A 57460-nucleotide genomic window follows, 5' to 3' on the forward strand; every position below is an offset into this window, starting at 1 on the left:
GCGGGCCTGGGCGACCCAGCCCTCGCGCTCGATCTTGCCGCCGAGCTTCAGGTCGTGATCGACCTTGGTCACGTCGGCAGGCGACATCGCAGCGATCTGCCAGAAGTGGTAGATGCCGCCATCGTTGAGCTTCTGCACGGCATCCGGGCCCATGCCCGAGAGCTTGGTCAGATCGTCCGGAGCGCCGCGCGGGGTGGTCAGCAGCTCGAAAGCGGCGGAAACCTCGGCCGCAGCCGGCTCGGCCAGGGCTTCCTCGACGATCGGAGCCTCGGAGGCGCCGAGATCGATGCCGCTGTCGCCCGAAGCGCGCGAGATGCCGTCGATGGCCGAACGGGCGACGAGGTCGCAATACAGCTGGATGGCGCGGCCGGCGTCGTCATTGGCCGGGACCGGGAAGGTGATGCCGTCCGGATCCGAGTTCGAGTCGATGATCGCGGCGACCGGGATGCCGAGGCGCTGGGCCTCCTTGATAGCGAGCGCTTCCTTGTTGGTGTCGATCACGAAGATCATGTCCGGCACGCCGCCCATGTCCTTGATGCCGCCGAGCGCCTTCTCGAGCTTGTCGCGCTCGCGGGCGAGCATCAGCCGCTCCTTCTTGGTCAGACCGGTGCCGCCGCCGTTCAGCAGCTCGTCGACCTTGCGCAGGCGCTGGATCGAGGCCGAGATAGTCTTCCAGTTGGTCAGCATGCCGCCGAGCCAACGCGAGTTCACGTAATACTGGGCCGAACGCTTGGCAGCGTCAGCGATCGAGTCCTGCGCCTGGCGCTTGGTGCCGACGAAGAGGACGCGGCCGCCGCGGGCGACGGTGTCCGAGACCGCCTGCAGGGCGCGATGCAGCATCGGCACCGACTGCGACAGGTCGAGGATGTGGATGTTGTTGCGCGTGCCGAAGATGTAGGGCGACATCTTCGGGTTCCAGCGGTGAGCCTGGTGGCCGAAATGGGCACCGGCCTCGAGGAGCTGGCGCATGGAGAAATCTGGCAGAGCCATGGTCTGTATCGTCCTTCCGGTTGAGCCTCTGGGGTGCGAATGAACAAGGCATGAGCTGCCAAGTCACCGGAGCGCCTCGGGAGTGAGGCGATGCTCCCCATGTGGGATGGGCTGCGCCTTACACGGGATGGCACGCGAACGCAAGATCGGGTCGTGGTGTTGCCCGCGCTGTTTCGAGTCCGTTCACGACCGCATGCTAACAACCTGGCGAATGCTACAGGACGGCAGCCTGACCGTGATCCTCGATCTCCGCACAATCTATGTGGTAGGCGCGACCACCTGCATCATCCTGGGCTGCATCCAGCTTTTCGCCCTCCTCACAGCGCGCTTCGAGCGCTGGCCGCTGCTCTGGGGCCTGAGCAGCCTCCTGCTCGGCTGCGGCATGGTGCTCATCGCCTTAAGAGGGCTCGTTCCCGACTTCGTCTCGATCGAGATCGCCAATATGGCGACGTGGTCTGGATATCTGCTGCTGCTTGCCAGCGTGCGCAGTTTCGCGGGGATGCCTGCGCGAACGATGCTCTATCTCGGCGCGATCGCCGGTGCCGGCGTGCTGCTCTTCCTGTGGAACGAGCCGGAGGGCTTCGCAAGGCGCGTGATGCTCATGTCGGTGCTCTGCTCGACCTGCGACGTCCTGATCGTCCGCGAGGGCTTGCGGCTGGTGCGTCGTGAGCGGCTGCGCTCGGCCTGGCTCCTGGTCGGCCTGTTCGCTCCGACGGTGGTGCTGTTCCTGCTGCGGGGCTGGCTGGCCCTGACCGGGCAGCTCGGCTCCGACCTGTTCTCCGAGAAGCATGCGCCGCTTGCCTGGCTCGCGATCGTCGCGACGGCCTTCATCATCATGCGCAGCAACGCCTTGATGCTGCTTGCGACGGAACGCAGCCGCAACCAGCTGGTCTTCCTGGCGCAGCACGATCCCCTCACGGGCGCGATGAACCGCAGCGGGCTCGAGAACGCCATCAGCCAGTTCAGCAGCGCCGGCTCGAACCGCCCCCGCCGGCTCGCGCTGCTGCTGATCGACATCGACCATTTCAAGTCTCTCAACGATACCCGTGGCCACGCGGCGGGAGACGGCATTCTGCGCCTCTTCGCCGACACCGCCCGTCGGGAGCTGCGTCGCGAGGACATCCTCGCCCGCCACGGCGGCGACGAATTCACCGTGCTCCTGCCGGACCTGGGTCTGCCCGAGGCGATGCGCGTCGCCGAGCGTCTTCGCCTCGCCTTCAGTGCGGCGGCGGCGGATCTTGCCAGCGGCGGCAAGGCGCCGACGCTGAGCATCGGCGTGACCGAGGGCAACGTCGCTTCCCAGACTTTCGAGGGCCTGCTGCGCGATGCCGACGAGGCGCTCTACCGCTCCAAGCGCATGGGCCGCGACCGGGTCCAGAGCCGGATCAACGCGCTGGCGAGCTGATCCGGAGCAGCATCGTGCGGCTTCGCTATCGCCCGGCAGCGCGGGTCATGCGCGTCATGCCCTTGCGGGCGGCGAACATGCGGCCATAGACGTCGCCGGCCAAGTCGGGCCGGTAGCAGCGCTGTTCGAGCAGCGGATCCCAGATGTGCTCGACGGTGTCGATCAGGTCGAAATCAGCCTGCAGCCGGGCTGAGAGCTGATCGCGGTTCTTGCGGTTCTGGTACTCCAGCAGCACCAGCGACGTCTTGGACAGGTCGATGGCGTCGAGCACATCGCCTTCACCCCCCTCGATGTCGATCTTGACGATATCCGCCGAGGGCAGGCTCGCCGGATCAACGACCGCGACCTCGTAGCGCTCGACCATCGCGCCATCCACGAAGGTATCGCCAGCATAGGAGGCCAGGCCGGATTCGCCATCCCCGGCGAAGCGGCTGACGAAACTCGCCGTCTTGGCCCCTCCGGGGAACAAGGCGGCATTGACCGCGACGATGTCGCGGCGAAGATGAGTGTTGCGCTTGAGCAGCTCGAAGGTGCCGGGATGCGGCTCATATGAGGTGACGGTGCTGCCCGGCCAGCGCGCGGTTGCCCAGAGCGCGAAGGAGCCGACATTGGCGCCGATGTCGAGGATGTCGAGACCGACACCATCGAATCCGGTCTCGTATTCGCCTTCCAGCACGTCCTTGATGGCCCAGTACATGGCCTCGGGCACGGCCAGGCTCATCGGGATATGCGCGACATAGTGCTTCACGTTTGCCCCCCGGCATCGACGTCAGGAGCTGACGTCCCTGCGGCAGAATGCACTGCCAGCCGGTGCGCACAAGGGCCGAGCGCGTCAGCTCAACGCAGCTCGACGCTGACGACGCCGGGCGCGGCCCTGACCGCATTCGCGATCTGCTGGTTGACCGGATATTTGCCGGGCAGCTCTATCTCGACCTCCTGGGCTCCGTCATTGAGAATCATCACGAGAGCGATCTTGCCTTCCGCCCGGACGCCGTCGCCGCGCGGCCGCACGCGTTCGGCGATCGAGGCCAGCGCCCTGTCGTCGCGCAGATAGACCAGAAGGTCCTGCTTCTGGCGCGCGGCGAGATCGTCGAGTACCTCGGCGTCCTCGATGCGCGGGCGGACATCCTCGCCGTCGAGCACGGCCGAAAGGCGCAGGACCAGCGCCCTGCCCGGCTCCAGCAGATCGCGGTAGCGCTGGAGCGCCTCCGAGAACAGCACCGCCTCGAACTGTCCACTCGGATCGGACAGATTGACGATGCCCATCTTCGAGCCCGACTTGGTGCGCCGCTCCGACCTGTCGATGACCGATACCGCGACCTTGGCGACGCCGGTGCCGTTGGCGCGCACGGTCTGGGCGAAATCGGCGAAGCGCTGCACCCGCAAGCGCTTCAGCACATGCTCGTAATCATCGAGCGGATGGCCCGAAAGGAAGAAGCCGACCGCATCGTGCTCGCGCTTGAGCCGCTCGGCCGGGGCCCAGGGCTCGACGGGCGGGATGCGGAAGGCCTCCTCCATCGAGCCGCCGCCGAAGAAGTCGGACTGGCCCGCCGCCGCCTGATCGCGGGTGCGGTTCGACAAGGCGAGCATGCCGTCGATCGCGGCCATGGCGCGGGCGCGCTCGGGTTCGAGCACGTCCATCGCACCGGCCGCAATCAGCGCCTCGATAGTGCGCCGGTTGACCAGCTTCGTGTCGATGCGCCGGGCGAAATCGGCGAGATCCTTGAAGTTCCCGCCGGCACGCCGTGCGTTCACGATCGATTCGACCGCGGCCGTGCCGACGCCCTTGATCGCTCCCAGCGCATAATGGATCGCGCCTTCATGGACGTCGAACTCGACGCCGGAACGGTTGATCGCCGGCGGCAGCACCTTGATGCCGAGACGCTCGGCATCGCGACGGAATTCGGACAGCTTGTCGGTATTGCCCATGTCGAGCGTCATCGACGCGGCGAGGAACTCGACCGGATAGTTCGCCTTGAGATAGGCGGTCTGGAAGGAGACCACTGCATAGGCGGCTGCGTGGCTCTTGTTGAAGCCGTAATCCGCGAACTTCGCCAGCAGGTCGAAGATCTCGGAAGCCGTATCCTTCTTGATGTTGTTCTCGATCGCGCCCTTCACGAAGCGGTCGCGCTGGGCGTCCATCTCCGCCTTGATCTTCTTGCCCATGGCGCGGCGCAGCAGGTCGGCCTCGCCGAGCGAATAACCCGAGAGCGCCTGCGCCACCTGCATCACCTGTTCCTGGTAGACGATGATGCCATGCGTCTCGGCCAGGAAGGGTTCCATGCCCTGATGCAGATAGGTCGGCTCCTCGAAGCCCAGCTTGCGGCGGCAATAGGTCGGGATGTTGTCCATCGGGCCTGGACGATAGAGCGCGACGAGCGCGATCAGGTCCTCGATCCGGTCGGCCTTCATCTCGACCAGGGCTTTGCGCATGCCCGCCGATTCCACCTGGAACACGCCGACCGTCTCGCCGCGCGCCAGCATCGCGTAGGTTGTCGGGTCGTCGAAAGGCAGGCTCGCGAGGTCGATATGGATATCGCGCTGGGCGATCAGCTTCACCGCGGTGGTCAGCGTCGTCAGGGTCTTGAGGCCGAGGAAGTCAAACTTCACGAGACCTGCCTGCTCGACCCATTTCATGTTGAACTGGGTGACGCGCATGCCTGTGCGGGGATCGACGGAGAGCGCGACAAGCTGTTCGAGCGGCCGATCGCCGATGACGACGCCGGCGGCGTGGGTCGACGCGTGGCGGTGCAACCCCTCGAGCTTCTGCCCGATCTCGAGCAGGCGGGCGACGACCGGTTCCTCCTCGGCGGCGGCCTGCAGCTTCGGCTCGCCCTCGATCGCATCCTTCAGAGAGATCGGCTTGGCGGGATTCTGCGGCACGAGCTTGGTCAGACGGTCGACCTGGCCATAGGGCATCTCGAGCACGCGGCCGACGTCGCGCAGCACGCCACGCGCGAGCAGCGTACCGAAGGTAATGATCTGCGCGACGCGCTCTTCCCCGTAGTGGCGCTTGACGTAGTCGATCACCTCTTCGCGCCGGTTCTGGCAGAAGTCGATGTCGAAGTCCGGCATCGAGACGCGGTCGGGATTTAGGAAGCGCTCGAACAGCAGGCCGAAACGCAGCGGATCGACGTCGGTGATCGTCAGCGCATAGGCGACCAGCGAGCCCGCACCGGAGCCGCGGCCCGGCCCGACCGGAATGTCGTGATCCTTGGCCCATTTGATGAAGTCCGCGACGATCAGGAAGTAGCCGGGGAACTTCATCCGCGTGATGATCGAGAGCTCGAAATCGAGCCGCTTCTCGTAATCCTCGACCTGATAGCCTTCGGCCGGGCCGTGTTTGGCGAGCCGTGCGGTCAGGCCGGCACGGGCCTGGGCCGCCAGTTCGTCGGCCTCGTCGCGGCCTTCGTCCCCGAAGCGCGGCAGGATCGGACTGCGCTTGCCGACGCGCCAATGACAGCGCATCGCGATCTCGACCGTGGCGGCCAGCGCTTCCGGCAGGTCCGAGAAGCGCCTCTGCATCTCGGCGCGGCTGGCGAAATAGTGCTCCGTCGTGACGCGGCGGCGCTCACCATCCGACACGAGCCTGCCGGACGCGACCGCGAGCAGCGCGTCATGGGCGTCGTAATCCGCCGGCTTGGCGAAGAAGGGCTCGTTGGTGGCTACGATGGGGAGGTCGGCGTCATAGGCGAGCCGCAGCAGATGCGCCTCGACGGCCGCATCGCCCTCGCCGCCATGACGCTGGACCTCGACATAGAGCCGATCGCCGAAGATCTGCGACAGTGCGGCGAGCCGGGCCTTCGCCTGCGGCAGCTGGCCGTTGCGCAGAGCGAGGTCGACCGGGCCGCCATGGCCGCCGGTCAGCGCGATCAGGCCATCGTTATGGGAGGCGAGACGCTCGAGATTGGAGACAGGCTGGCCCGAGCCGCCGCTCGCCAGCGCGGCCTCGGTGACGAGCTTCATCAGGTTGCCGTAGCCGGCTTCGTTCATCGCGAGCAGGACGAGGTGGGGCAGCTCCTGCTGGACGGGCTTGCGCCCCCCCTCCGCCTCATCGGCAAAATCGACGGAAAGCTGGACGCCCGCGATCGGCTGGACGCCGGACCCGACCAGCTTCTCGGAGAATTCGAGCGCACCGAACAGGTTGTTGGTGTCCGTCAGCGCCAGTGCCGGCTGGCCGTCCGCCGCCGCCATCTTGGCGAGCGTGCCGATGTTCATGGCGCCTTCGAGCAGGGAATAGCTCGAATGGACATGGAGATGGACGAAGCCGACCTCGGAGAGGATGCGTGTGTCGCCCGTCATCGTCCGCCCTGCACTGCCTTGCCGCGACTCGTCGGTCGCTCTCGACCCCTCTTATGAGGCGCGACGCCCGCCGCCGTCCATGCTGGCAGAGTCGGGCATTGTGGACTGTCAGATATTCGGCGCGGAGAGCAGCGCAGCCCAGACCCAGACCATGCCGAGGAAGAGCCCGAGCGATGCAATCTCCGCGATACCGGCTGCCAGGTTACGCGCTACGGTCATGACGACCTCCTCGTGTTTCTGATATGTCCAAATTAATTCATGTTTTGTTCTCGTCAATGCCTGTGCGTCAATTGCGAAGAATGCATGGCAACAGCGGTTAACGACTCCTGAACAGGAGCTGCTCGCGCGCGATATCCCTTCGCTACAGCGGTACGACGAGCCCGTCGCGGATCGTCACCTGACGGTCCATCCGGCTCGCGAGATCGAGGTTGTGGGTCGCAATCAAGGCGGCCAGCCCCGACGCCCGCGCCAGCGCGACCAGCGTCGAAAAGACGTGGAGCGAAGTGTGCGGATCGAGATTGCCGGTCGGCTCGTCCGCCAGCAGCAGGCGCGGCGTGTTGGCGACGGCGCGCCCGATCGCGACGCGCTGCTGCTCGCCGCCGGAGAGTTCGCTCGGGAGATGGTCGAGCCGTTCGCCGAGGCCGAGGAAGGTCAGAAGTTCGGAGGCCCGCTCCTCCGCCAGGTCCTTGTCGAGGCCGCGGATGCGCTGCGGCAGCACGACATTCTCCAGCGCGGTGAATTCCGGAAGCAGGTGGTGGAACTGGTAGACGAAGCCGATTTCGGTCCGGCGCAGGCGGGTGCGCCCCTTGTCGTCGAGCTTGGTCGTCGGCAGCCCGCCGACGAAGACCTCGCCGCCATCGGGCTTCTCCAGCAGGCCGGCGACATGCAGCAGCGTCGACTTGCCGGTGCCGCTGGGCGCGACGAGAGCGACGAGTTCGCCCGGCCACAGCGCGAAATCGGCCTTGCGCAGCACTTCGAGCGGGGCATCGCTTTGGGGATAGTGGCGCTCGACCTGAGACAGGAAGAGCGTCGGGGTCTCGCGTTGCATCGTACCGGCCATGAGCCTCACCCCATCCTGAGGGCCTGGACGGGGTCGAGCCGCGCCGCCTTCCAGGCTGGATAGAGGGTCGCCAGCAGCGACAGGACGAGCGCCATCACGACGACGCTGGTGACTTCGCCCCAGTCGATCACCGAGGGGATGTCGCTGAGGAAGCGCACGGTCGGATCCCAGAGATTGGCGCCAGTAATCCAGTTCAGCGCCGCCATGATCGCCTTGATGTTCTTCGAGAAGACGATGCCGAGCGCGAGCCCGCCGAGCGTGCCAAAGACGCCGATCGCCGCCCCGGTGATCAGGAAGACGCGCAACACCGTGCCGCGGGTCGCCCCCATGGTGCGCATGATCGCGATGTCCTCGGTCTTGTCCTTCACCAGCATGATCAGGCCGGAGACGATGTTCAGCGCCGCGACCAGCACGATCAGGGTCAGGATAATGAACATGACGTTGCGCTCGACCTCCAGCGCATTGAAGAAGCTGCGGTTGCGCTGGCGCCAGTCGGAGAGCACGAGCGGACGCGGCGCGTCGGCCTCGATCGCGTCGCGCACGCCTTGGGTCCGGTCGGGATTGTCGACGAAGATCTCGATGACGTTCACGTCGCCTTCGCGGTTGAAATAGGCTTGCGCCTCGGTCAGCGGCATGAAGACGAAAGAGGCGTCGAACTCGGTCATGCCGATCTCGAAGATCGCCTGGATCGGGTAGGCCTTGATGCGCGGCGCGGTGCCGAAGGGCGTCGCGGCGCCTTTCGGCGAGATGATGTTGATCGAATCGCCGGCCTGCAGGCCGAGCGAATCCGCCAGGCGCTTGCCGATGGCGACGCCACCGGCCGTGTCGAAGCCGTCGAGCGTGCCGCGCCGGACATTGCCGCCGACAAAGGGGATCGCCTTGATGTCGGCCTCGCGGATGCCGCGGACCAGCACACCACCATTGCCCGTCTGCGACGAGGCGAGCGCCTGCCCTTCCACGAGCGGGATGGCGAGCTTGATGCCAGGTATGGCCTTCAGACGCTGCGAGACGACGTCGTAATCGTCGAGCGGCCGGTCGATCGGCGTGGCGAAGATGTGGCCGTTCACGCCGACGATCTTCTCCAGCAGCTCCTTGCGGAAGCCATTCATCACCGACATCACGATGATCAGGGTGGCGACGCCGAGCAGGATTCCGAGAAATGAGAAGCCGGCGATGACCGACACGAAGCCCTCGCGCCGGCGGGTGCGCAGATAGCGCCCGGCCAGCAGCCATTCGAAGCCGGCGAAGGGACGCGTGCCGGTCGGGGCCTCGTTCTGGGATTCCGTGGCGGCCGTGACGCTCACGCCGCCTTGCCCTTGAACCGGTCGAGGGCGGCCTCGAGCGAAACCAGTTCGCGCTCGCCGCCCTTGCGGCGTTTGATCTCGACCTTGCCCTCGGCCAGCCCCTTGGGGCCGACGATGATCTGCCAGGGCACGCCGATCAGGTCGGCGGTGGCGAACTTGGCGCCCGGCCGGTCGTCGGTGTCGTCGAGCACAGCGTCATAACCCTTGGCGAGCAAATCCTTGTAGATGCGCTCGGCGGCACCGTCGGTCGCCGCGTCGCCGGCCTTGAGGTTGATGACCGCAACGTCGAAGGGCGCGATCTCGTCCGGCCAGACGATGCCGGCATCGTCATGGCCGGCCTCGATCAGCGCCGCGACGAGGCGGCTCGGCCCGATGCCGTAGGAGCCGCCATGCAGCAGGACGGGCTGGCCGTCAGGTCCCGCCACCGTTGCGCCCATCGGCTCGGAATACTTCGTGCCGAAATAGAAGATGTGGCCGACCTCGATGCCGCGCGCCGAGACGCGCTTGTCTTCGGGAACCGCCTCGAAGGCGGCCTTGTCGTGCATCTCCTCGGTCGCGGCGTAGAGGCTCGTCCACTTATCGAAGACGCCCTGCAGGCCGGCGACGCTGTCGAAATCGGTATCGGCGGCGGGCGTCTCAAAATTCAGGTAGTCGCTGTGGCAGAAGACCTCGCTCTCGCCGGTCGAGGCGAGCACGATGAACTCATGAGAGAGGTCGCCGCCGATCGGGCCGGTATCGGCCTTCATCGGGATCGCCTTCAGGCCGAGCCGCGCGAAGGTGCGCAGATAGGCCGTGAACATGCGGTTATAGGCGTGGCGCGCTGCGTCCTTGTCGAGATCGAAGGAATAGGCGTCCTTCATCAGGAACTCGCGGCCGCGCATCACGCCGAAGCGCGGCCGGACCTCGTCACGGAATTTCCACTGGATGTGGTAGAGGTTGAGCGGCAGGTCCTTGTAGGACTTGACGTAGGAGCGGACGATCTCGGTGACCATCTCCTCATTGGTGGGCCCGTACAGCATGTCGCGATCATGCCGGTCCTTGATGCGCAGCATCTCCTTGCCATAGGCGTCGTAGCGCCCGCTCTCGCGCCAGAGATCAGCCGACTGGATCGTCGGCATCAGGATCTCGTTGGCGCCTGAGCGATCCTGCTCCTCGCGGATGACGTTGCTGATCTTGTTGAGCACCCGCAGGCCGAGCGGCAGCCAGGAATAGATGCCGGCCGATTGCTGGCGGATCATGCCGGCGCGCAGCATCAGCCGGTGCGAGACGATCTCGGCTTCCTTGGGCGTGTCGCGCAGGATCGGCAGGAAATAGCGGGAGAGGCGCATCGGACAAACTCGGATGGGGGACGATGCGCAACGAATGGCGCAGCGAGTCACTTCACCCCAGAGACACCATCGCTCTGCACAAAATGCAAACCCAAATCCGCAGGATGCGATCGAATCCGGGGCAGAAGTGCGGGCGCGCCTCAGCGCTGGGCGAAGCGCTCCTTCAGCGCGAGCAGCACCGGAGCGGGGACGAAAGGCGCGACATCGCCTCCCATGGCGGCGATCTGCCGGACGAGGGTCGCCGTGATGTGGCGCACCGTCCCGGAGGCCGGCAGGAAGACCGTCTGGATGTCCGGCGCCATGACCGCGTTCATGCCCGCCATCTGCATCTCGTAGTCGAGATCGGAGCCATCGCGCAGGCCACGGACGATGATGCCGGCCCCTGCCCGGCGCGCGGCATCGACAGCGAGGTCATCGAAGGTCACGACGTCGAGCGTCGCGCCCGAGGCCGCCAGCAGCGGCGTCGCGACCGCCCGCAGCAACTCGGAGCGCTTCTCGGCAGTCAGAAGCGGCGTCTTGCCGGGATGGACGCCGATGGCGAGCACGAGGCGGTCGCAGAGCCTTGCGGCCCCGGCGATGACGTCGGCATGGCCGTTCGTGACGGGATCGAAAGAGCCGGTGTAGAAAGCGGTGCGTGTCATGCTTCAAGCGTTAAACGCTGGGCTGGCGCGGGACAAGCGAGGCCGGCGCCAGGCTCAGGCCGCGCGGATCTGCACGATGAAATCGGCGACCCGCGATTTCAGCGAGTGAGCCAGTTCCGTCAGCTCGATCGACGCGCGCGACACCGCCGCTGCTGCATCCGAGGTCTGCTGCGATGCCGCGGAGACGAGGCTCGTCGCCTCGCCGATGCGGCTGAACTCGCTCGTCGCCAGGCCGACATCCTCGACGATCGCATGGGTCACGCCGTGCTGGCGTCGCATCGTCTCGGCCGAGCGCCTGACCGCATCGCTCAGGCCTCCGATCATGTCGCGGATGCCAGAGATCGCCTCGACGGTCGCCGTGGTCGCCTCGTTCATCGTCGCGATCTGGCGCGAGATGTCGTCGATCGCCCGTGCCGTCTGCCCCGACAGGCCCTTGACCTCGGAAGCGACGACGGCAAAACCGCGCCCTGCCTCGCCGGCGCGGGCGGCCTCGATCGTGGCGTTGAGCGCAAGCAGATTCGTCTGGGCGGCGATTTCGGAGATCATACCGATGACGTCGGAGACGCGGGCCGCGCCCGTGGCGAGTTGATCGACCACCCCGCCCATCTCGTCGGCATGCTGCTTCGCCGAACGGGCCGAACGGTCGGAGGACTGCACATCGTTGTCGAGCAAATTGATCGCCTGCCGCAATTCCTGGGCCGCGCTCTCGATCGACCGGATGCTCGCGACGGCGCGTGAGGCCGCGCTGTGCACGGTGCCGGCATTTTCCTGCGTCTGGCTGGCGCCGCCGGAGAGTTCCCTTGCCGTGATGCTGAGCTGCTCGGCCGCGGTCGAGACCGCCGAGGTCACGCCAAGCACGGACCGTTCGAGATCACTGGCGAGATCGGCCAGCAGAAGTCGCCGCTGGATGCCGGTTTCCCGGTCGCGCTCTTCCCGCTCGTGCAGGCGGTCGGCCTCGTCGCGCAGCATGTTCGTGCGGATGCGTCCGACCGCCGCGGCGATGGCGCCGATCTCGTCGCGGCGCTTTTCACCGGGAATGCGCTGATCGGTACGACCCGCCGCGATTCCGGCCAGCGCCTCTGCGAGACCTCCGATCGGCCGGGCGACCGAGAAGCCGAGCAGCAGTGCAACCAGAAGCAGCGGCCCCAGAACCGTCAGGCCACCGATCATGATGGCCCGGTCGAGCTTGTTGACGACAGCGAAGGCCTCGCTCTCCTTCTCCGTCAGCCATAGCAGCCAGGTCGCATCGCCAACCTGGACTTCGCGGCCGGCGGCGACCAGAGGCTCGCCGTCGCGGCTGGTCAACTTGACGAGGGAACCGCCCGACACCAGCCGCTTCTGGTCGAGGGTGACGGCCGGCGCCGTCCCGGCGAGGCGCGCGGCAGGATTCGAGCGCATGAAGCCGTCGGCACCGACAACATACGTCTTGATGCCGTGGGACGTGCCCGCGATCGAGATCAGCGCATTGTCGATGAAGGCGGTACTGACGGCGATGACCATCGTGCCGACCGGTTCCCGCGACGAGGGGTTGTAGAAGCGCTGGGCCAAAAAGGCGCGCGGCTCGCCACCGGCCACGGCATAGGGCGCGAAATCGAGAGCCGCCGGCTCGTCGCCGACCGCCCTGCCGGCTGCCGCGACCGCCTCGGCGAGACCTGTCTCGGCCAGATCCGGCTCGCTCAGCAGGCGCCCGAACTCTGCCCCCTTGGTGACGCTGTAGACCACCCGCCCCTTTGGCGAGATGAGGTAGATGTCGGCGTAGTCGAACTGCTGCAGCGCGGCGAGATAGGTGTCATGAACCTCCTCGTGGCGCCGCAGATAGCCATGCCGCTGCCCCGCACCCGTGCGTTGCATGCGCTCGAAGCGATCGTAGGCACCGTCCCCCTGGAAATACCGTATGATCGCCGCCTGTTCGTCGGGCAGCTCCATCCAGCCGCGGATCTCGTCCAGCGACGAAACCAGATAGGCACTGCGGGCCTGGACGGACAGTTCGGCGCCAAGCCGCTGCCAGCGCCGCTCGAGCGCCTTGGCGCGGCCTTCAGCGACGACACCCAGCCGCTCCCGGACAGCCTCATCGGCCCATAGCGTCACCGCCCGATAGCCCGACAACCCCACCGCGAGCACGGCCAGGCAAGCCAGCAGCAGCATGGCAGCAGGGAGTCTGATTCTCAGGCTCGACAAGGTCCGGGGCTCCGGATTGGACGGCAGTTCGAACTGCGCGCCGAATAGAGCCACACAAGGTTAAATTTGCTTGAAGTCAACCTGATCAGGACAGAGGAACAAGCGCAATGAGCGCTAGGGCACTGCCGAAAACGACTGACAGGAACACCAGAATCGAAGCCGCAACCGAAGCCCGGCGACGGCCGAAAGCATCCAAATCGAACAGCATCATTTCCCACCGAATCAGGAAAGCTTGTCTTCCCCTGCGTGATGGCCCGGCAGGGCCGCGGAAAGGCGAGATCGTGGCGAAAGCGTGATCCCCCTCCTCGGGATCTTGCGATCGCCTCGCCCGGGCCTGCGGCCATCGCGTTCAGCCATTGCCTTCCCCCGGGCTTCACGCCAAAACCCCGGCATGCTCACCATCAACGACATCACCTACCGTCTCGGCGAGAGATTGCTGCTCGACCATGCGAGCGCCTCGCTGCCGGACGGCTCGCGAGTCGGCCTCGTCGGGCGCAACGGCAACGGCAAGACCACGCTGTTCCGGATGATCACCGGCGATCTCTCGCCGGAGGGCGGCTCGATCAGCCTGCCGAAGGGCCGGCGCATCGGCGGTGTCGCGCAGGAAGCGCCAGGTGGGCCTGAATCGCTGATCGAGGTCGTGCTCGCGGCCGACACCGAGCGCGCCGCGCTGATAGCGGAATCGGAGACCGCGACCGATCCGCACCGGATCGCCGAGATCGAGACGCGGCTCGCCGACATCAACGCCCATTCGGCACCGGCGCGCGCCGCGACCGTACTGCACGGCCTCGGCTTCGACGAGGCGGCCCAACAGCGGCCCTGCTCCGACTTCTCCGGCGGCTGGCGGATGCGCGTCGCGCTCGCGGCCGTGCTGTTCTCCGAGCCCGACCTGCTGCTGCTCGACGAGCCGACCAACTATCTCGACCTCGAAGGCACGCTCTGGCTTTACGACTATCTGGAAAAGTACCCGCATACGGTGCTGGTCGTCAGCCACGACCGCGAACTGCTCGACACCTGCGTCGACCACATCCTGCATCTCGACCAGGGGAAGCTGACGATCTATCGCGGCGGCTACACCTCCTTCGCCAAGCAGCGTGCCGAGAAGCAGGCGCAACTGGCCAAGGCCAAGGAGAAGCAGGACGCAGAGCGCAAGCACCTCCAGGCCTTCGTCGACCGCTTCAAGGCCAAGGCGACCAAGGCGCGGCAGGCGCAATCCCGCGTCAAACGGTTGGAGAAGATGGAAACGATCGCGACCATCGTCGATCGCGACGTGCAGCCCTTCAGCCTGCCCGGCCCGGAGAAGCAACTGGCGCCGCCGATGATCGTGCTGAACGACGCCAGCGCGGGCTATGGCGAGCGCAAGGTGCTGTCGAAGCTCAATCTCACCCTGCTGCCAGACGACCGCATCGCGCTGCTCGGCTCGAACGGCAACGGCAAGTCGACCTTCTGCAAACTGATCGGCGGCCGGCTCGCGCCGCTGTCAGGTGAAATCCGGCGCTCGTCCAAGCTGGAGACCGCCTATTTCGCCCAGCACCAGCTCGACGAGTTGCGGCTGGAGGATACGCCGGTCGCGCATCTGCGCGACCTGATGCCGGACGCGCCCGAGGCCAAGGTCCGCTCCAAGGCGGCGCAGATCGGCTTTCCGGCGGCCAAGGCCGAGACGCCGGTCAAGAACCTCTCCGGCGGCGAGAAGGCCCGGCTGATGCTCGGGCTCGCCGCCTTCGGCGGCCCTCACCTGCTGATCCTCGACGAGCCGACGAACCATCTCGACATCGACAGCCGCACGGCGCTGGTCAACGCGATCAACGACTATCCCGGCGCCGTGATCCTGGTCAGCCATGACCGCTTCCTGATCGAATCCTGCGCCGACCGGCTCTGGATCGTCGGCGACGGCACGGTGAAGAATTTCGACGGCGACATGGAGGATTACCGCAGCCTCGTCCTCGGCACGGCCAAGGCGGCCAAGCGCGAGAAGGCCGCGCCGGATGCTTCAACTGGCAACGGCAAGGCCGAGGAGCGCAAGGGCGCGGCCGCGAAGCGCGTGGCGCAGGGGCCGCTGCGGCAGAAGCTCAATCTCGCGGAGGCGAAGATCGCCAAGTTGACCGGGCTGATCGAGAAGGTCGACGGCGTGCTCGGCAACGGCGCGGCCTTCGCCCGCGATCCGGAGAAGGCGCTGACGCTGTCACGGCAGCGGGCGGAACTGGCCGAAGCGCTCGAGGCGGCAGAAGAGGAATGGCTGGAGCTGAGCGCGGAGCTGGAGAGCGCGTGATCATCGCTCGCCAACCTGCATGGCCCGCCGGCAAGCCCCTCACTTCAATGATTGAGGCTCCGCATGAAGATCCCCGAAAGGATGCTTCATTTCGCCGACGGAGGGCGCGATATCGGGATCGCGATATCGGTCGACCTTCCGATCCAAGGTAAGCACGATTGGTCCTGCCGTTATCGCATTGGCTGGCCTGAAGGCGCGCATGAAGGCTTCGGCTATGGGGTGGACGCGACCCAAGCCCTCTTGCTGGCAATGGAAGCGATCGGAACCGACCTCTACACGAGCGATCATCATCGATCCGGTCAGCTTCGATGGCATGATCTCGGTGCTGGATACGAATATCCAGTGCCAAAGACGATCAGGGACCTGCTGATCGGCGGAGATGCCGCGAAGAGCGGCGAAACGTAAGTCGATGGCTCGGATGATTTCGTCGGGCTGTTTGGGTTCGGCGCGATGCCGCGAGCGACATCTAGCCGGACCACGCAATCCATTGGGGACCGCGCCCGCGCGACCTCACCCCTGCCCCGGCTTCACGATCCGGCTCAGCCGGTTGTCGGTGAACATGTAGATCTCGCGGCCGCCGGGCTCGGCATAGAGCACCTGCGTCTCGCGCTGGCCTTTGCCGCTCTCGCCGATCAACACATCGGTCGGCTTGGTGCCCTTGAGCTTCACCAGTTCGCATTCGGTAATGCCCTCGGCGATGGCCGGCGGCAGCGGGCGGGTCGACGGATCGAGCGAGACGCCGGCGCTGCATTCGCCGTCCGGCGTCAGGGTCGCCTCCTGCGTCGAGGCGCGGGCCGAGATGCTGCTCGTCGTCATCGTCGTCTGAGAGCCACGCGTCTCGGAGGTGAAGGCGAAGCCGCCCATATCGACGGAGCAGCCGCCGAGCGCGACGGTGCAGAGGAGCAGAACAGGCAGTCTCACGCTTTTTTCTCCCAGCGGCCGGTGTCGTCCTGCTGCCAATAACTGGCGGCAAGGCCCGAAGCCCTGGCCTTCTTCCAATCTTCGCGGGCCGCGGTCAGTGCGTCCGGGTCGTCACCGTCGAATATCAGAACAACACGTTCGTAGTCCTGCATTGCGTCGGGAATGCGGACACCCTCGGCGCAGATCCGGACCTGCGCCGCGTTGGGGTTATGCGCATGAGTCGTCAGCACGACAGGATTGTTCGCCGCATCGGCTTCCATCGCGGTGACATGGGGCAGGAAGCTCTCGTCCGAATAGGCCCAGAGATGGTCGTCGACCGCGCTCAGTCGTTCCTGGCTGGAGACCTCGACCACCACCCTCTGCCCGCGCGACAGGGCGCGGTCGACGATCGTCGGCAGCACCTGCTCGAGCGGGCGGGACTGGAGGTGGAAGAACAGGATCTCGGCCATCGAAAGCCTTTGCGTTCCAACGATCTGCGAATCGATCCTGCCAGATCGAATCAGCCTTCGTAATGCTCGGCGACGAGCCGGTCGAGCAGGCGCACGCCCCAGCCCGAACCCCAGGACCGGTTGGTCTCGGAGTTCGGCGAGCCCATGCCGGTGCCGGCGATGTCGAGATGCGCCCAGGGGCAGTCGTTGACATGGCGCTGCAGGAACTGGGCGGCCGTGATCGAGCCGCCATGGCGGCCGGCAGCATTCTTCATGTCGGCGAACTTGGAATCGATCATCTTATCGTAGGCCTTGCCGAGCGGCATGCGCCAGACGGTTTCGCCGGTGGCCTTGCCCGCGACGGAGAGGCGGTCCGCCAGTTCGTCATTGTTGGAGAACAGGCCGGCATGCTCCTGCGCCAGCGCAACCAGGATCGCGCCGGTCAGCGTCGCCAGATTGACCATGAACTGCGGCTTGAACTGCTCCTGCGTGTACCAGAGCACGTCGGCCAGGACGAGACGGCCCTCGGCATCGGTGTTGATGATCTCGATGGTCTGGCCGGAGAGCGAGGTGACGATGTCGCCCGGGCGCTGGGCGTTGCCGTCCGGCATGTTCTCGACCAGCCCGATGATGCCGATGGCGTTGACCTTGGCCTTGCGGGCGGCGAGCGCGTGCATCAGGCCGACGACGCAGGCCGCGCCCGCCATGTCACCCTTCATGTCCTCCATGCCGGCTCCGGGCTTCAGCGAGATGCCGCCGGTATCGAAGGTCACGCCCTTGCCGACGAAGGCGACCGGCTGGGCGCCGCTCTTGGCGCCGTTCCAGCGCATGATCGCGACACGGCTCTCGCGGCGCGAGCCCTGGCCGACGCCGAGCAGAGCGCGCATGCCGATCTTCTTCAGCTGTTTCTCGTCGAGAACCTCGACCTCGACGCCGAGCTTCTCGAGCTTGGCGGCGCGGTCGGCGAACTCCTCCGGATACAGCACGTTCGGCGGCTCGTTGACGAGGTTGCGCGCGAGCTCGACGCCGGCAGCGACCGCATCGCGCGCCTTCAGCGCCTTCTTGACCAGCGAGGGATCGCCGGCACGCAGCGTCACCGTCATCGGCTCGGCCTCTTCGGGCTTCTTGCTCTTCGTCTTGTACTCGTCGAACACATAGGAGCGCAGCCGCATGCCGAGCGCGATCTCGGCCGCATGATCGGCACTGAGCGGCCCCTCCGGCAGCGCCAGAATCAGGTCGGCGCTGCGGCCATGGCCAAGGCGGCCGGCGATGGCACCGCCGAGCTTGGCGAAATCGAGCGTGCCGCGCTCGGCCTCGGGACCGACGCCGACCGCGATCAGACGCTCGTAGCCGGCGCCGTCTGGCGCCAGAAGCGTCAGACCGGACAGCGCCTTGCCCTTGAAGCGCTCGGCCGCAGCAGCCCGCGCGAGCAGCGCATGGGCGCCCTCTCCCAGCCACTCCTCGGCAGCCTTGGGTGGCGCCAGCGTGTCGGAGAGCAGGATCACGAGGTCCTGGCCCCCGATCGCGTTGAGGGCTTTGATCTCGAGCTTCAGGCGCTGCGACATGGTCGGCTCACGATGTTGCGAGTGGGCTTTGGGATGGGCGAAACAGGACTGCCGCAAACGATTCCCGTTTGCGCCTTGATTGCGCCTATACCATAGGGTGACTAACGCGAACCACCAGCACAGGGCCTCCTGGGCTGCCCCATCGGAAACTCAAGCGTGCTGCTGCGTCTCGACCGCTATATCCTGAAGATGGCGACGATCGCGGCGATCGTCCTGCTGATCGGGCTGACCAGCGTGATCTGGGTGACGCAGGCCCTGCGCGAGGTCGATCTGATCACGGGCAAGGGCCAGACGGTGCTGATCTTCTTCACCGTCACGCTTCTGTCGCTGCCCGCGCTGATCGCCGGCATCGCGCCGGTCGCGCTGTTCATGGCGACGCTCTACACACTGAACCGCCTCAACAGCGATTCCGAGCTGATCGTGATGAATGCGGCCGGCGTGGCGCCGCATCGCATCACGCGCCCCTTCATCGTGCTGACGATCGCGACATCGGTCCTGGTGGGCTGGATGTCGTTGTCGGTGATGCCGGCCGGTTTCCGCATGCTGCGCGACCTGATCACCATGATCCGGGCCGACTTCGTCGCCAATGTCGTCAAGGAAGGCCAGTTCGTCGCGCTCGATTCGGGGGTGACCTTCCACTACAAGGAGCGCTCGGGCGACGCACTGGTCGGCATCTTCATGCAAGACCGGCGCGACCCGAACCAGCCCTCGATCTATGTCGCCGAGCGCGGCCGCACCGTCGAGGTCGACGGCTCGAGCTTCCTGATGCTGGAGAAGGGCACGATCCAGCGCGAGACCAAGAACACCGACACGACCTCGATCATCTCCTTCGAGCGCTATGCGCTGAACCTGTCGGCCCTGTCGGGCGATTCGACGGGTGGTGCCGGCGAAGGCGACGGCGACAAGGTCATCTACAAGCCGCGCGAGCGCTCGACCTGGCAGCTCCTCAACCAGGACCGGAATGAATTCTACTACAAGATGCAGGAAGGCCGCTTCCGGGCCGAGCTGCACAACCGCCTTTCCGCGCCGCTCTATCCGATGGCCTTCATGCTGATCGCCTTCGCCTGCATCGGCGAGGCGCGCACCACCCGCCAGGGCCGCGCCTTCGCGATCCAGGCTGCGATCCTGATCGTCGCAGCGACTCGAATCGGCGCCTACATGGCCTGGACGGCGAGCGTCCGTTCGCCATTCGCGGCCGTGCTGCTCTATCTCTTGCCGATCGTCGCCATCATCGTGGCGACAGCTGTCATTCTTTATGGCCAGCGCCTGCGGCCGTTCTTCTCTCGGCTCATGGCGCCGCTGCTCGAGCCTCTTGCCGGGCTCGCGGCCCGATTCAGGCGCGCCTGATGCTGCTGGTCTCAACCTTCGGACGCTATCTCACGAAGCAGTTCGCGCGCTCGATCCTGGGCGTGTTCGGAACCTTCTTCTTCCTGATCGGCACGCTCGATTTCGTCGAGCTGATGCGTCGCGCCGGCGATTCGCCGTTGGCCACGACCCCGTTGATCGTGCAGCTCGCGCTCTTTCGCGTGCCCAGCGTCGCCGAGCAGATCTTCCCCTTCGCCGTGCTGTTCGGCGGCATGTTCGCGCTGCTGACGCTGAGCCGGAAGCTCGAGCTCGTCGTCGCGCGCTCGGTCGGCGTCTCCGCCTGGCAGTTCCTGCAGCCGGCCGGGCTGGTGGCGGCCGTGATCGGGCTGTTCTCGATCTTGGTCTACAATCCGTTAGCAGCCGATCTGAAGCGCAAGGCGACAGCGCTTGAGACGAGGCTGTTCGTGCGGGCCGCACAATCCACAAACGCGCCGGAGATCTGGCTGCGCCAGCGCAGCATCGACGGGCAGGCCATCATCCGGGCAGCTGCATCGCTACCGGATGGCGAGGGCCTGTCGCAGGTGGCGATCTTCAGCTTTTCCCCCGGCGGCGGGTTCAACGAGCGCATCGACGCGAAACAGGCGGTGCTGCATCAAGGCTACTGGGAGCTGACGGACGCGCGCGTGGTTTCCGCCACTGAAGAGCCACAGACCTACAGCAGCTATCTCTTCGCGACGACGCTTGAGCCGGACCAGATGCGACAGAGTTTCACACCACCCGAGGCCGTCGGGTTCTGGTCGATGCCCACTGTCATCGAGAGGACGCGGCGCGCCGGCCTCGACACAACGCGCTACGAGCTGCGCTACCAGTCGCTTCTGGCGCGTCCGATGCTGCTCGTCGCCATGGTGCTGGTGGCAGCATCCGTTTCCTTAAGATTTTTCCGTTTTGGTGGGGTCACCAAACTGGTGGTAGGTGGCGTCGCGGCCGGCTTCATGCTCTATGTGGCAACGCAACTGTCGGAGGAGCTCGGCTCGTCGGGCATCATTAATCCAGTGGTCGCAGCATGGCTGCCCGCGACCATCGGAGCGATGCTCGGTGCTCTGGCCCTCCTCCATCAGGAAGACGGGTAAAACGTACTGTGCCTATGGTTAATTTTGGATTGAGCGTATGGTGCTTGGCGTGACGCGCATGGCTCGCTTTGCCGCGGCGACAGCGCTCGCCTCGAGCCTTGTCTATGTCCTGGCCTCGGCCGGGACCGCCTTTGCGCAGACACCGCCCGCCCCGCAGCAGCCGGCCGCCCCGCAGGAGCGGATGGTCGTCGATGCCCGCGAACTCGTCTACGACAATGACAAGAAGACCGTTTCCGCGGTCGGCGACGTCCAGATTCTCTATAAGGGCCGAACGATCGAGGCCGACAAGGTCACCTACGACCAGGCCGGCAAGCGCGTCATCGCAACCGGCAATGCCCGCATCACCGAGGCGAACGGCACGGTCATCACCGGCGACCGCTTCAACCTGACCGACGATTTCCGTGACGGCTTCATCGATTCGCTCCGCGTCGTGAATCCGGACAAGACGCGTTTCAGCGCGCCCCGTGCCGAGCGAACGGACGGCGAAACCTTCATCTTCGAGAAGGGCATCTACACCGCCTGCGAGCCTTGCAAGGACAACCCCGAGAGGCCGCCGCTCTGGCAGGTCCGCTCGGCGCGGATCATCCACAAGAAGGCCGAGCAGACGATCTACTACGAGGAGGCGCGCCTCGAATTCGCCGGCGTGCCGCTGGCTTATGTGCCTTACATGTCCGGGCCGGATTCGACGGTGAAGCGGAAGTCCGGCTTCCTGGCGCCGAAGTTCATCAACACGAATTCGCTCGGCTTCGGTGTCGGACTGCCCTATTTCATCAATCTGGCGCCGAACTACGACCTGACGGTCACGCCGACCTATCTGAGCCGGCAGGGCCTGCTCGGGCAGGTCGAATGGCGTCACCGCCTGGTGAACGGCTCCTATACGATCCGCGCGTCGGGCATCTTCCAGCAGGATAAGGACGCCTTCCTCGACGCCCCGCTCGGCGCGGGCGACGACGATTTCCGTGGCTCGGTCCAAACCAACGGCAAGTTCTTCATCAATCCGCGCTGGTCGTTCGGCTGGAATGCCTCGATGTCGACGGATCGCTGGTTCTACAAGAACTACCGCATCATCAACGAGAGCATCAGCGCGACCACCTATCTCCAGGAAGCGATCTCGACCGCCTATCTGAACGGGCAGAGCTCGACCGCGTGGTTCGACATGCGCGGATATTACTTCCAGCCGCTGACCTCGACCGACTGGCAGAAGCAGCAGCCCGTCGTGCTGCCGGTGATCGACTACAACAAGCGCATTCACAAGCCGAGCTTCCTCGGCGGGGAGCTGAGCTTCACCGCCAATGTCGCGTACCTGAACCGCGACGCGGCGGCGTTCCAGCAGCTGCCGCAGCAGAACACCTATCTGATCAACGGCGTGAACAGCGCCGGTCAGGCCTATTCGCTGTATGATGGCTGCGCCGTCTACCAGAAGAGCACCTGCCTGATCCGCGGCCTCGCCGGGAACATGGCTCGAGCGACGGCCGAAGCATCCTGGCGCCGCAATTTCATCGACCCGCTCGGCCAGATGTGGACGCCGTACGCATCGGTGCGGGCCGACATCTTCTCGGTCAATCCCGACACGACGGGCTATCCGAATTCCAAGGTCACGACGATCGCGGACGCGTCCGACGATGTCTTCGGCCGCGCGATGCCGGCGGTCGGCCTGATGTACCGCTACCCCTTCGTCGCCAGGACGTCATGGGGCACGCACATCATCGAGCCGGTGGCGCAGATCGTGGCGCGCCCGAACGAGACCCACACCCTGCGCGTCGCCAACGAGGATGCGCAGAGCCTGGTCTTCGATGCCAACAACCTGTTCGAGTGGAGCGGCAAGTTCTCGGGCTACGATCGCCTCGAGGGCGGCTCGCGCGCCAATGTCGGCGCGCTCTACACCGGGCGTTTCGGCAAGGAAGGCTTCGCCAACCTGCTGCTTGGCCAATCCTATCATCTGGGCGGGCGCAACTCCTTCGCCAGCCCGGACCTCGTCAACACCGGCCTCGATTCCGGGTTGGACACGGATGCCTCCGACCTCGTGGCACGTGCCCAGTTCTCACCCTTCCAGGGCCTCTTCTTCACCGGTGCGACCCGGCTCAACCAGAGCAGCTTCGAGGCGCAGCGCATCGATGCCGCGGCGACCTATTCGACGAGCGTCCTGTCCGCCTCGGTGGGTTATGGCCGCTATGAGCCGCAGCCCAGTCTCGGTATCCCCCGTCGACGCGAGGGCCTCTCGCTCAACGGTTCGCTTCTCGTGACGCCGAACTGGCGCGTGCGGGCAGGCGTCCTGTTCGATCTCGACAAGTACAAGTACGACCGCGAGGTGCGCGCCAACCAGTACGCGGCATGGCTGGCCTCGCCTTCGACCATCACGCTCCCGAAATACGTCGATACCGGCCTATTCCAGACTGCCTCGACCTCGTTCGGGCTCAACTACACCGACGAGTGCACGATTTTCGACATCAGCTATTCGCAGAGCTATGCCGATCGGCAGTCTGGTGCGACGAAGGACACGCGCACGGTCATGTTCCGGCTCGAACTGCGGACGCTGGGCGAACTCAGCTACCAGCAGAACCTCGATGGCGCGACCACAAGCGACGGCGTGACCTCGAGCCGCTGACCGCGTTTCGGCAGCGCTCGACGGCGAGAGGACAGTCGCATGCGCGCGCAAGCAGCCACGCACCTGCCGCCACTCGCCCTGACGCAGGGCGATCCGGCCGGAATCGGCCCCGAACTGACGCTGCTCGCGTGGCAACGCCGCAAGGAGCTTGAGCTTCCGGGCTTTGCCTGCATCGCCGACATCGACCAACTGGCGCGGCTCGCGCGTCGGCTTTCGCTCGAGGTGCCGCTGATCGCCTGTGGCTGGGACGAGGTTCACCACCACTTCCCCGACGCCCTGCCGATAGTTCCTCTCGAAGAGGCGGTGGCGGCCGAGCCAGGACGCCCGGATCCAGCGACCGCGCCGGGCACCATCGCATCGATCACCCGCGCCGTCGCAGCCGTGGGACAGGGGCAGGCAAGCGCCGTGGTGACCAACCCGATCGCAAAATCGGTGCTCTATGCGGCCGGCTTCAGCCATCCCGGCCATACGGAGTTCCTCGCGCACCTTTCCGGCGATGGCGGCACTCCACCGCTGCCGGTGATGATGCTGTGGTGCGCCGAGCTCGCCGTCGTGCCGGTGACGATCCATGTGCCCTTGCGGACGGTGCCCGACCTGCTGACGACGGAGCTGATCGTCGCGACGGGCAAGATCGTCGCGGAGGGGCTGACGCGCAGCTTCGGCATTCGGGCGCCGCGCATCGCCCTCAGCGGCCTCAACCCGCATGCCGGCGAAAACGGGGCCCTCGGCAGCGAGGACGCGGCGATCGTGCAACCCGCGATCGCGGCGCTGCGCGCGCTCGGGATCGACGCCCGCGGTCCCTACCCGGCCGATACGATGTTTCATGCGAGGGCGCGCGCCGGCTATGACGCGGCGCTGGCGATGTACCACGATCAGGCGCTGATCCCGATCAAGACGATCGCCTTCGACGAGGGCGTCAACGTCACCCTCGGCCTGCCCTTCATCCGCACCTCGCCTGACCACGGCACCGCCTTCGACATCGCGGGCAAGGGCATCGCCCGTCCCGACAGTCTGGTCGCCGCTCTGAAGCTGGCGGCGCGCATGGCGGCGCAGCACCAACAGGCAAGCCCATGAGCCAGATCGATTCCCTGCCGCCCCTGCGCGAGGTGGTCGAGCGCCATGGGCTGATGGCGCAGAAGTCGCTGGGCCAGAACTTCCTCTACGACCTCAACCTGACTTCGCGGATCGCCCGCGCGGCCGGCCCGCTCGACGGCGACACCGTCGTGGAGATCGGTCCCGGTCCGGGCGGCCTGACGCGGGCCCTGCTGGCGAACGGCGCCGGCCGCGTCATCGCGATCGAGCGCGACCGGCGCTGTCTGCCGGCGCTGGAGGAGATCGCCGCGCATTATCCCGGCCGGCTCGAGGTCGTCGACGGCGATGCGCTCGCGGTCGATCTCTCCAGCCGTCTCGATGGCGGCAAGGCCCGGATCGTCGCCAACCTGCCCTACAATATCGGCACGCCGCTGCTGGTCGGCTGGCTCAGCGGCGATGCCTGGCCGCCCTGGTGGACCTCGCTGACGCTGATGTTCCAGCGCGAGGTCGCCGAGCGGATCGTCGCCACCCCGGACCAGCGGGCCGACTATGGCCGGCTCGCCGTGCTGTGCAACTGGCGCTGCGAGACGAAGATCCTGTTCGACGTTCCCCGCAGCGCCTTCGTGCCGCCGCCCAAGATCACATCGGCGGTGGTGCAGCTCGTACCGCGCCAGACGCCCGAGCCCTGCGACCGGCGCCTGCTCGAACGGATCACGCTCGCGGCCTTCGGCCAGCGGCGGAAGATGCTGCGGCAGAGCCTGAAAGCCGTTCTGGCCGAGCCTGCCGACTGGATCGAGGCCGCCGGCCTGGCGCCGACGGCCCGCGCCGAGGAAGTCCCGGTCTCGGGCTTCGTTGCCCTCGCCAACACGCTGGCCGCGCGACGCTAAAGCCTGCAAACCGGACACAAAGGTTGCGGACCGCGCTTCAGTAGCCAGATTTGCCCGCATGCAGGGAGAGATGACGACATGGCATTGCCGCAGACGATGAAGCAGGTGCGTTTTGCAGGCGCGGGCGGGCCTGAGGTGATCGAGATTGAGACCGCACCCGTACCGCAGCCCGGCCCGGGCCAGGTCCTGATCGCGGTCGCGGCCGCCGGCATCAACCGGCCCGACTGCGCACAGCGCGCCGGCAGCTACCCCCCGCCCCCCGGCGCGACACAGATCCCCGGCCTCGAGGTCTCCGGCCATATCGTCGCTGTCGGCGACGGGGTCGCGGCCGGCCGCATCGGCGAACAGGTGTGCGCGCTGGTGATCAGCGGCGGCTATGCCGAGTACGCCGTCGCGGACGAGCCACTTTGCCTGCCGGTGCCGAAGCCGCTCTCGCTGCTGGAGGCCGGCGGCCTGCCCGAGACCTACTTCACCGTCTACGACAACGTGTTCACGCGCGGCCGGCTCAAGAAGGGCGAGACGATCCTGATCCATGGCGGGTCGAGCGGCATCGGCTCGACCGCGATCCAGCTCGCCAAGCATGCCGGCGCGACGGTCTATGCGACGGCGGGCTCGGCCGGGAAATGCGATTTCTGCCGCTCGCTCGGCGCCGACGAGGCGATCGACTACCGCGCGCAGGATTTCGTCGAGGAGGTCAAGCGACTGACCAACCGCAAGGGCGTCGATGTCGTGCTCGACATGGTCGGCGGCCCCTACATCCAGCGCAATATTAGCGCGCTGGGTGTGGATGGCAGGCTGGTGCAGATCGCCTTTCTGCAAGGTAGCAAGGCCGAGCTCGATCTGGTGCAGATGATGCTGCGGCGCCTGACGCTGACCGGCTCGACGCTGCGCGCCCGCTCGGTGGCGCTCAAGGCCGAGATCGCCCAGCATCTGCGCCGCGATGTCTGGCCGCTGCTGGAGACCGGGACGGTCAAGCCTATCATTCACGCCACCTTCCCGCTTGAGCAGGCAAGGCAAGCCCATGAGCTGATGGAATCGAGCGCCCATCTCGGCAAGATCATGCTGGAGGTCGGCAAATAGTTGGCCCCGCAGCAAGAGCCGGCTCTGATTTTGCCTGGAATCTCACAGTCATCCCGGGCTTGCCCCGGGATCCATTGAAGGGCTCCGGAGCTCTAGGATGGATCCCGGAGCTGCGCGGCTTCGCCGCTTGTCCGCGATGACGGAAAGGTTCTTCCGGAACCCAACAAGTTTCAACGCCCCCAGCGCAAGGCCAGCGGATCGAGTTCGCGCGCGAGCTCGATCAAGCCCTCGCGGGTCTTCGGATGCAGCGGCGTCAGCGGATGCCTCACGGCCTCCGACTTGATCACCCCGCCCTCCTTCATCACCGCCTTCGCCGAGCGCAGGCCGCATTGGCGGTTCTCGAAGTTGATGATCGGCAACACACGGGCATAGAGGCGCTTGGCCTCCTCGCGATCACCGGCGAAGAAAGCCGTCAGGATCGGCTTGATCAGATCGGGGATCATCGCCGAGGTCATCGTGCCGGTGGCACCGGCGTCGAGATCCGCCATCAGGGTGATCGCCTCCTCGCCATCGAAGGGACCCGCGACGGCCGCCCCGCCCGCCTCGATCAGCGCGCGCAGCTTGTTGGCCGTGCCGGGCACCTCGATCTTGAAATAGCGGACAAGCGGCACTTCCTTGGCCAGTCGCACCATGAACGGCACCGTCATCGTCACGCCGGATAGCGGCGCATCCTGCAGGATGATCGGGATGCCGCAGGCGTCGGCAACATGCTTGAAATGCTCGATCATGCCCTGCTCGTCGGCCTTGAGCAGTGCGCCATGATAAGGCGGCATCATCATCAGCATCTTGGCGCCGGCATCGGCGGCGGCCTTGGCGCGCTGGGCGGCGATCCGGGTCGAGAAATGCGAGGTCGTTACGATCACCGGCACGCGGGCTGCGACCTGCTCCAACGAGAGATGCATCACCTTCTCACGCTCGGCGTCCGTCAGCAGGAACTGCTCGGAGAAGTTCGCGAGGATGCAGATGCCATCGACGCCCTGGTCGACCATCAGGTCCATGACGCGCCTGTTGCCCTCGATGTCGAGGTCGCCATTGTCGTGGAAGATGGTCGGGGCGATCGGCAGGATGCCCTTGTAGGGTTCGGTCATGGCGGCGTTTCCGATGGTTTCTCGAAGTGACGGTCAAACCGTGCGCGCAGCGGTGCGCCCGCGCAGATATTGGGTAACACGGCCGATCATCGGCAGCACCAGAAGGGCGAGCCCGATCGTCATCAACGTCGCGACCAGCGGGTTCGACCAGAAGATCGAAAGCGAGCCCTGGCTGAAGATCATCGACTGGCGGAAGGCGTCCTCGGCCTTGTCGCCGATGACCATGGCCAGAACCAGCGGCGCGATCGGGTAGTCGAGCTTCTTGAAGACATAGCCGACGAGGCCGAAGATCAGGGCCAGCCAGATGTCGAACTCCTTGCTCGCCGCCGTGAAGGCGCCGATGAAGCAGATCACCACGATCACCGGCCCGATGATCGAGAAGGGGATGCGCAGGATCGAGGCGAAGAGCGGCACCGTCGCCAGCACGACCACGACCGCCACGACATTGCCGAGATACATCGAGGCGATCAGGCCCCAGACGAAATCCGGGCGGTCGGTGAACAGCGTCGGGCCGGGGTTGAGGCCCCAGATCATCAGGCCGCCCATCATCACGGCGGCCGTCGCGGAGCCGGGGATGCCGAGCGCCAGCATGGGCAGCATCGCGGCGGAGCCCGCGGCATGGTCGGCGGTTTCGGGCGCGATCACGCCTTCGGGTTCGCCCTTGCCGAACTTCGCCGGGTGGCGCGAGGAGCGCTTGGCCATGGCGTAGCTCATGAAGGAGGCCGCCGTCGGCCCGCCCGGCGTAATGCCCATCCAGATGCCGATGGCGCTGGAGCGCAGCAAGGCCAGCCAGTAACGCGGCAGCTTGGCCGCGGTGAGCAGCACGTCGCGGACGCGAACCTTGGCGGCGACGCCCTCGAACTTCAGCCCCTCCTCCATCGTCAGCAGCAATTCGCCGATACCGAACAGGCCGATGACCGCGATCAGGAAGGAGACGCCCGCCAGCAGCACGTCGAACTCATAGGTCAGACGGACATTGCCCGAAACCGAGTCCATGCCGATCGAGGCAAGCGTGAAGCCGATGCCCATCGAGACAATGGTCTTCGCCGGCGAGGCCCCGCCCAGGCCGATGAAGCTGGCGAAGGTCATGAAGTAGACCGCAAAATACTCCGGCGAGGAGAACTTCAGTGCGAATTTCGCGACCCAGCCGGAAAGCAGCGTGATCAGGATGACGCCGGCCAGCGCGCCGAAGCCGGCCGAGAGGAAGGCGAAGGAGAGCGCTTCCGTCGCCCGGCCCTGCTTGGCCATGGGGTGGCCGTCGAAGGTGGTCGCGACCGATGAAGGCTCGCCGGGGATGTTGAACAGGATCGAGGTGGTCGAGCCGCCGAAGAGCGCGCCCCAATAGAGCGAGGTCAGCAGGATGATGGCCGAGACCGGGTCCATGCTGAAGGTCAGCGGCAGCAGCAGCGAGACGCCGTTCGGCGCACCCAGCCCCGGCAGCACGCCGACGAGCACGCCGAGCAGCACACCCGCCATCATCAGCAGGATGTGGTGCGTGGTCAGCGCGACCGAGAAGCCGTGCATCAGATTGGCGATGTTATCCATGGCTTACCGCCTCGCTTTCCGTTGCAGCCCGTTCACAGGCCGAGCAGAGGCTCGAGCGGCCCCTTGAGCAGGCTGATCTGGAAGAATTTCTCGAGGGCGAGATAGAAGAAGGCCGCCGTTCCGAACGCCGTCGCCAGCGTTTGGAGCCAGCCGTAATGCCCCTGAAAGCGCATGGTGAAGACGAGATAGAGCAGTGTCGCGACATACATGCCGAGCGTCGCGCTGAGCACGACGAAGGCGATCAGCGGCAGCAGGAAGGAAGCGACCCGCCGGCCGCGCTCCCGGTCGAGGAACTCTTCCTTCAGCCAGGGTGCGCCGGCGATCTGTCGCATCGCGGTGAAGACCAGCGTGCCCAGGCTCGCCAGGGCGACGAGACCACCCGTATAGAACGGGAAGGCGCCGGGCTGCGGGCCCGAAGAATCCCAGCCGATACCGAATTCGAGCGCGCCCTTGACGATGGCGAGGCCGAAAACCAGCGTCGCCAGCGCGGTCGCGATCTCGGCCCAGAAGCGGGTGATCATGGGCGGATTCCTCGTGATCGGAATTGCTGTTGAAGCTCCTCGTCATTGCGAGGAGCGAAGCGACGAAGCAATCCAGGAGGACATGGAGCGCTGGCGCTCCTGGATTGCTTCGCTACGCTCGCAATGACGGCAAGCGGACGCCGGCAGGCAGTCCCTTACTTCGCGATCCAGCCTTCGTTCTCGAAGACCTTCTTGTTGGCGGCATCGTCCTTGGCGACGAAGTCGGCCAGTTCCTGGCCCTTCATGAACTTGGCGGTCTGCGCCGTCCGGGCGACGAATTCCTGCCATTCCGGCGTCTTGGAGACCTTCTCCAGCACGTCGGCATAGAAGGAGACGGCGTCGGCCGGGACTTCGGCCGGTAGCCAGACGGTGCGCGGCATCTGGAAGGTCTCGAGCGGCAGCCCGGCTTCCTTGCAGGTCGGGATGTCGCCCCAGCCCTTGCCCTCGAAGACCGGATCGCTCTTGGCGAGGCGCACCGGCGAGAACACGCAGAGCGGCTTCACCTGCCCGGCCTTCCACTGGCCGATATTCTCGTTCGGGTTGTTGACGTTGGAGTCGATATGGCCGCCGGCGAGCTGCACAGCCGCGGCGCTGCCGCCCTGAAACGGCACATAGATCCATTTCACGCCAGTGGCGTCCTGGATCATCGAGGTCAGGGTCTGGTCAGTGTCCTTCGACTGGCTGCCGCCCATCTTGAAGCCCATCGGCTTGGCCTTCACGGCCTCGAGATAGCCCTTGGCGTCAGCATAGGGCGCGTCGCCCTTGACCCAGAGCAGGAATTCGTCGAGCGCCAGCCCCGCAACCGGCGTCAGGTCGCTGTATTTGTAGCCAAGCTTGGCGACATAGGGCAGCAGATAGGCGTTGTTGGTCCCGAAGATGACGCGGTTGGGATCGCCCTTGGCGCCTTTGCCGTAGACATAGCCTTCCGCGCCCGATCCGCCGCCCTTGTTCACGACGACGATCGGCTGGTCGATCAGCTTGTGCTTGGCGATGATCGACTGGATCATGCGGGCGAAGTTGTCGGTGCCGCCGCCGGCGCCGGAGGTCACGACGAACTCGATCGGCTTGGTCGGCTGCCAAGCCTGCGCCGCCCCGATGGAGCCGATGGCGAAGGCCGCCGCACATGCGGCAGTGATGCTGAAGGTCTTCATGCGTTTCTCCCTGGAGGATCGGTTTTTCGCGACCGCTCTTGAGCGGCGGTCTTTGAAAGAACTGGCGTCGAGAGGTCAGGCGGCGGCCTTGGCCCTCGCCTTGCCGTCCTGCGCCATCTTGATGGCGAGCGAAAGGGCGGCGCGGGTCGCGCCGAGATTGGTGACGCCCTTGCCGGCGATCTCATAGGCCGTGCCATGGGCCGGCGTGCAGATCGGGAAGGGGAAGCCGCCGATCAGGGTGACGCCGCTGTCGAAGCCGATCAGCTTCATCGCGATCTGGCCCTGGTCGTGATACATCGTCAGGACGGCATCGAAGTCGCCGTTGCGCGCCCGCAGGAACACCGTGTCGGACGGGAACGGCCCCTCCACCGTGAAGCCCTTGGCCTTGGCGGCCTTCACGGCCGGCTCGATGGTGTCGATCTCGTCGCGGCCGAAATTGCCACCGTCGCCGGCATGAGGATTGATGCCTGCAACCGCAATGCGGGGCGGGTTGAAGCCGGCCATGCGCAGATTGGCGTCGGCCAGCGTCAGCGCCCGCAGGATGCGCTCCCCGGTGATGTTCTGCGCCACTTCCGAGAGCGGGATATGCGAGGTCACCCGCGCATTCCAGAGCTTGTCGAGAATGTTGAACTCGCTGGCCGGTCCCTCGAAGGCGATGGCGTCGCGCACGAAGCGGATCTCGTCGTCATAGCCGGGATAGGCAAACCGCATCGCCGCCTTGTTGAATGGCGTGAAGAAGACGGCATCGGCCTGCCCCGAGGCCGCGAACTGCAGGGCACGGCGGAAATTCTCGGTCGCGGCCTTGCCGCCGCCAAGCGTCGCCTTGCCGCGCTGCAGATCAGCCGGATCATGATTGCCGAGATCGACGAAGACCGGCCGGTCACCGAGCGGCAGGGCGTCGCCATCGCGGACGACGTTGGCCTGCGGATCGACGCCGCCGTCCTTGATGCCGAGGTCGAGCAGGCGCTTGTCGCCGAAGACGACGAAGCGTGCCGCCGCGCGCAGATCGGGCTCGGCCAGGATCCGTGCCGTCAGTTCCGGGCTGATGCCCGAGGGATCGCCCATCGCGACGGCGATCACCGGCAATCCGCCCTCGGTCCGCTTGTCCATGGCGCTTCTCCACTGCAGCCCCCGGTTTCGACCGGGGGTCCCTTCAAGGCCTTCTGGCTAGCATAGCCCTTTCCGCCCTACAAGTATGCTGTATGCAGCATAACACGACTGGTGTAGTCCTTGGGCAAGGCGCGCAGTCGCCGGCCTATCGAGACGCTCCGGAGGAACGATGAATTTCCACGCGCATTACGCCGGCATCACGCAGCCTGTCGAAACCTGCCTCGTCGGCAGCGGCGGCTTCGGCCGCAGCTATCTCGCCCAGGCGCGGAAGATTCCGCTGGTGAATGCGCGCATTGCGGTCGACATGACGGCGGAAGCGGCCGGTCGCGCCTTCGAGGCAGCCGGCTATGCAAGAGCCGAGATCGCGCTTTGCGAGACGCCCGCCGAAGCGCAGGCCGCCTGGGACGCCGGGAAATGCGTCGCAGCCGGCCGGCTCGAAACGGTCATCGCCCTGCCCTTCCAGCTCCTCGCGGAAGCGACCGGCAGCCCGGAAGCCGCGACCCGGCACAGCCTGATGGCGATCGAGGCCGGGCGGCATGTCGCGCTGGTTTCCAAGGAAGCCGACAGCGTGGTGGGCCCCGGTCTCGCCCGGCTCGCCAGGGAGAAGGGCGTTGTGATCACCCCTGTCGATGGCGACCAGCCGAGCCTCTTGATCGCGCTCGCGAGCTGGGCCGAGGTGCTCGGCCTCGAGATCATCGCCGCGGGCAAGTCCAGCGAATACGACTTCGTCTTCGATCCCGCGACGGGATCGGTCACATGCAACGGCGTCACCAAGAACCTGCCCGAACTTCGCCAGCACTGGCTTGGCGGCGAGCCTTCGGCCGTCACCCGCACCGCTGCCGAGCGCGCGCGAATCCTGGGTGAGGCCTATCCGCTGCGCGCCGTGCCCGATCTCTGCGAGATGACGCTCGTCGCCAACGCGCTGGGCTTCTCGGCCGATGCCGCGGGCTTTCATGCGCCGCCGGCCCGCATCCCCGAAATCGCCGACCTGTTTGCCGACAAGGCCCTGGGCGGGCTGATGTCGGGCGAGCGGCGGATCGACGTGTTCCACCATCTGCGGCTTGCGGAGGAGGCGAGCTTCGCCGGCGGCGTCTTCATCGTCGTGCGCTGTGACAACGCCGAGACCTGGGAGATGCTGGCCGGCAAGGGCCATGTCGTCGGCCATGATGCCAAGACGGCGATGCTCTACCTGCCGCGGCACCTGCTGGGCGTCGAGGTCGCGACCTCGATCCTCGATGCTGTCGGCCTCGGCCGCTCCGGCTATGGCGAGGATTATCGTCCACGGATGGATCTGGTCGCGGTGGCGCAGCGCGACCTCGCGGCCGGCACGGTGCTGACCATGGGTGGACATCACCACAGCATCGCCGACGTCGGAGCCGAGGTTCGGCCGGCCACGGCGCTCGCGCCGGAGCGCCCTGCCCCGTTCTATCTGGTGGCCGACCGGACGCTGGTGCGCGCGGTCAAAGCGGGCGACGCGATCCGCCTCGGCGATGTCGAGATCGCGGCCGGCTCGGATCTGCTGGCGATGCGCCGCCGGCAGGATGCGATGTTCGCCGGGGACGTGGCGAGCGTTTGACAGCGCAAGGCTCACGTGCCGTAACCGGCGCTGCGACAGGATGTGTGGAGCTGCGATGAGCGAAGCTGCGAGCGACTATCCCCGGATCACGCGCCGGACCCTCCACGACGAGGTTCTGGAGCGGCTGCGCGACATGATCATCGAAGGCCGGCTGGCGCCGGGCCAGCGCATCAACGAGGGATTGGTCGGGGCGCAGCTCGGTGTCTCGCGCACCCCCCTGCGAGAGGCGATCAAGACGCTGGCGAGCGAGGGGCTGGTCGAGATCCTGCCGGCCAAGGGCGCGGTCGTGCGGCGCTTCTCCGAACAAGACCTCGCCGGCATCCTCGAAGTGCTCAAGACGCTGGAGCAACTCGGCGGGCGCATCGCCTGCGCAGAGGCGAGCGATGAGGCGATCGAGGCGATCCACACCCTGCACAAGCAGATGCTGGTGCTCTACGAGACCCGTAACCGGCTGGAATACTTCAAGCTCAACCAGGCGATCCATAGCGCGATCGTGGCCGCCTCCGGCAATGCCGCGCTGATGGAAATGCACGCGACGCTGCAGTCACGGATCAAGCGGCTGCGCTTCGTCGGCAATGAGGGGCCGGTGAAATGGGCCGGCGCCGTCGCCGAGCACGAGGAGATGATGGCGGCGTTGCTGAAGCGCGATGCGGTGGAGCTCAGTCGCATCATCGGGGTGCATATGGACTCGACGCTGCTGCGGGTGCGCGAGGTCCTCTAGAGGGCGTGGCGCAACGCAGGGCATTTCCGTCAAGCTTGAGGCGGCTGCTCCAGATCTAGTTGGCCCAGCCCGGCATCCGCCTCCACCACCGGATCGTTGAACGTCCATCGCGGAATCGAACGCATGCGGTCGAGGCCTGCAAACACGGCCGTGAAGCCGCCTTCCGGAGATATCTCGCGGAGAGCGGCATCGAACTCCTCACCGAACCCTGTAAAGCCGGCGGGGTCCACCTCGCACAGATGGATCTGGTTCCAGTCGATGTTCAGATCAGGGTCGCGGTAGAGCACAGCCGCAGTCTCCATCGTCCTGAATGTCCCGATCTTGCCCGCAGCGACGACCATCGCGGCGGCAGGGCCGATATATGCCCGCATGATGTCCCTGTACTCGCCGAGATGCGCCGGTCGCACGTCGATATATTCGAGCGACACCTGCCGTTCGGGACGCTCCGCCGAACCCTTCCACCCTCGCGGCATCACGAAGGCCGAGGGGGTCGTCAGAAGAATCTCGGCTCGCAGCAGGTGGGTTTCAGCCGGTTGCTGGTCGAGGACAAGTTCCTTGATGGCGCCGGCAGGAACGATGTCGCGGAAATAGATCAGTTCGAGATGGCTCCACGCTGGCGCTTCCGAAGCGTTCCGAAACATGGAGCTGTGTCGATAGAGCGCCTGGCCCACACATGTCTCGCCATGGCGAGCCCAGTGGACGGCGCTGTCCCGCAGCATTGCTTCCGATCCCGCCCCCCGCGACTGCATGGTCCGGGCAAGCACGACGAGGCGCACATCGGGTTCGATCCGGGTCAGGCGCGTCGTGTCGGAAGAACGGATGCCCTCAGCCATTGCAGTAGCCACCTTCTCTTGACCCAGACCGGACACGGCAGCCGGGCATCGCCTGCTTCCGCAGAATCTCCCAAATCCGTGAGAGCGGGCAATCGGCCCCAAACCCGGTGCCGGTTCCTAGTCAGCGCAGGGCCCGGAGCGCCCCGTGCAATGTCAGCGTTCCGACCCTGGCTCGGCGTCCACACTCTCCAGGCGCCTCACCGTCTCCTCGAGGCTTTCCTTCACGCCGAGCATGTAGTCCTTGCCGAAGCCGATGATCGTGTCGGGCGGCTGGCCCTTGAAGGTGTAGACGACGGTGACGAGGGCCGGGTTGACGTAGACCGGCTTGCCGTCGGCCGGCGAGGTGAACTTGCAGAGCTTGGGCATGGGCCCCTCGCGATTCGTTACGGAACACGCGCTATATGGCGGAATGGCCGGGCCGATCCAAATGCGCGCCCGCGCTGCGATGCCGGAGGAAGTGACCAGGAATGACAGACGACAGCAAGCACGAGCCCGCGGCGCCGCTTCAGATCTATCTGGTCAGGCACGGCCAGACAGAATGGTCGCTATCGGGACAGCACACCGGACGGACCGATATCCCGCTGACGGCCCATGGCGAGGACGAAGCGCGCGCCCTCGAGGCGCGGTTCAGCCGGCTCGGATTCGCACATGTGCTCACCAGCCCGCGCCAGCGTGCGCGCCAGACTGCGAGACTGGCCGGTCTCGGTGCACAGGCTACTGTCGAGGCCGATCTCGCCGAGTGGGACTACGGCGACTATGAAGGACAGCGCTCCGTCGAGATCCGCGCGGGGCGTCCCGACTGGGACATCCTTCGCGACGGCTGCCCCAATGGCGAGACGCCCGCGCAGATCAGCGCGCGGGCCGACCGCATGGTCGCGCTGCTGTCGTCGCTGACGGGGAAGGTCGCCGTCTTCTCGCACGGCCATTTTGGCCGCTGCCTCGCGGCGCGCTGGATCGGGCTCGAGCTCGACGCGGTGCGGCATCTGCTTCTCGGCACGGCCTGCTACGGCGTCCTCGGCTACGATCCTGGCCACCCGGAGAACCGCGTCATCGCGCAGTGGAACATCGGCTCCGCCTGATCGCGCTCCGGGGCGCCCGCCTGCCCTGCTGAGGATTTCCGTGGCGGATGTCCAAGCGCCGCGCTTCATAGTAAATCCGAAGCTCGATGGAATTCGCCGCGCCCCTCGCCGATCACGTCCCCCTGCTGCTGACGGCGATCCATGTCGCTACCGCCGGGGCGGTAACGATGCATGCCCTGCTGCGGAAGCGCGATGTTCCTGCCGCGATCGGCTGGATCGGCCTGGCCTGGCTCTCGCCCTTCTTCGGCCCGATCCTGTATTTCGGCTTCGGGATCAACCGGGTACAGCGGCGGGCGCGACGCCTGCGCGGCGTGGATGACAGTGGAGCGACACGGTCCAAACGCGCGCTTGCTCGCACCGGCCCGACTGGCAGCCTCCAGACAGCAGTCGGCCGGATCACCAGCTCGGCGACGGAGCCCGGCACGGTCGCAGCGGTGCTGGATTGCGGCGACGAGGCCTATCCGCGCATGCTGGCGGCGATCGAGGCGGCGACATCCAGCGTCGCGCTCTCGACCTTCATCTTCCGGACCGACGCGCTGGGGCTGCAGTTCATCGAGGCTCTGACGCAGGCGCATGGCCGCGGCGTGGCGGTGCGTGTGCTGATCGACGGTTTCGGCGGCGGCTTCCTGCATTCGCGCGCCTATCACCATCTGCGCCGCCAGGGCGTGCCGGCCGCGCGCTTCCTCCATTCCCTGCTGCCGTGGAAGATGCCGCTTCTCGATCTGCGGCTGCACAAGAAGATCCTGCTGATCGACGGCAAGACGGCCTTTGTCGGCGGGCTCAACATCGGCGGCGAGAACGTGCTGGCATCGCAGCCGGACGAGCCCGTCCGCGACGTCCACTTCATGGTCGAGGGGCCGGTGGTGCAGCAGGTCATGGAAAGCTTCCAGGACGACTGGGCCTTCGTGACCGGCGAGACGCTGGACGGGCCGCTCTGGCTTCCGTCGAGCTATCGCAGCGGCCATGCGCCGGCCCGTGTCATCTCGTCCGGCCCGGACCAGAGCGTCGATCAGCTGATGCTGACGATCCTGTCCGCGATCAACGCCGCCTCGTCCTCGCTGCGGATCGCGACGCCCTATTTCCTGCCCGAGCAGCAGGTGATCACCGCGCTGCAACTTGCCGCGCTGCGCGGCGTCGACGTCCATCTCGTGATACCCGCCAGAAACAACCATCGCCTGATGGGGTGGGCAATGCAGGCGCATATCCGCCCGCTCCTCAAGAGTGGCTGTCAGATCTGGCGTTCGCCCGCCCCTTTCGACCATTCCAAGCTCGCGACCGTCGACGACGCCTGGTGCCTGATCGGCAGCGCGAACTGGGACGCGAGAAGTCTGCGGTTGAACTTCGAGATCACGATGGAGTTCTATGATCGCGAACTGGCCCAGCGCATCGGCGGCCTGATCGATGGCAAGCGGAGCCACCGGGTGACGCTGGAAGAGATCGACGCGCGCTGGGGAATCGTGAAAATTCGTGATGCGGCGGCCCGGCTGCTCATGCCCTATCTATGATGTCGATGAGCGAGGTCCGGTGAAGGTCGCGTCCTACAACATCCACAAGTGCCGCGGCACTGATCGCCGTGTCCGGCCCGACAGAACCGTCGCGGTGCTGGCCGAGATCGGCGCCGATCTGGTGGCGCTGCAGGAGGTCGACCGCCGCTTTGGCCAGCGCACCGGGCTGCTCGATCCCGCCGCGATCCTGCGCGAGACAGGGCTGCATCTCCTCGTCCAGTCCGATGTCGTCGACGGCCACGGCTGGCACGGCAACGCGCTGCTCGTGCGCGGCGAGCCGCTCTCCTATCGGCGCTTCCGCCTCAAGCTACCCGGGATCGAACCGCGCGGCGCGGTCGTCGCCGAGCTCGACCTCGGCGAAGGCAAGTTCCGCGTGATCGCGGCCCATCTCGGCCTGCTGCGGCGCTCGCGGGTCGATCAGGCGACTGCACTGCTGCACGCCTTCCTCGAACTCGTGCCGATGCCGACCATCCTGCTCGGCGACTTCAACGAATGGCGGCGCAGCCGTCGCTCGGCGCTCGACGTGCTCGCCCCGCATTTTGCCGATATGAGGCACCCAGCGAGCTTCCCGTCGCGCCGGCCGATGCTGCCGCTGGACCGTATCCTGGCCTGGCCGGACGGGCTGATCTCCGAACTCTGCGTGCACGACACGCCTTTGTCCCGCAAGGCGTCGGACCACCTGCCGCTGACCGCCCGTATCGATGTTTCGCGCTGGCGGCTCGGGATCGAAACGGCGGCGTGACGCATTCGGCGGCTAGGCCTTGATCGCACTGCCGGGCGTCGCCTGCCGGGTGAAGCGGGCTTCGACGGCGGCGATGTAGGCGTCGCGGGATGGCCCTAGATGCTGGCGGCACAGCGCCACGAGACGCTCGCGATCGCCGACGGCAAGCGCCTCGACCATCGCGGCATGCTCATCGCGAGCGAGCGTGAGATGCTCGGCACTCGCGGCCGTGATCGAGCGCGCGCCATGGACCTTCTGCGCCAGACCCTGGATCAGTTCGACGAGATGGGGATTGCCGCAGGCGCGGAACAGCGTCTCGTGGAAGATCATGTTGGCGCGGAATGCTGCGCGCGCATCCGCGGCGTCCACGGCCGCAGCGTGCTGCTTCTGCACGACGCGCAAGCGCTCCAGGACGACAGGCGACACCGGCAGCGGGATCTGCTCGGCGGCAAGGGTCTCCAGGACCTCGCGCACCGAATAGATCTGCCGCACTTCCAGCGGGTCCAGCAGCTTGACCACGGCGCCCCGGTTCGGGATGCGCTCGACCAGCCCCACCCGCTCCAGATCGGCCAGCGCCTCGCGCACGACATGGCGCTTTACCGAGAGCCGTTCGGCCAATTCCTCCTCGACCAGCCGTTCCCGCGGCAGGAGCCAGCCGAGGACGATTTCCTCCTCCAGCATGGCGGCGACGCTGCGGACCCGCTCGGTGGTCTGGGCTTTCAGGGCGGTCACGGTCATGCCAGTTTATAACCCTTCGACATAATTGTTGACAATCCTGGCAACGGACATATTCCTAGCCGCATGAGCACGTCCGACAACGATACCCCATCCGCAAAGCCGGCGGCACGCGGCATGCGCCGCAATCTCGCGACCTATGGCGACCCCGGCTTCTCGCTCTTCCTGCGCAAGGCCTTCATCAAGGCTGCGGGCTTCTCCGACGACGCGCTCGACCGGCCGATCATCGGCATCACCAACACCTTCAGTGACTTCAACCCCTGCCATGGCAACGTGCCGCGGCTGATCGAGGCGGTGAAGCGCGGCGTCATGCTGGCGGGCGGCCTGCCGATGGAGTTCCCGACGATCTCCATCCACGAATCCTTCGCCAACCCGACCTCGATGTTCCTGCGCAATCTCATGGCGATCGACACCGAGGAGATGATCCGGGCGCAGCCCTGTGACTCGGTGGTGCTGATCGGTGGCTGCGACAAGACCGTTCCGGCCCAGCTCATGGGCGCCGTCAGCGCCGATGTCCCGGCGATCCAGCTGATCACCGGCCCGATGCTCGTCGGTCACCACAAGGGCGAGGTGCTCGGCGCCTGCACCGATTGCCGCCGGCTCTGGGGCCAGCATCGCGCCGGCCAGATCGACGAAGCCGAGATCGAGGTTCTGAGCGGCCGTCTCGCGCCGACACAGGGCACCTGCATGGTGATGGGCACGGCCAGCACCATGGGATGCCTGGTCGAGGCGCTCGGCATTGCCCTGCCTGGTTCGGGCACGATCCCCGCCACCCACGCCGACCGTATCCGAGCGGCCGAGGCGAGCGGGCGCGAAGCGGTCAGGCTCGCCAAGGGCGGCCCGAAGCCGAGCGAGATCCTGACCGAAACTGCCTTCCGGAACGCCTTGACCGTCCTGCAGGCGATCGGCGGCTCGACCAATGGCCTCGTGCATCTGGCCGCGATTGCGCGCCGCGCCGGACTGTCGATCAATCTCGAGGAGTTCGACGCCATCGGCCGCAAGGTGCCGGTGCTGATCGACCTCAAGCCCTCGGGCGACCACTACATGGAGCATTTCCACTGGGCCGGCGGCGTGCCCAAGCTGATGAAGGAGCTCGGCGACCATCTCGACCGCTCGGCCCCGACGATCGACGGCCGCACAATCGGCGAGGTTGCGGACGCGGCCGAGGACGTGCCGAACCAGAGCATCATCCGAACCGCCAAAAGCCCAGTGAAGCCGACCGGCGGCATGGCGGTTCTGCGCGGCAATCTCGCTCCCGGGGGCGCCGTCATCAAGCACTCCGCCGCCTCGCCTGCCCTTCTGAAGCACGCCGGCCGTGCCGTGGTCTTCGCATCTGTCGAGGACATGGTGCGCCGGATGGACGATCCCGCCCTCGACGTGAAGGCGGACGACGTGCTCGTGCTGACCAATGCCGGCCCGAAGGGCGCGCCCGGCATGCCGGAAGCCGGCTACATCCCGATCCCCAAGAAGCTGGCGCAGGCCGGCGTCAAGGACATGGTCCGCATCTCCGACGCCCGCATGAGCGGCACCGCCTTCGGTACGATCGTGCTGCACATCACGCCGGAATCGGCGGTCGGCGGCCCGCTCGGGCTCGTCCGCGACGGCGACATGATCCGGCTCGATGTCGAGGCCCGCGAGATCACGCTGCTCGTCGACGATGCCGAACTGGAGCGCCGCCGGGGCGAATGGCAGCCGCCAGCGCATCTGGCCGAGGCCTCGCGCGGCTACCGCCATCTTTACCTCACCACCGTGCTGCAGGCCGACGAAGGCTGCGATTTCGACTTCTGCTGATCGGCCGGTCCGGCCCAAGCCATTTCGCCGAGACCGGAGCCAACCGGTCCGCACGCCCACTCCCGGAGGAAAACCCATGCTCGACCGCCGTCACCTCATCGGCGCGCTCGCCGGCCTTTCGCTGGCTCTTCCCGTCACGGCCTTCGCGCAGGCCTATCCGCAGAAGCCGATCACGCTGGTCGTGCCCTATGCGCCCGGCGGCGCGACCGACATCATCGGCCGCGTCGTGGCCGAGGAGCTGTCGAACTCGCTCGGTCAGCGCGTCGTGGTCGAGAACCGTGCCGGTGCCGGCGGCAGCGTCGGCGCGGCCGCCGTCGCGCGGGCCCAGCCGGATGGTTACACGCTTCTGCTCGGCGCCCTGACAAGCCATTCGATCAATACAGGCCTGCAGGCAAAAACCGGTTTCGACCTCAAGAAGGACCTGATCCCGATCGGGCTGGCCGGCAATGTCGGGCTCGCGCTCGTCGTTCACCCGTCGGTTCCCGCCAAGACGGTTCCCGAGCTGATCGCGCTGATCAAGGCGAGCCCGGACGGCTATTCCTACGCTTCGTCGGGTCAAGGCTCGCCGCAGCATCTTTCGGGCGAGCTGTTCAACATCAAGGCCGGCACCAAGATGCCCGTCGTGCCCTATCGCGGCTCAGGTCCGGCGATGACCGACATGGTCGCGGGCCAGGTCAAGATCATGTTCGACACGATTCCGGCCGTGCTGCAGCATGTGAAGGCCGGTTCGCTGCGGGCCATCGCGACCACCGGGACGGAGGCTTCGCCGTTCATGCCGGAGACGCCGACCGCGATCTCGCAGGGTCTCGCCGGCTTCGAGGTCTCGTCATGGTTCGGCATGCTGGCGCCCGCCGGTACGCCCCAGCCCGTGCTGGACAAGCTCAATGCCGAGTTGAACAAGGCTCTGCAAAGCCCGAAGCTGAAGGAGGCGTTCGCGCTGCAGGGGGTCGTGCCGAAACCCAGCACGCCGGCCGAGGCATCGGCGCGGATCGACAGCGAGATCGGCAAATGGGGCGACCTGATCAAGGCCGCCGGCATCAAGGCCGAGTGACAGCCCGGAACGAAAGCCCATGAGCGACACCGTCCAGCATCTCGCCATCGTCGGCGCCGGCATGATCGGCGCCAGTTGGGCAGCGCTCGCCAGCGCCCATGGCGTCACCGTCTCGGCCTATGATCCCAATCCCGAAGCGGAAGCGCGCTTCCTCGCCTATGTCGAGCGGGCGCGGGCGCAACTGGCCGAGCTAGGGCTGACGGGCACGGGCTCGGTCATTTTCTCCACCGACCTCGCGGCGGCACTTAAGGGCGCCGGCTTCGTCCAGGAGAACGGCCCAGAGAACGAGGCGGTGAAGCGCAAGCTTCTCGCCGAGATCGACGCCAAGCTGCCGCCCGACGCGATCATCGCCAGTTCGACCTCGGCGCTGGTCCGCAGCGCTATTGTCGCCGATTGCGCGCGGCCGGAGCGGATCGTCGTGGCGCACCCATTCAACCCGCCGCATCTGGTGCCGCTGGTCGAGATCGTCGGGGAGGATGCCGGTGTGGTGGCGCGGGCCGCGGAATTCTACCGCGCGCTCGGGCGGCGTCCGGTCGTGCTCAATCGCGAAATGCCCGGCCATATCGCTAACCGGCTGGCCTCAGCGCTTTATCGCGAGGCGGTGCATCTCGTCGAGCAAGGCGTGGCGAGCGTCGCCGACATCGATGCCGCGCTCTGCAACGGGCCCGGTCTGCGCTGGGCCTTGATGGGTCCACACATGACCTATCACCTCGGCGGCGGCGAAGGCGGCATCGCCGGCTACCTCGCCCATCTCGGACCGAGCCAGGTGCGGCGCTGGCAATCGCTCGGCACCCCCTCGCTCGACGCAGATGTCCAGGCGAAGATCGTCGCGGGCGTGGCCGAGGAAGCAGGCGGGCGCTCGATCGCCGAGCTGGAAGAGCGCCGCGACGAGGGCCTGCTCGCCCTTCTGAAGGCGCGAACGCTCGTGAGCGAGTGAAGGGCCTGTCATGACCGACACGATCGCACACGCCCCGCGCATCGCGCTCATCCATGCGCTCGAGGAATCCGTGTTGCCGGCGAGGTCGGCCTTCGCCTCGCACTGGCCTGAGGCCAAGGCCTTCGACCTGCTCGACACCTCGCTCGCCACCGATCTCGCGGCGCGCGGCAGCCTCGACCAGGCCATGACCGAACGCTTCCTCACGCTCGGACGCTATGCGGCTGCGACCGAGGGGACCGCCGGGCCCGCCAGGGCGATCCTGTTCACCTGCTCGGCCTTCGGCCCGGCCATCGACGCGGTCAAGCGCGCCCTGCCGATCCCGGTGCTTCGGCCCAACGAGTCGGCCTTCAGCGAAGCCTTGGCGCTCGGCGGCCGGATCGGGCTGATCGTCACCTTCGCCCCCTCCCTGCCCTCGCTGACGCAGGAGCTCAACGAAATGGCCGGCAAGCCGGTCGATGTCACCGGCATCGTCGTCGATGGGGCCCTCGCGGCGCTCAAGGGAGGCGACGGCGCGACCCACGACCGGCTTGCGGCCGAGGCCGCGGCAAAGCTGAGGGACGTCGACACGCTGATCCTGGGCCAGTTCTCGCTCGCCCGCGCGAGGCCGGCGATCGAGGCCGCCACCGGACTGCGGGTCGTGACCACGCCCGAGGCTGCGATGCGCGGCCTGAAGCGGGCGCTGCAAGCGAGCACCGCCGCCTAGTTCTCAGGCTTGCCGAAGATCTGCGTGATCGCGAGCAGCAGCGAGGTGATCACGATCATGATCGTCGAGATCGCCGCGATGGTCGGGTCAATCTGGTCGCGCAGCGCCATGAACATCGCACGCGTCAACGTCGAGTTGTCGCCGCCGGAGACGAAGAGCGAGACGACCACCTCGTCGAAGGACGTCAGGAAGGACAGCAGCGCCGAGGTGACGATCGCGAAGCCGATCTGCGGCATCGTCACCTGCAGGAAGGCCTGCAACCGTGTTGCGCCGAGACTGCGGGCGACGCGCTCCTGATCGAGATCGAAGCTCTTCAGCGCCGATCCAACGATCATCATCACGATCGGGACCGCCAGGATCGAATGCGCAAGGACGATGCCCATGAAGGAATTGACCATCTTGAGCTGCACGAAGGCGTAGAACAGCGCGATGCCGACGAGGATGACCGGGACGATGGTCGGCGTCAGCAAAGCCAGGATCGCAACCCCGGCGAAACGAATGCGCGAGACGTGCAGCCCATAGGCCGCGAGCGTGCCGACCGGCGTCGCCAATAGCGCGGTGCAAAGCCCGGCCTTGAGCGAGGTCACGGTCGCAGCCATCCAACCACCCGAGGAAAAATAGGCCTCGTACCAGCGCAACGACCATTGCCGCGGCGGGAACTCCAGATACTGGGAGTGCGAGAACGACATCGGGATCACGATCAGCGTCGGCAGGGCCAGGAAGGCCAGCACCAGCACGCCGAGCCCGTAGAGCCACAGCCGCGAGCGATGCGTGATCTGCGTGTCGCTGGCGGGGCGATCGAGCCAGTTCATGCTCAATGCCCTCCCCCGAACAGGCCGGCGCCGCGCGACAGCCGTGCCGCCAGGACGAGCACCGCGAGCGTGATCACCAGCAGCACGACGCCGAGCGCACTCGCCGCGCCCCAGTTGAAGAACAGTTCGATGTCGTTGGCGATGCGGTTCGAGACCATCGTCACCTTGCCGCCGCCAAGCATGGCCGGCGTCACGTAGAAGCCGAGGCAAAGCACGAAGACGAGCGCGGAGCCGGCGGCGAGACCGGGCAGCGAGAGCGGGAAGAACACGGTCCAGAAGCCATGGGCGGGCGTCGAGCCCAGGCTCGAGGCGGCGCGCAGCAGATCACGGTCGATAGCCCGCATCGTGCCGTAGAGCGGCAGGACGAGGAAGGGCAGCATGATGTGGACCATGCCGATCAGCGTGCCGCCGACATTGTGGACGAGCTGCAGCGGCTCGCTCCAGAGACCGAGCTGGATGCCCCAGCTGTTGATCAGCCCGCTGCGCTGGAGCAGCACGAGCCAGGCATAGGTGCGTACCAGGAGCGAGGTCCAGAACGGCAGCAGCACCGCGATCATGCAGAGATTGGCGGCACGGCGCGGCAGCTGCGACAGGAAGTAGGCGAGCGGGTAGCCGAGCAGGATACAGATCGCCGTGGTCAGCAGGCTGATCTCGAAGGTGGTGCGAAAGGTGCGGCCATAGGAGGGCTCGGCCAGCATGCGCCGGTAATGCTCAAGACTCGGTGCGCCGGCGTCGTCAGTGAAGGACAGGCCGAACAGCCAACCGACCGGCAGCAACACCATGACGGTGACAAGCAGGAGGGCCGGCGCAGCCAGTGCGGCCAACCCAAGCCGCTCGCGCCAATGGTCGCGGCGCAATGCGGCGGCGTGGAAATCGCCGGCACCATCCCGCGCTAGGCTCAGGGCGGGCGCGCTCATGCCCGCGCCGTCCCGTCGTCGGCGAGAAGGACCGTGTCGCTGACCGCGATACCGACGGTGATCGGCGAGCCGGCGGCCGGCGGTGGCGCATCGTCCCCGCGCGTCGCCATGCGCAGGCTGACGGGGCTGCCATCGCTCAGAAGGATTTGCAGGAGCAGTGTATCGCCCTGGTAGATCGCGCTCTGGACCTTGCCCTCGAAGCGGTTCATCGGCTCGGTGTCGCTGCCGTCGAGGATTCGCAGCCGCTCCGGTCGCAGCATCATCACGCAGCGTCCCTGCAAGACCGGTGTCTTGGGTGCCCTGACGATCGAGCCGGCCGCGCAGCAGACGCCGTCCGCGACCGAGACGTCCAGAAAGGAGGACTCTCCGATGAACTCGGCGACGAAGCGACTGCCGGGCCGGTCGTAGATGGCGCGTGAGGTATCGATCTGCGCGATCCGACCGCGCTCCAGAACCGCGATGCGGTCCGACATCGTCAGCGCCTCGCGCTGGTCATGCGTGACATAGACCGTGGTCGTGCCGAGCCGGTCATGGAGCTGGCGCAACTCGATCTGCATGCGCTCGCGGAGCTGCTTGTCGAGCGCCGAGAGCGGTTCGTCCATCAGGATGATGCGCGGCTCGAAAACGATGGCGCGGGCGAGCGCGACGCGCTGGCGCTGGCCACCCGAGAGCTGGGTGATGCTGCGGCCGCCATAGCCGCCGAGCTGGAACATCTCCAGCGCGGCCTCGACGCGCCTGGCGATTTCGGGGGCCGGTACCTTCCGCAGCCGCAGCGGGAAGCCGACATTGCGGGCCACATTCATGTGCGGGAACAGCGCATAGTTCTGGAAGACCATGCCGATCTCGCGCTTGTGCGGTGCGAGCCGGACGACCTCGCGCTCGCCGAAGCGGATGCTGCCCTTGTCGGGGCGCAGGAAGCCGGCGATCGCCATGAGCAGGGTCGTCTTGCCCGAGCCGGACGGGCCGAGCAGCGTCAGGAACTCTCCGGGCCGGACATCGAGGTCGACATCGTCGAGCACGGAGACCGCGCCATAGGCCTTGCTCAGGCGCCTGATGGCGATGGGCAGAGCTTTGCCCACCGCAGGAGCGGGCGAGCCCTCGGATGTCACCACCGCCGGCTCGCCGGAATCAGCAACCTGCCTCATTCGGTCAGCATGTTCTGGTAAGCCGCCGAGGCCTGGGCCTCGAACTTCGTGTACCAGTCGAGGTCGATCGGGACCTGCTTGGCGGCGTTGTCGGGGTGGGACGGCAGGGACTTGGCATAGGCCGCGTCGATCGTACCGAGGTCATAGGCCTTCTTGTTGGTCGGCCCGTAGGTGATGTACTTGGTGAATTCCGCCTGGTATTCGGGCTTGCTGATCTCGGCGAGGAACTTCATCGCCAGATCCTTGTTCGGCGCGCCCTTGGCAATACCGAAGCAATCATAGTCGAGCAGCGCCTGGTTGAAGGTGTAGGCGACCTTGGCGCCGTCCTTGGCCGCGACATCGAAGCGCCCGTTCCAGCCGGTGATCATGTCGACCTCGCCATCCTTCATGAGCTGGGCGTGCTGGGCGCCGGAGCTCCACCAGACCGCGATGTGCGGCTTGAGTTCGCGGATCTTCTTGATCGCGCGCTCGATGCCGCCGGGCTGGGAGAGCACTTCGTAGACCTTCTCAGGCGGCACACCGTCGGCCATCAGCGCCGGTTCGAGCGCCCCGGCCACACCCTTGCGGTAGGAGCGCTTGCCGGGGAACTTCTTGACGTCCCAGAAATCGGCCCAACTCTGTGGCCCGTTCTGGCCATAGGTCTTGGTGTTCCAGGCCAGCACCGTCGAGAACACGTCGCCGCCGACGCAGAAGTCCTGCGCCGTTCCGGGGATGAAGTTCGAGGTGTCGATGACCTTGTAGTCGAGTTTTTCGAGAATGCCCTCGGAGCCGGCGCGGGCCGCGCTGCCGGAGCCGCTAGCGACGATGTCCCAGGTTACCGCCCCGGCCTTCACCTTGAGGCGCAGATCGGCGATGCCGCTATACGTCTCTTCCTTGAGCTTGATGCCGAGCTTCTTGGCCGCTGGGACGAAGAGCGCCTTGCTCTGCCCCTCCTGATACGAGCCGCCAAAGGACACGACGGTAAGCTCCTGGGCGAAGGCGGGCATCGCGCCGGCCAGGCTCAGAAGAAGGACGAGGGTCGATCGCGACGGCAGGATCGGCTGGGGCATGTGATGTCTCCTGAGCTGAACGACACTTTTCGCATCAGTGGCCGCAAGGTTGCCCCGGCGCTCCTCCCACCTCTGTCAATGTGGAGAGTTTGTTGGAATTGGTCTGCCCATAAGGTCCATTCTGATAATTCGGGAAGGCCAATCGCCGGTGGATCATCGGGCCACCCGGTCGCGCCAGCGGTAGTAGAAGACCGACGGCGCGAGGAACCACGGATTGCCGCTATAGAAAGGCCTCGTCTGGAACGACAGGTCGTCGAAGGCGGTCGCGCCTTCGGGCAGGCCGAGCACCTGCTGGCCGAGGCGCATGCCGAGATAGCTCGCCATGCCGACGCCCGAGCCGCAATAGCCCATCGCGTAATGCATGCCGTCATGGCGGCCGACATGCATCAGCTCGTCGAAGGTATAGGCGACGAAACCGCACCAGGAATGGCTGATCCGCGTCTTCGCGAGCTCCGGAAAGATCCCGGCGAGATCGGCATGAAGCATCGGCCCGCTGCGGCGCGGATCGGTTTCGCTCAGCGAGACGCGCCCGCCGAACAGGATGCGACGCCGGTCGGGAGAAGCGCGGTAGTAATAGACCACCTTGCGGGTGTCGCTGACGATGCGGTTGCGGGGGATCAGCCGGTCGACCAGCGCCGGATCGAGTTCCTCGGTCGCGATCATGTAGCTGCCGATCGGGATGACGCGCCGGCGCATCCAGCCCGTCAAGGGGCCGGTATAGCCGTTGGTCGCGACGACGACATCGCGGGCCACGACCGCCCCACGTGGCGTCTCGACCAGGAAACCCTGTCCCGAGCGCGCGATCGCGGTCGCCGGGCAGAACGGCACGAGTTGCGCGCCGGCGGCGATGACGCGCTCCAGCAGGCCCTGATGGTAGCGCGCCGGGTTGATCGACGCATGCTCGGCATAGATCGCGCCGCCATGATAGAGGTCGGAGCCGATCTCGCTGCGCTGCTCTGAGCGCGGCACGACATGGCAGGCGACCTCGAGCCCCTTGGGCTGGTTGTCGACCTGTCGCGCCAGCTGCTCATACTGCCCGGGCGAATGCGCCGCGTGGAAGCGCCCGACCACACCGAAATCGCAGTCGATCCCCTCGTCGCGGACGAACTCGCCGATCCATTTGAGCGAACGCCGCCCCTCGCGCAGGATCGCGACGGCCCTCGCCTCGCCGTGCCGCCGCGTCAGCTCAGCGAGGCCTGGCTTAATGCTGGTCGAAATCTGGCCGCCATTGCGGGTGCTGCAGCCGAAGCCCGCGGCTTCCGCATCGAGCACCACCGTGCTGCGCCCGGCGCGCGCGATCTGAAGCGCCGCATGCAGGCCGGTATAGCCGGATCCGATAATCACGACATCGGCTTGCCCCGGCGGCTCCGAGAGCGGCAATTCGGGCCGCGGCACCCCGTCCCACCAGTACGGCGCCGCCTTGAAATCGGCGGCGAACAGCTCGCTCGACATTCCGTCGTTTCCCCCCGGCCGATTCACAGCCGTGCAATCACACTCTTGAGCTTGCAGTAGCTGCGCAAGCCCGCCATGCCCTTGGCACGGCCGAAGCCCGAATTGCGGTTGCCGCCGAAGGGCATGGCGACACCGCCGGCGAAGAACTCGTTGATGTAGACCTGCCCCGCATCGACGGCCCGGGCGAAGCGCCAGGCCTTGGCGTGGTCGCGCGTGTAGATGCCGGCGACCAGCGCGTAGGAGGTCGCATTGGCGACGGCGATCGCCTCCTCCAGATCCGCGACGACCTGCACGGTCAGAACCGGACCAAAGATCTCCTCCTGCACCAGCGGATCGTCCGGACCGCGCGCGAGGATGATCGTCGGACGGTAGAACCAGCCGCCACCACAGGCCTCCGGAGGAGCGATGGCGCCGCCGGTGAGGATACGGTTGCCCGCATCGCGCGCCCGCCCGACATGCGCGGCGACGCGCGCGAGCTGCTGCGGCGAGTTGATCGGCCCGATCGCCGCGCCGCTCAGCCCGTGGCCGAGGGTCATCGCCTCGACCCGTGCGACGAGCCGGCCGAGCACGTCTTCCGCGATGGTAGTCTCCAGGATCAGGCGCGACCCGGCCGAGCAGATCTGGCCGGCATTCTCGTAGATCGCGCCGATCACACCCTCGACCGCGCTCTCGATGTCACAATCGGCCATGACCGCGACTGGCGACTTGCCGCCGAGTTCGAGTTGGAGGCGCGTCACATGTTCGGCCGCAGCGCGCATCACGTGCTGGCCGGTCGGAACCGAGCCGGTGAAGGTGATGTGATCGATGCCAGGATGGGCGACGAGCGCCGCGCCCGCTTCCGCACCGGTGCCGGCAACGACATTGAGCACGCCCTCGGGCAGGCCGGCTTCATGCAACAGCTCCGCCAGCATCAGCGTGGTGAAGGGCGTCTGCTCGGCCGGCTTGACGACGAGCGTGCAGCCTGCGGCGAGCGCCGGCGCGATGCCGCGCGCGGCAGTCGAAAGCGGATAGTTCCACGGCACGATCTGAGCGACGACGCCGACCGGCTCCTCGATCGTGACACCGACATAGTCGGGGCCGAGCGGCACGCTGTCGCCGTGCAGCTTGTCGACGGCACCGGCATAATAGGCAAAGCAGCGGACGACGCCGGCGACATCGCCCTCGGCTTCGGCGAGGAGCTTGCCTGAATCGAGCGTCTCGACCACGGCGAAACGTGCGGCGCGCTCACGCAGCAGATGGCTCGCCCGCATCAGGATCTCGCCACGGGCCGCGGGCGTCAGGCGCGACCAGGGGCCGGAAAGCGCCGCCCGTGCCGCCGCCACCGCCCGCCCGACATCCTCTGCCTTGCCTGCCGCGACTCGGGCGAAGGCAACGCCGCGACCGGGATCGAAGCTCTCCATCTCCTCGCCCGAAGCCGAGGGAACGGAGCGACCGCCGATGAAATGGCCGTGCGGCAAGCCGGCCAGCGTCCCGCTCCGTCGCGCTTCGTCGATCAGGCCAGCCCGCTCGAAGATCACGCCGAAACCTCGGTGACGCGATACTCGGCCCGCTCGAGCCAGGACGGCTCGATCTCGACGCCCCAGCCGGGTTCGGAGGGGATCGCGACCATCCCGTCCCTGGCCTTGGGCGGGTTGCGCAGCAGCCCCTGCTCCCAGGGATAGTAGTCCGGCCCCTCGATCGAAAACTCGACATAGGGGCCAGCATTGGCGAGCGCGCCCATGACATGCAGCGTGAAGACGGTCACCAGCGACTGGTTGGCCGAATGCGGCGTCACCGGCAGGCCGGCCTCGGCGGCCCAGCGCGCGACGGTCAGCATCCGTCCAACGCCGCCGATGTAGCAGATGTCCGGCTGGACCACGTCGACGACGCGGCGATCGATCATTGCGCGCCAGACGGCGAGATCGCAGTCCTGTTCGCCGCCGGTAACATCGAGGTCGAGCGCCTCGCGGACTTCCCGCGTCCAGGCATGCTCCCAGTACGGACAGGGCTCCTCGAAATGCACGATGCCGTGGTCCTGCAGCATGCGGCCGACCGCGATCGCCTTGGCAGGCGAATAGCCGCTGTTGGCATCGACCAGTAGCGTCGCCTCGTCGCCCAGCGCGGCGCGGACCTGCGGCACGATCGCATCGGTACGACCCGGCCATTCGTCCTGGTCGCGGCCGCATTCACGTCCGACGCGGAACTTGAAGGCGCGGTAGCCATGGGCGTCGCGAAGGCGGGCAAGACGCTCCGCTTCCGCCTCCGGCGTGATTTCGCCGCGCTTCATGCTGGATGCATAGACCGGGAAAGGCCGCGGCGTGCCGCCTAGCAGTTCGCAGACACTCTTGCGCTCCTTGCGCCCGCGCCAGTCCCACAACGCCGTGTCGAGACCGGTCAGGGCGCGGCAGAGATAGGAGCCCGGAAACTTGTGCTCGCGCTCGCCGATGGTCGCGACGAGCTCGTCGATCGCCAGGGCATCCTCGCCGATCGCCCAGCGTGCGACCTGACGGTGGAACACTGTCGCCGTGATGTCGGCATTGTAAGGCGAGAACTGACCCCAGCCCTGGCTGTCATCCTCACATGTTGCACGCACGAAGCCGACATCCTGCGTCGTGAAGCTCTCGAGCCGAGTGATCCTCATGGTAGCCGCCGCCAACTCCGTCACCGCCACCCTGCGCGATTGCGAGGCCCGGGATGGCGCTGAGAGGGGGCTTGAATTGGTCTGAACCCAAGGTCCATTCTGACGAAAGCAGCAGTCCAATTGCCGAGATTGGGGAGAGTGGATGGTCAAGCGCGAGGAAGGCGTCCTGCTGCAGTCGATCGTGCTGGACCGCGATGGGCCCCACGGTCTCAGCGTCCAGATCTGCGTCGGCCTGCGCGAGCTGATCCTGAGCGGGGCGCTCAAGGTCGGCGAGCGGTTGCCGGCGACGCGCACGCTGGCGCAGGAGTTCGGCGTCGCCCGCACCACCATCGTCGAGAGCTTCGAGCGGCTGGCCGCGGAAGGGCTGGTCGAAACGCGGGTCGGGGCCGGCACTTATGTCAGCCAGGCGCTGGCGAGCGAGCGGCCTGCACCGGCGGCTGCGGCCGTCGCCGTGCCCACGGCCACGGTCAGGCTGGCGCAGGCGATGGACACCGCCTCGAAGCTGTTCGGCGCGCGCCTGCCTCACCAGCCGCGCGCCTTCACCACGGCGATGCCCGCCTTCGACGCCTTCCCGATGGCGCAATGGGCCAAGCTGTCAGGCCGGCACTGGCGCAAGTCGCGTCATCAGGTGCTGGGCTATCCCGATCCCCATGGCGAAGCGGTGCTACGGCAGGCGATCGCCGCCCATCTTCGGCTCAACCGCGGCATCGCCTGCGAATGGCAGCAGATCTTCATCGTCGCCGGAGCGCAGCAGGCGTTCCAGCTCCTGGCCGCGACACTGATCAATCCGGGCGACAAGGTCTGGTTCGAGAATCCCGGAGCGATCGGCGCGCGCAACAGCCTGATCCTTTCGGGTGCCGACATCGTGCCGGTGCCGGTCGACGAGGCCGGCCTCGTCGTCGATGAGGGCCTGAAGCGCGCTCCCGATTTCAAGCTCGCCTTCGTCACGCCCGCCCATCAGCAGCCGCTCGGAGCCAAGATGAGCCTGGAGCGGCGCCTCGCCTTGCTGGAGGCGGCGCAGGCCAGCTCCGCCTGGATCATCGAGGATGACTGGGATGGCGAGTTCTGCTTCCAGGGCGCGCCGATGGCGACGCTGACCAGCATCGATCTGAGCGGCCGGGTGATCTATGTCGGGACGTTCTCGAAAACGCTGTTTCCGTCGCTGCGCCTCGGCTTCCTCGTCGCTCCGCCGCAACTCGCCGAGCAGATCGGCATCTGCCTCGACGCCTATTCGCCGGGCGTGCCGACGGCTCTGCAGGGCATCGTCGCAGACTTCATCGTCGAGGGCCATTTCGCCACCCATGTCCGGCGCATGCGCAAGCTCTACCAGGAACGGCATCAGGCCCTGATCGAGGCGGCGGGCGAGCATCTTGCCGGAGATCTCGACGTCGTGCCGACCCATACGGGCATGCACACCGTCGCCTTTCTTCGCGACGGCATAGAAGCCGTCGCGGTGACGCAGGCAGCTGCAAGGCGCGGCATCACGGTCGCCCCGATCAGCCGCTTCGGCCTGGAGCCGGTCGGGCGCGACGGCCTCGTCCTCGGCTTCAGCGGCTTCACGCCGGCGCAGATCCAGGCGGGCGTCCTAGGTCTGCGGCAGGCGATCGACGACCTCGCAGTGGGCTGAGCCTGCTGCCTGATTGGACTGGTCACTCGAACAGAATGGCCCTTAGCCGCAAGCCCAATCCACCCTAGAGCCTTGATGCTCGACAACACCGCGACCCGGCAGGGAGTCCGTCTTGCAGGAATGGGACGTCATCGTCATCGGCGCAGGCTCGGCCGGCTGCGCCCTGGCCGGGCGGCTTGCGCTCGCCGGGCGCGGCCGCATCCTGGTGCTGGAGGCCGGGCCGCGAGACCTGAACCCCTGGCTGCATCTGCCGATCGGCTACGGCAAGACCTTCTACCATCCGCGCCTGAACTGGATGTACCGGACGGAAAAGCAAGATGGGCTCGCCGGGCGCGAGATCTACCAGCCGCGCGGCAAGGTCGTCGGAGGTTCGAGCGCGATCAACGCGATGGTCTATATGCGCGGCCAGCCCGAGGATTTCGACGACTGGGAGCGCATGGGCAATCCGGGCTGGGGCTGGTCCGACGTGCTCGCCACCTATCGCCGCATGGAGGACCACGCGCTGGGCGAATCTGCCTGGCATGGCGCTGGCGGCCCATTGCATGTCGAGGACATCTCGCGGACCGTGCACCCCCTGACGCCGCTCTTCGTCAAGGCTGCGCAGGAAGCCGGCCTGCCCTTCAATCCCGACCTAAACGGCGAAAGCTGCGAGGGCGCCGGCATCTATCAGATCACCACGCGCGGCGGGCTGCGTGAATCGGCGGCGCGGGCCTATCTCCATCCGGCCCGCAAGGCCGGGCGCGTCAAAGTCGAAACCGGCGTGCTCGTCTCGCGCATCCTGTTCGAGGGCCGGCGCGCCATTGGCATCGACGGTTGGCGCGACGGCCGGCCGGTCAGCTATCGCACCACCGGCGAGATCGTCGTTTCGGCAGGTGCGATCAATTCTCCCCAGCTCCTGCAGCTCTCCGGCATCGGCTCTCCGGAGGTTCTTGCGCGGCACGGCATCGCGACAGTGCAGGCGCTGCCGGCCGTCGGCCAGAACCTGCAGGACCATCTCTGCTACGATCATGTCTATCGCTCGCGGCAACCGAGCCTGAACGACGACCTCCTGTCCTGGACCGGCCGGGTCAACATGGCGTTGTCGTATCTGCTGCACCGTCGCGGCCCGCTTTCGCTCAGCGTCAACCAGGGCGGCGGCTACATGCGAACCCGGCCGGAATTCGACCGTCCGGACATGCAGCTGTATTTCTCGCCGCTGAGCTATGAGCGGGCCCTGCCCGGCGTGCGGGCCCTGATGAAGCCCGATCCCTTTCCGGGCTTCAGCACCAGCGTCTCGCCGTGCCGGCCACATAGCCGCGGCCATGTCACGATCCGCTCGCCCGATCCTCGGCTAGCGCCGGAAATCGCGCCCAACTACCTCTCCGACCCGCGCGACGTCCGGGACATCCTGGCCGGGGCGAAATTCCTGCGCCGTCTGGCCGCGACCCCGACCTTCTCCGCCCTGATCGAGAGCGAAATCAAACCCGGCGCGCAATGCATCGACGACGCCGGCCTGCTCGAATCCATCCGGCAACAGGCCTATTCGGTGTTCCATCCTTGCGGCACCTGCCGCATGGGCCAGGATCCGGCCGATTCCGTGGTCGATGCGCGCCTGAAGGTGCATGGCATCGAAGGACTGCGGATCGCGGACGCCTCGATCTTCCCGACGATCCCCTCCGGCAATACCAACGCTCCCGCCATGATGGTAGGCGAGCGCGCGGCCGATCTCATGCTCACAGCCTGAGCACCGCGGATCGCCCGTCTTTTTGCCCTGCCCTGACCAACCCTGAGGAAAGATCATGATCACACGCCACGAAGTCACCGGACGGCTGAGCAAGGTGCTCGTCGCCAACGGGTTCGCCTTCCTCTCGGGCCTGACCGCCAAGGACCGCAGCGGCGGCGTCAAGGAGCAGACCGCCGACATTCTCGCGCAGATCGACGGCTACCTGAAGCTCGCCGGCACGGACAAGACCCGCATCGCCGTCGCCAACATCTGGCTCAAGGACATTGCGACCTTCAGCGAGATGAATGCCGCCTGGGAAGGCTGGGTCGACCAGACGCAGCCCCCGGCGCGGGCAATGGTCGAATCGCGCCTGGCTGCCGAGGACATCCTCGTCGAAATTCAGGTCCAGGCCCTCGTCTGAGCCCTGACACCGACGCCGATCGCCCTGCGCGCTCGGCGTCGATCAAGTCTTCGTCTCGAAATCCTTCACCTCGAACGAGCCCTGCAGCCATTCGACGAAGGAGCGCACGATGCGCCGCTGCTGGTTGAAGCTCGGCAGGACGATGCGATGTCCGACGTAACGGACATCCCGCGCCAGCCCCGCCAGGGGGGCCACGCGTCGGCCGGCAAGAATCTCGCGCTCAGCCAGCATGGTTGATTCGAGCGCAACCCCCAGGCCGTCGGATGCTGCGGCGAGCGCGAGGAAGCTGCGGTCGAAGCGGATGCCCTGCGGCGCCGGGGCCGACATCCCGTTGACCTGAAACCAGTGGTTCCAGCGCACCTGCTTGTTGTCGCTGTGGATCAGGTTGGCCCGCAGCAGATCGGCCGGGGTTGCGATCGTGTCGGCCAGCGCCGGCGTGCAGAGGGGCGTCACGGTCTCCTGCGGCAGGTCGATCGTCGCCAGCCCATCGCCCCGAACCGGTCCGTAAACGATGTCGACGTCGAAATCATCGCTGGTGAAGCGCGTGTAGTCGGTACCGGCGGCGAGCCGGAGTTCGATGCCGGGATGCTGCGCCAGGAAAACCGGCAGCCGCGGCGTCAGCCAGGCCGCGGCGAAACTCGGTGCCGAATGCACGCGCAGCAATTGCGGCCCCTGCGCCGAGATCGACTCCAGCCCCCGGCGAAGCTCATCGAACGCGTTGCGCACGTGATGCATCAGCGTCTCGCCGTTGATCGTCAGCGCCACGCTGCGCCCATTCCGCTCGAACAGCGCCACGCCGAGCGCCTTCTCGAGCTTAACGATGGCGTGGCTGACCGCGCTCGGCGAGAGGTTGAGCTCCGCCGCCGCGGCGCGGAACGAACCCCGGCGCGCTGCCGCCTCGAAGGCGCGCACGGCCGGAAGTGAGACATGAGCCAGCATGCGAGGAATGAAGCGAATTCATGCAGCGCTGTAAAGCGACGCCCGCAGCCAGCTACGCGTCCGGAGTCGCCAAGCGAGTCCAAACAATTCCCTGGCCGAGGCCATGTGGCGATACGGAATGCCCCGCCTCCGAGGCACAAACCAATATAGATGAACCAAATTCACCTATGGATGAGAACAAGCCGCTTGTCCCCCTGCCCGCTTCCGCCGAACACTGGCCCCAACGAACAACGATAATTCGGTCTGGGAGGACTGGATGCTTCTCAAAGGTAAGGTCGCCGCCATCTCGGGGGCGGCCAGCGCGCGCGGCATCGGGCTGGCCACGGCGAGGCTTTTTGCCGACCACGGCGCCAGCGTCGCCATTCTCGACATCGACGAAAAGGCCGCCCATGCCGCCGCGGCGACGCTTCCCGCCACGGGACAAGCCCAGAGCCATTTCGCCGCCGGCTGCGACGTCACCGGCCGCGCCTCCTGCGAGGCGGCGGCGCAGGCCGTGCTCGGGCGCTTCGGCCAGCTCGACATCCTGATCAACAATGCCGGCATCACCCAGCCGGTGAAGATCATGGAGATCGACGCCGCGAGCTGGGAGCGCATCCTCGACGTCAACCTGCGCGGCGTCCTCAATCTCAGCCAGGCCTTCATCCCGCATTTCCGCAGCCGCAGGGCCGGGGCGATCGCCTGCATGTCCTCGGTCTCGGCCCAGCGCGGCGGCGGCATCTTCGGCGGCCCTCATTATTCTGCGGCGAAAGCCGGCGTGCTCGGCCTGGCCAAGGCGATGGCTCGCGAACTCGGCCCCGACGGTATCCGCGTCAACTGTGTCACGCCGGGCCTGATCCAGACCGACATCACCGGCGGCATGCTGACCGACGAGATGAAGGTCGAGATCGCCAAGGGCATCCCACTCGGGCGGCTCGGGACGGCCGAGGATGTCGCCGGGATCTATCTCTTCCTGGCCTCGGACCTGTCGCAATACGTCACGGGCGCAGTGATCGACGTCAACGGAGGCATGCTGATCCATGGCTAAGCAAGGATCGGTTGAAGCGGCTGCGCACGCGATCCCCAACGTCTCGCTCGCCGAGCGGGCCTGGCGCATCCGCCGCAATGCATTGCGTATGGGCGAAGTCCAGGGCCAGGGCTACATCGCCCAGGCGCTCGGCATCGCCGACGTGCTGGCGGTGTCCTATTTCCATGCACTGCGCTACCGCCCGCATGAGCCGGAATGGGAGGGACGCGACCGGTTCCTGCTCTCGATCGGCCATTACGCCATCGCGCTCTATTC

At 66.6% G+C, this 57460-nt stretch carries 50 protein-coding genes (2 of these 50 running past the window's edge); 23 read left to right on the top strand and 27 right to left on the bottom strand.

Features of this window, described 5'->3' with window-relative positions; genetic code table 11:
• Positions 1-990: the 5' portion of a 30S ribosomal protein S2 gene (locus VGN82_RS15150; RefSeq protein WP_327527844.1), read on the bottom strand. The gene continues 18 nt to the left of window position 1, outside the view; 990 of the gene's 1008 nt are visible here — the first part of the coding sequence; its start codon is at positions 988-990; its stop codon lies beyond the left edge, outside the window.
• Between the two features lie 235 nt (positions 991-1225).
• Here VGN82_RS15150 and VGN82_RS15155 point away from each other — a divergent pair, with 235 nt between their 5' ends.
• Positions 1226-2395 (top strand): GGDEF domain-containing protein, encoded by a 1170-nt coding sequence (locus VGN82_RS15155; protein WP_327527845.1) that lies wholly within the window; start codon positions 1226-1228, stop codon positions 2393-2395.
• 25 nt (positions 2396-2420) lie between these two features.
• Here VGN82_RS15155 and VGN82_RS15160 read toward each other — a convergent pair whose 3' ends face one another.
• The 7 genes from VGN82_RS15160 to VGN82_RS15190 form a co-directional block, all read right to left on the bottom strand.
• Entirely contained in the window at positions 2421-3143 is a 723-nt protein-coding gene (locus tag VGN82_RS15160; RefSeq protein WP_327527846.1) for an FkbM family methyltransferase, read from the bottom strand.
• An 89-nt stretch (positions 3144-3232) separates the two neighbouring features.
• Positions 3233-6697 (bottom strand): DNA polymerase III subunit alpha, encoded by a 3465-nt coding sequence (dnaE, locus tag VGN82_RS15165; protein WP_327527847.1) that lies wholly within the window; start codon positions 6695-6697, stop codon positions 3233-3235.
• A gap of 361 nt (positions 6698-7058) precedes the next feature.
• Positions 7059-7757, bottom strand: a complete 699-nt coding sequence (locus VGN82_RS15170) for an ABC transporter ATP-binding protein (RefSeq protein WP_327527848.1) — start codon at positions 7755-7757, stop codon at positions 7059-7061.
• Positions 7758-7762: 5 nt separating this feature from the next.
• A complete protein-coding gene (locus VGN82_RS15175; protein WP_327527849.1) occupies positions 7763-9061 on the bottom strand; it encodes a lipoprotein-releasing ABC transporter permease subunit in 1299 nt (432 codons plus the stop codon).
• The gene (gene proS / locus VGN82_RS15180) at positions 9058-10389 is read right to left on the bottom strand and encodes a proline--tRNA ligase (protein ID WP_327527850.1); all 1332 of its coding nucleotides are present in this window, start codon (positions 10387-10389) and stop codon (positions 9058-9060) included. Before proS ends, VGN82_RS15175 begins: the two co-directional genes overlap by 4 nt.
• A gap of 140 nt (positions 10390-10529) precedes the next feature.
• Complete coding sequence (gene coaD / locus VGN82_RS15185) at positions 10530-11030, bottom strand: pantetheine-phosphate adenylyltransferase (RefSeq protein ID WP_327527851.1); 501 nt, start codon at positions 11028-11030, stop codon at positions 10530-10532.
• A 54-nt stretch (positions 11031-11084) separates the two neighbouring features.
• Positions 11085-13175 carry a methyl-accepting chemotaxis protein gene (locus VGN82_RS15190; protein ID WP_327527852.1) on the bottom strand — a complete coding sequence of 697 codons (2091 nt, stop codon included), beginning with the start codon at positions 13173-13175 and terminating at the stop codon, positions 11085-11087.
• A gap of 424 nt (positions 13176-13599) precedes the next feature.
• Here VGN82_RS15190 and VGN82_RS15195 point away from each other — a divergent pair, with 424 nt between their 5' ends.
• Positions 13600-15477 carry an ABC-F family ATP-binding cassette domain-containing protein gene (locus VGN82_RS15195; protein ID WP_327527853.1) on the top strand — a complete coding sequence of 626 codons (1878 nt, stop codon included), beginning with the start codon at positions 13600-13602 and terminating at the stop codon, positions 15475-15477.
• 63 nt (positions 15478-15540) lie between these two features.
• Entirely contained in the window at positions 15541-15882 is a 342-nt protein-coding gene (locus tag VGN82_RS15200; protein WP_327527854.1) for a DUF6968 family protein, read from the top strand.
• A 105-nt stretch (positions 15883-15987) separates the two neighbouring features.
• Here the strand turns inward: VGN82_RS15200 and VGN82_RS15205 are convergent, their stop codons facing one another.
• Genes VGN82_RS15205 through VGN82_RS15215 form a run of 3 tightly spaced genes read right to left on the bottom strand, consistent with a single transcriptional unit; the run spans position 15988 to position 18391 of the window.
• Entirely contained in the window at positions 15988-16398 is a 411-nt protein-coding gene (locus VGN82_RS15205; RefSeq protein WP_327527855.1) for a hypothetical protein, read from the bottom strand.
• Entirely contained in the window at positions 16395-16847 is a 453-nt protein-coding gene (locus VGN82_RS15210) for a DNA polymerase III subunit chi (protein WP_327527856.1), read from the bottom strand. Before VGN82_RS15210 ends, VGN82_RS15205 begins: the two co-directional genes overlap by 4 nt.
• Before the next feature lie 50 nt (positions 16848-16897).
• Complete coding sequence (locus tag VGN82_RS15215; RefSeq protein WP_327527857.1) at positions 16898-18391, bottom strand: leucyl aminopeptidase; 1494 nt, start codon at positions 18389-18391, stop codon at positions 16898-16900.
• Between the two features lie 159 nt (positions 18392-18550).
• On the opposite strand from VGN82_RS15215, the gene lptF reads away from it, so the two are divergent.
• The 6 genes from lptF to VGN82_RS15245 all read left to right on the top strand — a co-directional run bounded on the left by lptF (position 18551) and on the right by VGN82_RS15245 (position 26430).
• A complete protein-coding gene (lptF, locus tag VGN82_RS15220; protein WP_414644301.1) occupies positions 18551-19738 on the top strand; it encodes an LPS export ABC transporter permease LptF in 1188 nt (395 codons plus the stop codon).
• On the top strand, positions 19738-20826 hold the full coding sequence (gene lptG / locus VGN82_RS15225) for an LPS export ABC transporter permease LptG (RefSeq protein ID WP_327527859.1): 1089 nt from the start codon (positions 19738-19740) through the stop codon (positions 20824-20826). The genes lptF and lptG overlap by 1 nt, the downstream gene beginning before the upstream one ends.
• A gap of 58 nt (positions 20827-20884) precedes the next feature.
• Positions 20885-23431: an LPS-assembly protein LptD gene (locus tag VGN82_RS15230; RefSeq protein ID WP_327527860.1), complete on the top strand. Its 2547-nt coding sequence runs from the start codon at positions 20885-20887 to the stop codon at positions 23429-23431.
• A 39-nt stretch (positions 23432-23470) separates the two neighbouring features.
• Entirely contained in the window at positions 23471-24505 is a 1035-nt protein-coding gene (gene pdxA, locus VGN82_RS15235) for a 4-hydroxythreonine-4-phosphate dehydrogenase PdxA (RefSeq protein ID WP_327527861.1), read from the top strand.
• Positions 24502-25350 carry a 16S rRNA (adenine(1518)-N(6)/adenine(1519)-N(6))-dimethyltransferase RsmA gene (rsmA, locus tag VGN82_RS15240; protein WP_327527862.1) on the top strand — a complete coding sequence of 283 codons (849 nt, stop codon included), beginning with the start codon at positions 24502-24504 and terminating at the stop codon, positions 25348-25350. Before pdxA ends, rsmA begins: the two co-directional genes overlap by 4 nt.
• Before the next feature lie 78 nt (positions 25351-25428).
• Complete coding sequence (locus VGN82_RS15245) at positions 25429-26430, top strand: NAD(P)H-quinone oxidoreductase (RefSeq protein ID WP_327527863.1); 1002 nt, start codon at positions 25429-25431, stop codon at positions 26428-26430.
• A 170-nt stretch (positions 26431-26600) separates the two neighbouring features.
• Here the strand turns inward: VGN82_RS15245 and VGN82_RS15250 are convergent, their stop codons facing one another.
• From VGN82_RS15250 to VGN82_RS15270, 5 genes are all read right to left on the bottom strand, one after another.
• Entirely contained in the window at positions 26601-27518 is a 918-nt protein-coding gene (locus VGN82_RS15250; RefSeq protein WP_327527864.1) for a dihydrodipicolinate synthase family protein, read from the bottom strand.
• 33 nt (positions 27519-27551) lie between these two features.
• Entirely contained in the window at positions 27552-29063 is a 1512-nt protein-coding gene (locus tag VGN82_RS15255) for a tripartite tricarboxylate transporter permease (protein WP_327527865.1), read from the bottom strand.
• A gap of 32 nt (positions 29064-29095) precedes the next feature.
• Positions 29096-29584: a tripartite tricarboxylate transporter TctB family protein gene (locus VGN82_RS15260; protein WP_327527866.1), complete on the bottom strand. Its 489-nt coding sequence runs from the start codon at positions 29582-29584 to the stop codon at positions 29096-29098.
• A gap of 155 nt (positions 29585-29739) precedes the next feature.
• Positions 29740-30735 carry a Bug family tripartite tricarboxylate transporter substrate binding protein gene (locus VGN82_RS15265; protein ID WP_327527867.1) on the bottom strand — a complete coding sequence of 332 codons (996 nt, stop codon included), beginning with the start codon at positions 30733-30735 and terminating at the stop codon, positions 29740-29742.
• Between the two features lie 75 nt (positions 30736-30810).
• Positions 30811-31845 carry a 4-hydroxythreonine-4-phosphate dehydrogenase PdxA gene (locus VGN82_RS15270; RefSeq protein ID WP_327527868.1) on the bottom strand — a complete coding sequence of 345 codons (1035 nt, stop codon included), beginning with the start codon at positions 31843-31845 and terminating at the stop codon, positions 30811-30813.
• Positions 31846-32014: 169 nt separating this feature from the next.
• Between VGN82_RS15270 and VGN82_RS15275 the strand changes: the two genes are divergently transcribed.
• Both VGN82_RS15275 and VGN82_RS15280 read left to right on the top strand, forming a co-directional pair.
• Positions 32015-33421 (top strand): NAD(P)H-dependent oxidoreductase, encoded by a 1407-nt coding sequence (locus VGN82_RS15275; protein WP_327527869.1) that lies wholly within the window; start codon positions 32015-32017, stop codon positions 33419-33421.
• 55 nt (positions 33422-33476) lie between these two features.
• The gene (locus tag VGN82_RS15280; protein WP_327527870.1) at positions 33477-34142 is read left to right on the top strand and encodes a GntR family transcriptional regulator; all 666 of its coding nucleotides are present in this window, start codon (positions 33477-33479) and stop codon (positions 34140-34142) included.
• Positions 34143-34171: 29 nt separating this feature from the next.
• Here the strand turns inward: VGN82_RS15280 and VGN82_RS15285 are convergent, their stop codons facing one another.
• Both VGN82_RS15285 and VGN82_RS15290 read right to left on the bottom strand, forming a co-directional pair.
• Positions 34172-35011: a hypothetical protein gene (locus tag VGN82_RS15285; RefSeq protein WP_327527871.1), complete on the bottom strand. Its 840-nt coding sequence runs from the start codon at positions 35009-35011 to the stop codon at positions 34172-34174.
• A gap of 117 nt (positions 35012-35128) precedes the next feature.
• Positions 35129-35341 (bottom strand): hypothetical protein, encoded by a 213-nt coding sequence (locus tag VGN82_RS15290; RefSeq protein WP_327527872.1) that lies wholly within the window; start codon positions 35339-35341, stop codon positions 35129-35131.
• A gap of 101 nt (positions 35342-35442) precedes the next feature.
• Here VGN82_RS15290 and VGN82_RS15295 point away from each other — a divergent pair, with 101 nt between their 5' ends.
• From VGN82_RS15295 to VGN82_RS15305, 3 genes are all read left to right on the top strand, one after another.
• Positions 35443-36054 carry a histidine phosphatase family protein gene (locus tag VGN82_RS15295; protein ID WP_327527873.1) on the top strand — a complete coding sequence of 204 codons (612 nt, stop codon included), beginning with the start codon at positions 35443-35445 and terminating at the stop codon, positions 36052-36054.
• A gap of 86 nt (positions 36055-36140) precedes the next feature.
• Positions 36141-37559 (top strand): phospholipase D-like domain-containing protein, encoded by a 1419-nt coding sequence (locus VGN82_RS15300; protein ID WP_327527874.1) that lies wholly within the window; start codon positions 36141-36143, stop codon positions 37557-37559.
• A gap of 19 nt (positions 37560-37578) precedes the next feature.
• Complete coding sequence (locus VGN82_RS15305) at positions 37579-38301, top strand: endonuclease/exonuclease/phosphatase family protein (RefSeq protein ID WP_327527875.1); 723 nt, start codon at positions 37579-37581, stop codon at positions 38299-38301.
• Positions 38302-38313: 12 nt separating this feature from the next.
• Here the strand turns inward: VGN82_RS15305 and VGN82_RS15310 are convergent, their stop codons facing one another.
• Positions 38314-39018, bottom strand: a complete 705-nt coding sequence (locus tag VGN82_RS15310; protein WP_327527876.1) for a GntR family transcriptional regulator — start codon at positions 39016-39018, stop codon at positions 38314-38316.
• A 114-nt stretch (positions 39019-39132) separates the two neighbouring features.
• On the opposite strand from VGN82_RS15310, the gene VGN82_RS15315 reads away from it, so the two are divergent.
• The 4 genes from VGN82_RS15315 to VGN82_RS15330 all read left to right on the top strand — a co-directional run bounded on the left by VGN82_RS15315 (position 39133) and on the right by VGN82_RS15330 (position 43497).
• On the top strand, positions 39133-40806 hold the full coding sequence (locus VGN82_RS15315; protein ID WP_414644302.1) for an IlvD/Edd family dehydratase: 1674 nt from the start codon (positions 39133-39135) through the stop codon (positions 40804-40806).
• Positions 40807-40882: 76 nt separating this feature from the next.
• Positions 40883-41857: a Bug family tripartite tricarboxylate transporter substrate binding protein gene (locus VGN82_RS15320; RefSeq protein ID WP_327527878.1), complete on the top strand. Its 975-nt coding sequence runs from the start codon at positions 40883-40885 to the stop codon at positions 41855-41857.
• A gap of 19 nt (positions 41858-41876) precedes the next feature.
• Entirely contained in the window at positions 41877-42794 is a 918-nt protein-coding gene (locus tag VGN82_RS15325) for a 3-hydroxyacyl-CoA dehydrogenase NAD-binding domain-containing protein (RefSeq protein WP_327527879.1), read from the top strand.
• A gap of 10 nt (positions 42795-42804) precedes the next feature.
• Entirely contained in the window at positions 42805-43497 is a 693-nt protein-coding gene (locus VGN82_RS15330) for an aspartate/glutamate racemase family protein (RefSeq protein WP_327527880.1), read from the top strand.
• On the opposite strand, the gene VGN82_RS15335 is transcribed toward VGN82_RS15330, so the two are convergent.
• The 7 genes from VGN82_RS15335 to VGN82_RS15365 form a co-directional block, all read right to left on the bottom strand.
• Positions 43494-44309 (bottom strand): ABC transporter permease, encoded by an 816-nt coding sequence (locus VGN82_RS15335; protein WP_327527881.1) that lies wholly within the window; start codon positions 44307-44309, stop codon positions 43494-43496. The two genes, VGN82_RS15330 and VGN82_RS15335, sit on opposite strands and share 4 nt — an antisense overlap.
• A 2-nt stretch (positions 44310-44311) precedes the next feature.
• Positions 44312-45226, bottom strand: coding sequence for an ABC transporter permease (locus VGN82_RS15340; RefSeq protein ID WP_327527882.1), 915 nt, complete (start codon positions 45224-45226; stop codon positions 44312-44314).
• A complete protein-coding gene (locus VGN82_RS15345) occupies positions 45223-46371 on the bottom strand; it encodes an ABC transporter ATP-binding protein (RefSeq protein ID WP_327527883.1) in 1149 nt (382 codons plus the stop codon). The genes VGN82_RS15340 and VGN82_RS15345 overlap by 4 nt, the downstream gene beginning before the upstream one ends.
• A complete protein-coding gene (locus VGN82_RS15350) occupies positions 46368-47420 on the bottom strand; it encodes an ABC transporter substrate-binding protein (RefSeq protein ID WP_327527884.1) in 1053 nt (350 codons plus the stop codon). Before VGN82_RS15350 ends, VGN82_RS15345 begins: the two co-directional genes overlap by 4 nt.
• Before the next feature lie 153 nt (positions 47421-47573).
• Complete coding sequence (locus VGN82_RS15355; protein WP_327527885.1) at positions 47574-48872, bottom strand: NAD(P)/FAD-dependent oxidoreductase; 1299 nt, start codon at positions 48870-48872, stop codon at positions 47574-47576.
• A 23-nt stretch (positions 48873-48895) separates the two neighbouring features.
• A complete protein-coding gene (locus VGN82_RS15360; RefSeq protein WP_327527886.1) occupies positions 48896-50389 on the bottom strand; it encodes an aldehyde dehydrogenase family protein in 1494 nt (497 codons plus the stop codon).
• Positions 50386-51492, bottom strand: coding sequence for a mandelate racemase/muconate lactonizing enzyme family protein (locus VGN82_RS15365; protein ID WP_327527887.1), 1107 nt, complete (start codon positions 51490-51492; stop codon positions 50386-50388). The genes VGN82_RS15360 and VGN82_RS15365 overlap by 4 nt, the downstream gene beginning before the upstream one ends.
• Before the next feature lie 142 nt (positions 51493-51634).
• On the opposite strand from VGN82_RS15365, the gene pdxR reads away from it, so the two are divergent.
• The 3 genes from pdxR (at position 51635) to VGN82_RS15380 (ending at position 55242) form a co-directional block, all read left to right on the top strand.
• Complete coding sequence (pdxR, locus tag VGN82_RS15370; RefSeq protein ID WP_327527888.1) at positions 51635-53119, top strand: MocR-like pyridoxine biosynthesis transcription factor PdxR; 1485 nt, start codon at positions 51635-51637, stop codon at positions 53117-53119.
• A gap of 112 nt (positions 53120-53231) precedes the next feature.
• The gene (locus VGN82_RS15375; RefSeq protein WP_327527889.1) at positions 53232-54842 is read left to right on the top strand and encodes a GMC family oxidoreductase; all 1611 of its coding nucleotides are present in this window, start codon (positions 53232-53234) and stop codon (positions 54840-54842) included.
• 55 nt (positions 54843-54897) lie between these two features.
• On the top strand, positions 54898-55242 hold the full coding sequence (locus tag VGN82_RS15380; protein WP_327527890.1) for a RidA family protein: 345 nt from the start codon (positions 54898-54900) through the stop codon (positions 55240-55242).
• A gap of 42 nt (positions 55243-55284) precedes the next feature.
• Here the strand turns inward: VGN82_RS15380 and VGN82_RS15385 are convergent, their stop codons facing one another.
• Positions 55285-56181, bottom strand: coding sequence for a LysR substrate-binding domain-containing protein (locus VGN82_RS15385; protein WP_327527891.1), 897 nt, complete (start codon positions 56179-56181; stop codon positions 55285-55287).
• A 256-nt stretch (positions 56182-56437) separates the two neighbouring features.
• Here VGN82_RS15385 and VGN82_RS15390 point away from each other — a divergent pair, with 256 nt between their 5' ends.
• Both VGN82_RS15390 and VGN82_RS15395 read left to right on the top strand, forming a co-directional pair.
• On the top strand, positions 56438-57205 hold the full coding sequence (locus VGN82_RS15390) for an SDR family NAD(P)-dependent oxidoreductase (protein WP_327527892.1): 768 nt from the start codon (positions 56438-56440) through the stop codon (positions 57203-57205).
• Positions 57198-57460 carry the 5' portion of a transketolase gene (locus VGN82_RS15395; protein WP_327527893.1) on the top strand. It continues 604 nt past the right edge of the window, so 263 of the gene's 867 nt are visible here — the first part of the coding sequence; it begins with the start codon at positions 57198-57200; the stop codon falls past the right edge of the window. Before VGN82_RS15390 ends, VGN82_RS15395 begins: the two co-directional genes overlap by 8 nt.

The organism is Allobosea sp. (assembly GCF_035999205.1).
Classification (GTDB): Bacteria; Pseudomonadota; Alphaproteobacteria; order Rhizobiales; family Beijerinckiaceae; genus Allobosea.

Coding starts and splice junctions, on each gene's coding strand:
- dnaE (WP_327527847.1), bottom strand. CDS start 6,697: ATGACGGGCGACACACGCATCCTCTCCGAGGTCGGCTTCGTCCATCTC.
- VGN82_RS15170 (WP_327527848.1), bottom strand. CDS start 7,757: ATGGCCGGTACGATGCAACGCGAGACCCCGACGCTCTTCCTGTCTCAG.
- proS (WP_327527850.1), bottom strand. CDS start 10,389: ATGCGCCTCTCCCGCTATTTCCTGCCGATCCTGCGCGACACGCCCAAG.
- coaD (WP_327527851.1), bottom strand. CDS start 11,030: ATGACACGCACCGCTTTCTACACCGGCTCTTTCGATCCCGTCACGAAC.
- VGN82_RS15190 (WP_327527852.1), bottom strand. CDS start 13,175: ATGCTGCTGCTGGCTTGCCTGGCCGTGCTCGCGGTGGGGTTGTCGGGC.
- VGN82_RS15195 (WP_327527853.1), top strand. CDS start 13,600: ATGCTCACCATCAACGACATCACCTACCGTCTCGGCGAGAGATTGCTG.
- VGN82_RS15200 (WP_327527854.1), top strand. CDS start 15,541: ATGAAGATCCCCGAAAGGATGCTTCATTTCGCCGACGGAGGGCGCGAT.
- VGN82_RS15210 (WP_327527856.1), bottom strand. CDS start 16,847: ATGGCCGAGATCCTGTTCTTCCACCTCCAGTCCCGCCCGCTCGAGCAG.
- VGN82_RS15215 (WP_327527857.1), bottom strand. CDS start 18,391: ATGTCGCAGCGCCTGAAGCTCGAGATCAAAGCCCTCAACGCGATCGGG.
- lptG (WP_327527859.1), top strand. CDS start 19,738: ATGCTGCTGGTCTCAACCTTCGGACGCTATCTCACGAAGCAGTTCGCG.
- VGN82_RS15230 (WP_327527860.1), top strand. CDS start 20,885: ATGGCTCGCTTTGCCGCGGCGACAGCGCTCGCCTCGAGCCTTGTCTAT.
- pdxA (WP_327527861.1), top strand. CDS start 23,471: ATGCGCGCGCAAGCAGCCACGCACCTGCCGCCACTCGCCCTGACGCAG.
- rsmA (WP_327527862.1), top strand. CDS start 24,502: ATGAGCCAGATCGATTCCCTGCCGCCCCTGCGCGAGGTGGTCGAGCGC.
- VGN82_RS15245 (WP_327527863.1), top strand. CDS start 25,429: ATGGCATTGCCGCAGACGATGAAGCAGGTGCGTTTTGCAGGCGCGGGC.
- VGN82_RS15250 (WP_327527864.1), bottom strand. CDS start 27,518: ATGACCGAACCCTACAAGGGCATCCTGCCGATCGCCCCGACCATCTTC.
- VGN82_RS15255 (WP_327527865.1), bottom strand. CDS start 29,063: ATGGATAACATCGCCAATCTGATGCACGGCTTCTCGGTCGCGCTGACC.
- VGN82_RS15260 (WP_327527866.1), bottom strand. CDS start 29,584: ATGATCACCCGCTTCTGGGCCGAGATCGCGACCGCGCTGGCGACGCTG.
- VGN82_RS15265 (WP_327527867.1), bottom strand. CDS start 30,735: ATGAAGACCTTCAGCATCACTGCCGCATGTGCGGCGGCCTTCGCCATC.
- VGN82_RS15270 (WP_327527868.1), bottom strand. CDS start 31,845: ATGGACAAGCGGACCGAGGGCGGATTGCCGGTGATCGCCGTCGCGATG.
- VGN82_RS15275 (WP_327527869.1), top strand. CDS start 32,015: ATGAATTTCCACGCGCATTACGCCGGCATCACGCAGCCTGTCGAAACC.
- VGN82_RS15280 (WP_327527870.1), top strand. CDS start 33,477: ATGAGCGAAGCTGCGAGCGACTATCCCCGGATCACGCGCCGGACCCTC.
- VGN82_RS15290 (WP_327527872.1), bottom strand. CDS start 35,341: ATGCCCAAGCTCTGCAAGTTCACCTCGCCGGCCGACGGCAAGCCGGTC.
- VGN82_RS15295 (WP_327527873.1), top strand. CDS start 35,443: ATGACAGACGACAGCAAGCACGAGCCCGCGGCGCCGCTTCAGATCTAT.
- VGN82_RS15300 (WP_327527874.1), top strand. CDS start 36,141: ATGGAATTCGCCGCGCCCCTCGCCGATCACGTCCCCCTGCTGCTGACG.
- VGN82_RS15310 (WP_327527876.1), bottom strand. CDS start 39,018: ATGACCGTGACCGCCCTGAAAGCCCAGACCACCGAGCGGGTCCGCAGC.
- VGN82_RS15315 (WP_414644302.1), top strand. CDS start 39,133: ATGCGCCGCAATCTCGCGACCTATGGCGACCCCGGCTTCTCGCTCTTC.
- VGN82_RS15320 (WP_327527878.1), top strand. CDS start 40,883: ATGCTCGACCGCCGTCACCTCATCGGCGCGCTCGCCGGCCTTTCGCTG.
- VGN82_RS15325 (WP_327527879.1), top strand. CDS start 41,877: ATGAGCGACACCGTCCAGCATCTCGCCATCGTCGGCGCCGGCATGATC.
- VGN82_RS15330 (WP_327527880.1), top strand. CDS start 42,805: ATGACCGACACGATCGCACACGCCCCGCGCATCGCGCTCATCCATGCG.
- VGN82_RS15335 (WP_327527881.1), bottom strand. CDS start 44,309: ATGAACTGGCTCGATCGCCCCGCCAGCGACACGCAGATCACGCATCGC.
- VGN82_RS15340 (WP_327527882.1), bottom strand. CDS start 45,226: ATGAGCGCGCCCGCCCTGAGCCTAGCGCGGGATGGTGCCGGCGATTTC.
- VGN82_RS15345 (WP_327527883.1), bottom strand. CDS start 46,371: ATGAGGCAGGTTGCTGATTCCGGCGAGCCGGCGGTGGTGACATCCGAG.
- VGN82_RS15350 (WP_327527884.1), bottom strand. CDS start 47,420: ATGCCCCAGCCGATCCTGCCGTCGCGATCGACCCTCGTCCTTCTTCTG.
- VGN82_RS15355 (WP_327527885.1), bottom strand. CDS start 48,872: ATGTCGAGCGAGCTGTTCGCCGCCGATTTCAAGGCGGCGCCGTACTGG.
- VGN82_RS15365 (WP_327527887.1), bottom strand. CDS start 51,492: ATGAGGATCACTCGGCTCGAGAGCTTCACGACGCAGGATGTCGGCTTC.
- pdxR (WP_327527888.1), top strand. CDS start 51,635: ATGGTCAAGCGCGAGGAAGGCGTCCTGCTGCAGTCGATCGTGCTGGAC.
- VGN82_RS15380 (WP_327527890.1), top strand. CDS start 54,898: ATGATCACACGCCACGAAGTCACCGGACGGCTGAGCAAGGTGCTCGTC.
- VGN82_RS15385 (WP_327527891.1), bottom strand. CDS start 56,181: ATGCTGGCTCATGTCTCACTTCCGGCCGTGCGCGCCTTCGAGGCGGCA.
- VGN82_RS15390 (WP_327527892.1), top strand. CDS start 56,438: ATGCTTCTCAAAGGTAAGGTCGCCGCCATCTCGGGGGCGGCCAGCGCG.